Below are 44,725 nucleotides of genomic sequence, written 5' to 3'. Positions count from 1 at the left end.
GCCGGTGCCGGGCAGCGAGATATCGATTCGTCTGCTGCCGCTGGCGGCGGGCTCGCTGGCGGCGGGCTCGGAGGCGGCGGGCTCGGAGGCCGCCGGCGCGTCGGCCGGCTCGCTCGCCTGGGCGGTGGTCTCGTCGGCGGCGGCCGGTGCGGTGGTCGCGCCGGTGTCGCTCGGGGCGATGGTCTGCGTCGCGGCCGGGGCCGCGGCGCCGTCGGGGGTCGCGGTCTGGGCGTAGGCCGCGCCCGCCGCGAAGAAGGCCGCCGTCGCGAGGGCGATCAAGCCCGCACGATACGGTGTTCTGAAGATCATGGGTGTCACTCCTGTCCGGATGGCCGCAAGCTCACAGAGCCGCATTGTCGGTTTCGCCGGTCCGGATGCGGACCGCCTGGTCGATGCCGACCACGAAGATCTTGCCGTCGCCGATCTGGCCGGTCTTGGCGGCACCCGAGATGGTCTCGATCACCTTCTCGACCTGGCTGCTCGGCACCGCGATCTCGACCTTGACCTTCGGCAGGAAGCTGACCGCGTACTCGGTCCCGCGATAAATCTCGGTGTGCCCCTTTTGGCGCCCGTAGCCCTTCACCTCGGTCACGGTCATGCCGTAGACCCCGATGGAGGTGAGCGCATCGCGGACCTCGTCGAGCTTGAATGGCTTGATGATGGCCATGACGATTTTCATGAATGTCGATCCCCGCTGAAGCCCTCCCGGAACGGGAACGGGCCGAAACAGATCGGCTCCGCGCGCGAGATCGCCCCCCCGCAAGCCGAAGCCTCGGCCTGGCGAATCAAGCCGCGTGCCAACTGGGTGCGGTGCGGTGCGAGGCCTGCGGCCGACGGTCTTTGGGCCGCTGCCGCACCGACATGCCGCAAAAGGCGGGAACCGGCGGGCCGTCAACCGAGGCGCGACGTGCCGGCCGGCCGAACGAACATGCTCAAAAAAGATGTAACGACTGCCCACGAAAGAGGCAGTCGGCCCGGCCGTGCCGGCTCCGAGCCGGTCGCCCGCAACGCATGCGGTCGCAAGGAGACGATTTCGCGCAAAAAGAGCTGGCGGGAGCCAGCGGGAGTGGGACGCCGGCCGGCGGGGGAAGAAAGACCCCGGTGGAGCCGCCGGGCAGACCAGCGCGGAAAAGAAAAAGATCCCGGCGGAGCCGCCGGGATCGGATCTTCGGTTTTGCGATGCACCCGGCGTGCTGCCGGTGAGCGACCCGCTCACGTTCGGCCGGCCGCCGACCGCTCGTGCGGTCAGAGCGCGTCCTGGTCGGTCTCGCCGGTGCGGATGCGCATCGCCCGGTCGATCGGCGTGACGAAGATCTTGCCGTCGCCGATCTGGCCGGTGCGGGCGGTCGAGGTGATCGCCTCGATCACCGCCTCGACGCGATCGGCCGGCACCACCACGTCGATGCGCACCTTCGGCAGGAAGCTCACCGCATACTCGGCGCCGCGATAGATCTCGGTGTGGCCCTTCTGGCGGCCGTAGCCCTTGACCTCGGCGACGGTCATGCCGCTGACGCCGATGCGGGTCAGCGCCTCGTGGACCTCGTCGAGCTTGAACGGCTTGATGACGGCGATGACGAGCTTCATGAGACCCCCTCGAATGCGACGATACGAACGTTTTCGGGTGCACCCTACGACGTTCGCCGCGCGCCGTCAGCCGTCCGTGCTGCGGTGCGGCCGTGCGTCCAAAGGGTTCTTTCTCGCCGAGGCGTCGGGCGCCGCTCAGTCGTGGCGGTCGCGGATCACGCCCTCCTGCGCCACCGAGGCGATCAGCGTGCCGTCGCGCGCAAAGATCAGCCCGCGGCCGAGCCCGCGGCCGCCGCAGGCGCTCGGGCTGTCCTGGCAGTACAGCAGCCACTCGTCGGCGCGGAACGGCCGGTGGAACCACATCGCGTGGTCGAGGCTCGCGGCCATCACCGTCTTCTCGAACAGCGTGCGGCCGTGCGGGATCATCGCGGCATCGAGCAGCAGCATGTCGGAGGCGTAGGCGAGCACGCAGCGGTGGATCGCCGGGTCGCCGTCCGGCAGCTTGCCGGTGGTGCGGATCCACACGTGGAAGCGGCCCTCCGGATGCGCCTTGCCGAGATAGCGCTCGAACTCCACCGGGCGCAGCTCGATCGGCCGCTCGCGCTCGTAATAGCCGCGCACCGGGTCCGGCATCAGCGGCAGGATGCGCTCCTTGAGGTCGAGCTCGGTCGGCAGCGTCTCGGGGTCGGCGACCTCCGGCATGCGGAACTGGTGAGTCAGGCCCGGCTCGGCGCCGTGGAAGCTGACCATCATCGAGTAGATCGGCCGGCCGTGCTGGATCGCGGTGACGCGGCGGGTGGAGTAGCTGCGCCCGTCGCGCAGCCGCTCGACCTCGTAGATGATCGGCACCTTGGGGTCGCCCGGTAGCAGGAAATAGGCGTGCAGCGAGTGCGGCGGGTGGGCGGCGAGGTCGTCGACCGTGCGGCAGGCGGCGACCAGCGCCTGGCCGATCACCTGACCGCCGAAGACGCGCTGCCAGCCGGATTGAGGCGAGCGGCCACGAAACAGGTTCACCTCGAGCGTCTCGAGGTCGAGAATCGAAAGGAGCTGCTGAACGGCGACGGCCATGGTGTCTCGGGGGATGGGGTGCTGAGAACGAGTGTCCGCCAGTGACGCCGGGGCCCGCTCGAATGTCAAGGACGCCCGCGTCTGCGACGCCAGCGTCTGCGACGGGAGGGTCCGGGACGCGAGGGTAGGGACGCGAGCGTCCGTCCGCTTGCGCGCCGGTCGCCGCCGCCGCATGATGCGCGCACAGGTCGTTCCACGACGAGATCGTCCCGCGAAGAAACTCCGCCACGTCCGGGAGCCGGTTCCGATGATCCAGGCATTTCACGACGAGGCGATGCATTACGACGCGCCGCTCTACCGGCCGCCGAGCGAAGGCCGCAACACGATCGTTCAGGTGACGATCGGCTGCTCGTTCAATCGCTGCACCTTCTGCGGCATGTACAAGACGAAGGCGTTTCGCGCGCGCCCGCTCGCCGACGTCTTCGCCGACATCGAGACCGCGGCGCGGATGTGGCCCGGTGCCGACCGCATCTTTCTCGCCGACGGCGACGCCTTGGTGCTGCCGACCGCCGATCTTTCGGCGATCCTCGACCGGCTCGCGGCGGCGTTTCCGGCGCTCGAGCGCGTCTCGTGCTACGCGACGCCGATCAATCTGAACGGCAAGCCGCCCGAGGAGCTGCGCCTGTTGCGGGCGAAAAAGCTGGCGCTCGTCTATGTCGGGGTCGAATCGGGGGCGGCGAGCGTGCTCGCGCGGATCGCCAAGGGCGCGACGCCGGACGCCATCGCCGCGGCGATCGCGCGTGCGGAAGCGGCCGGCATCGCGGTGTCGGCGACGGTGATCCTCGGCATCGGCGGACGCCGCTTCTGGCGCGAGCACGTGGAGGGCACCGCGGCGGTGATCGATCGCGCGCCGCCGCGTTTTCTCTCCACCTTGCAGCTGCGTCTCGGCGACGGTGAGCGGGACGACTTCCTCGCCCGCTTCGCGCGCGACGGCACGCCGTTCGAGCCGCAGGACGACGACGGAATCTTGGCCGAGCAGGAAGCGCTGCTGCGCGCGCTCGATCCGCCGCGGGCGGTCGTGTTCCGCTCGAATCACGCCTCCAACTGCCTCCCGCTCGCCGGCACGCTGCCGGCCGATCGCGAACGTCTGGTCGCACTCGTTGCCGCAGCGCGGGATGGCGCGCCGCTGCTGCGTCCCGAGTTTTTGCGCGGCTTGTGAGAAAGCGCGGGCAGCGCACCATCCGACGCTGCGACATGCGGTCTCCGACGTCGCTCGCGCTTGACAAGCCGGCGGCCGGAACAAACACTCGCGGCGATCAGTCGTTTCACCAAGGGCGCAGAACCGCGCGGCACCGAGGCCGGCGGAGGACATGCCCGGCCACCGCGAGCCCTGCGGTGCCACACCGGGCAGCGTGCGCACGGCGGATCGTTTCCGACCCGGACCGAAATTTTTACGGAGCAGGTTCATGACTGTCGTTCGTCGCCCGATCGGCGCCTTTGTCGGCGCCGCCTTCGCCGCGGCCGTGCTGATCTCGGGCGCCTTCTCGCTCGCGCGCCCGACGCCCGCAGTCGCGCAGGAGCCGATAAAGATCGGCGAGCTGAACAGCTACAAGGCGATCCCCGCCTTTCTCGATCCCTATCGCAAGGGCTGGCAGCTCGCGCTCGAGGAGATCAATGCGGAAGGCGGCGTGCTCGGCCGCAAGCTCGAGGTGATCTCGCGCGACGACGGCGGCAATCCGGGCGACGCGGTGCGCACCGCCGACGAGCTGGTCGCCCGCGAGGGCGTGTCGGTGCTGGCCGGCACCTTCCTCTCGCATGTCGGCCTCGCCGTGACCGAATATGCCGGCAAGCGGAAAGTGTTCTTCCTCGCCGCCGAGCCCTTGACCGACAAGATCACCTGGCAGAACGGCAACCGCTACACCTATCGCCTGCGGCCCTCGACCTACATGCAGGTCGCGATGCTGATGCCGGCGGCGATCGCCGCGAAGAAGCAGCGCTGGGCAATCGTCTATCCGAACTACGAGTACGGCCAGTCGGCAGCCAGCTGGTTCAAGGAGATGCTGAAAAAGGCGCAGCCGGACGTCGAGTTCGTCGGCGAGCAGGCGCCGCCGCTCGGCAAGATCGACGCCGGCGCGGTGGTGCAGGCGATCGCCGACACAAAACCCGACGCGATCTTCAACGTGCTGTTCGGACCGGACCTCGCGAAGCTGGTGCGCGAGGGCGAGACCCGCGGCGCCTTCGAGAACCGCACGGTGGTCAGCCTGCTCGGCGGCGAGCCGGAATATCTCGATCCGCTCGGCAAGGAGGCGCCGGCAGGCTGGATCGTCAACGGCTACCCTTGGAAGAAGATTTCCACGCCCGAGCACACGGCGTTCCTGAATGCTTATCAGAAGCGGTGGAACGACCACCCGCGGCTCGGCTCGATCGTCGGCTACAACACGATGAAATCGCTCGCCGCCGGCATCGAGAAGGCGGGCTCGACCGACCCCGAAAAGCTCGCCGACGCCTTTGCCGGGCTCGAGGTGAAGGGGCCGTTCGGAACCTATCACTACCGGGCGAGCGATCATCAGTCGACCATGGGCGCCTATGTCGGCACCGTCGCGCTCGACGGCGACGACCCGACCATGGCCGACTTTCACTATGTCGACGGCGCCACCGTGCTGCCCTCCGACGACGAGGTGAAAAAGATGCGGCCGGCGGAATGAGACACCTCTTCTCCCTCTCCCCGCGTGCGGGGAGAGGGTTTTGGCGAGGGGACGCCGCCCCGACCTCGCAATTCGCGACCAAGCCCCCCTCACCCGGATTCCGCGCAGGCGCGCGCGGAATCCGACCTCTCCCCGCGAGCGGGGAGAGGTGCAGTGCCTCGTGTTCGCTCCGTCGTGCTCGTCCGTCGTGATCGATAAATCCTTCCTGTCGCCATGTCCCTCGATGCCTTCCTGTTCCAGGCGCTGAACGGTCTCGGCGCGGCCTCCGGCCTGTTTCTGGTCGCGGCCGGGTTGTCGCTGATTTTTGGCGTCACCCGCATCGTCAACATGGCGCACGGCTCGTTCTACATGCTCGGCGCCTATCTCGCCTGGACCTTTGCGACCGGGCTCGGCGGTGCCTTCGGCTGGTGGGGCGGCATTCTGCTTGCGGCGGCCGGCGTCGCGGCTCTCGGCGTTCTGGTCGAGCTGACGCTGCTCCGCCGGATTTATAAAGCGCCGGAGCTGTTTCAGCTGCTGGCGACCTTCGCGCTGCTCTTGGTGATCAACGACGCGACGCTGTGGCTTTGGGGACCGGAAGATCTGCTCGCCCCGCGCGCGCCCGGCCTCGACGGCGCGGTCGACATTCTGGGCCGAAAATTTCCGAGCTACGACCTGTTCCTGATCGCGGTCGGCCCGCTGGTGCTGTCGGCCGCGCATCTCACATTGACGCGCACGCGGTTCGGCCGGCTGGTGCGCGCCGCGACGCAGGACCGCGAGATGGTCGGCGCGCTCGGCGTCAATCAATCTCTCCTGTTCACCGCGGTGTTCGCGGCCGGCGCGTTTCTCGCCGGCCTCGGCGGCGCGCTGCAGATCGCCCGCGAGCCGGCGGCGCTTTCGATGGATCTCGGCGTGCTGGCGGACGCCTTCGTGGTGGTGGTGGTCGGCGGCATGGGCTCGATTCCGGGCGCCTGGCTCGCCGCGGTGCTGATCGCCGAGGTGAAGGCCTTGTGCATCGGCCTCGGCGTCGTCCATGTCGGCGACGTCGCGATCAACGCCTCGCGCTTCACACTGGTCGCCGAGTTTCTGGTGATGGCAGTGGTGCTGATCGTGCGGCCCTACGGTTTGCTCGGACGCGCGCCGGCGATCGTGCGGGCGGTCGCCGAGGCCGAGACGCCGCTGCGTCCCGCCTCGCCGTGGTTGCGCGCCGCCGGCGCCGTCGTGCTGGTCGCGCTCGCGCTGCTGCCGCTTCTCGCCTCCTCGCCCTACACGCTGGTGCTCGGGGTCGACGTGCTGATCGCCGTGCTGTTCGCCGCGAGCCTGCAATTCATCATGGGGCCGGGCGGGCTGCACTCCTTCGGTCACGCCGCCTATTTCGGCCTCGGGGCCTATGCCGCGGCGCTCGCGGTCGCAAAGCTCGGCGCGCCGATGGGCGTGGCGCTCGTGCTCGCCCCGGTCGCCTCCGGCCTCGGCGCGGTGCTGTTCGGCTGGTTCTGCGTGCGGCTCTCCGGCGTCTATCTCGCGATGCTGACGCTCGCCTTCGCGCAAATCGTCTGGTCGGTCGTCTATCAGTGGGAGGAGCTGACCGGCGGCTCGAACGGCGTGTTCGGCATCTGGCCTGCGCCGCCCTTCGACAGCCGCGCCGGCTTCTACTGGCTGGTGCTCGCGCTGGTGACCGCCGGCGTGCTCTTTCTGCGGATGGTGATGCACGCGCCGTTCGGCTATGCGCTGCGGGCCTGTCGCGATTCCCCGCTGCGGGCGGAAGCGGTCGGCATCGACGTGCGCCGCGTGCAGTGGGCCGCCTTCGCGATCGCCGGCACCGTGTGCGGCGTGGCCGGCGGGCTGTTCGCCTTCGCCAAAGGCTCGATCTCGCCGGAGACGATCTCGATCGGCCGCTCGATCGACGGCCTGGTGATGGTCCTGCTCGGCGGCATCGGCTCGCCGACCGGCCCGCTGCTCGGCGCCTCGCTCTACACGCTCCTGCAGGACAGCGTGGCGCGCTGGACCGACTATTGGCGGGCGCTGCTCGGCGCCATCGTGCTGGTGCTGGTGCTGGTGTTTCCCGGCGGCCTTTCCGGCATCGCCGCGCGCGTGCGGGATCTCGTCCGGGGACCTTTGCGCGGACTGTTGCCCCGGCGGGGCGCGCCATGAGCATGCTCGAGGTGAAAACGCTCGAGGCGTGGTACGGCGCCGCGCAGGTGTTGTTCGGGCTCGACCTCACCGTCGGGCCCGGCGAGGTCCTCGCACTGATGGGCCGCAACGGGGCGGGAAAATCCACCACGCTGAAGGCGGTGATGGGGCTGGTCGAGCGGCGCGGCAGCGTGCGCTTTCTCGGCCGCGAGGTGTCGCGGCTCGCCCCGTTCCGTATCGCCCGGCTCGGGCTCGGCTTCGTGCCGGAGGATCGCCGCATCTTCTCCGACCTCACGGTGATGGAGAATCTCGACATCGGCCGGCAGCCGCCGCGCAGCTTTCCGGACGGCCGACCGGCGCCTGCCTGGACGCCGGAAAAGCTGTTTGCGCTGTTTCCCAATCTCGCCGGGATGCGCGACCGCCGTGGCGGCGCGACCAGCGGCGGCGAGCAGCAGATGCTGACGCTCGCCCGCACCCTGATGGGAAATCCGCTGATGGTGCTGCTCGACGAGCCGTCCGAAGGGGTCGCCCCGGTGATCGTCGAGGAGATGGCGCGCACCATCGTCGCCCTCAAGCGCGAGGGGATTTCGGTGGTGCTGTCCGAGCAGAACATTCACTTCGCCGCACTGGTCGCCGACCGTGCGGTGGTGCTGGAGAAGGGCGAGGTGCGCTGGCGCGGCTCCATGGCGACGCTGCTCGCCGATGCCGAGGCGCAGCGCGCGTTTCTGGCGGTGTGACCGACATTGCCAGTGCGCCGGCGAACTGCTTCGATGAAGACCGCATTTCCGAGGAGGCATCTCGGCATGGGACGGCTGATTCTCGTTCGCGCGACCTGGGATCCGGAGGCGAGCGTGTGGGTGGCGGAAAGCCCGGATCTGCCCGGCCTCGTCACCGAGGCGGACAGCCTGAACGCGCTCGAGGCGAAGCTGCCGGACCTGGTCCGCGACCTGATCGAGGACGACGGCGGAAGCGCCGAGGAGATCGAGATTCCGATCGAGGTGGTGGCGAGCTTCTCACTCCGCATCCGGGCCCGCGCGCCCGCCGCATGAACGATTACGCGCCCCTGATCCGCCGGCTTCTGAAGGAGGCGGGCTGCGTCCTGGTTCGCCAGGGGCGCGGCGACCACGAGATCTGGCAAAGCCCGATCACCGGCCTGCGGATCACCGTCGACGGAAAGATCAAGTCCCGGCACACGGCTAACGCCGTGCTGAAGCGGGCCGGGATCCGCACCAAGGTGTGAGTGTCGCGCGGCCCCTTCGCACCCGCTCACGAAAGCGTGCGATGCGGGAGCGGCACCCGAACGGGCCGCGGGTCCGTTGAAACATCGCTTACCATCAAGCGTTTCCACACACCGATCGGGGCCGGGCTCGGTCGAATCCGAACGATCCGGGCAACCCCGCCTTGACTTTCTCGTGATGACTGACGATTTACGTCAATCGTCAGTCATCAGTATCAGGGCGCCATGGTCCCCGTCGTCACCCCCGCCACCTCTCCCGATCCGGGCTCCCGCCGGGCGCCGGCCCTCGGTGCCGCGCACCGTGCCGCACGCCGCGCAGGGCTGCGGGCCGCCGGCCTGCTGGCCGTGTTGTCGCTCGCGCTCGCCGGTTGCGATTCCGGCAACGGCAAGACCGAGGCGCCGCCGGCCCCGCCGCGGCCGGTGCTGGTCGCCCCGGTGCACTACGAGGAGGTGGTCGAGACCCGGACATTCGCGGCGACGATAAAACCGCGGATCGAGAGCGATCTCGGCTTTCGGGTCGGCGGCAAGGTGGCCGAGCGCTTGGTGCAGGTCGGCGACCGGGTGACCAAGGGCCAGCCGCTGCTCAGGCTCGACACCACCGATCTCGCGCTCCAGGTCGATCAGGCGGAGGCCGAGGTGAAGGCCGCCGAGACCAGCCAGATGCAGGCGGTCGCCGAGGAGGCCCGTGCGATCGAGCTGCAGAAGAAGGGCTGGGCCGCCGCCGCCACGCTCGACAAGGCCCGCGCCGCTGCCGACGAGGCGCGCGGCCGGCTGCGGCGCGCCCGCCGATCGCTCGATCTGGCGCAGAACTCGCTCGAATACGCCACTCTCGAGGCGGATGCCGACGGCGCCATCACGGCGACCCCGGTCGAGCCCGGGCAGGTGGTGGCGGCGGGCCAGGCGGCGGTGCGGCTCGCCCGCACGGCCGAGGTCGAGGCCCTGGTGGCGCTGCCGGAGACATTTGTCGAGCGGGCGCGCGGCGCCCGCGCGAGCCTGACGCTGTGGTCGCTGCCGGACCGCCGCTACGAGGTGACGTTGCGCGAGCTCGCACCGGCCGCCGATCCGGCGACCCGCACCTATGCCGCCCGCTACACCATCCCGCACGCCGACGACGCGGTGCGGCTCGGCATGAGCGCGACGCTGGCGCTGACCGCGCCGAACGGCATCCGCGCCGCCCGCCTGCCGCTCACCGCCATGTTCGACCACGGCGACGGCCCGCGCGTGTGGGTGATCGATCGCGACGGCCATCCGGTGGCGCGGCCGATCACCATCGCCCGCTACGAGGACGACGACGTGCTGATCACCGGCGGGGTCGACGAAGGCCAGAAGGTGGTGACGCTCGGGGTCGAGAAGCTCGATCCGGGTCTGACGGTGCGCCCGACCGAGACACTGGCGTTCTGAGGGGGCGGAGATGATCGTGATTTTCGGTCCTTCGCGACCTTCCGAGCGCGCGCCGAGAACTCTTTGCAGCGTCTCTCCTTGCCCGAGCTGTTCCGTCCTCGGCGGCGAGCGTGATCGCCGCCTCGCGATCCGGGGAGCCGTGTGATGCGCCGCTTCAACGTCTCCGCCTGGGCGGTCGCGCATCCGACCCTGGTGCTGTTCCTGATCATCATGCTGGCGCTCGCCGGCGGGCTCTCCTACGAGCGGCTCGGCCGCGCCGAGGATCCCTCCTTCACCATCAAGGTGGCGGTGGTCACCGCCGCCTGGCCGGGCGCGACCGCGCAGGAGATGCAGGATCAGGTCGCCGACCGCATCGAGAAGAAGCTCCAGGAGCTGCCCTACTTCTACCGCGTCACGACCTACTCGAAGCCCGGCTTCATCGCCTCGCAGATGGAGTTCCGCGACACCACGCCGCCCAAGGAGGTGCCGTGGCTGTTCTATCTCCTGCGCAAGAAGATGGCCGACCTGCAGCCGGATCTGCCGGACGGCGTGCTCGGGCCCTTCGTCAACGACGAGTACGGCGACGTCGATTCCATCCTCTACACGCTGCGCTCGGGAACCGCCGACTACGCGACGCTGAAGGAGGTTGCCGAGGGCGTGCGGCAAAAGCTCCTGAAGGTGCCGGACGTCACCAAGGTGACGATATACGGCGTGCAGGACCAGCGCATCTTCGTCGACTTCGATCATGTCAAGCTCGCCACCCTCGGCATCACCCCGCAGGCGATCTTCGACAGCCTCGCCAAGCAGAACGCGATGACGCCGGCCGGTACCGTGCAGACCGGCGCGACCCGCATTCCGCTGCGCGTCACCGGCGCGCTCGACGGAGTGGCGGCGGTGCGCGAGACGCCGGTCGCCGCCTCGGACGGCACGGTGGTGCGGCTCGGCGACATCGCCACCGTCTCGCGCGGCTACGAGGACCCGCCGGACTTTCTGCTGCGTCAGCGCGGCGTGCCGGCGCTGGCGATCGGCGTCGTCATGCAGAAGGGCGCCAACATCCTGACGCTCGGCGAGAACGTCGACAAGGTGATGAAGGGCGTGGTCGCCGAGACGCCGGTCGGCCTCACCTTCGAGCGGATCGCCGACCAGCCGAAGATCGTCGAGGAGGCGGTCGGCGACTTCATGCAGTCCTTCGTCGAGGCGCTCGCCATCGTGCTGGCGGTGAGCTTCCTCTCGCTCGGCTGGCGCACCGGCATCGTGGTGGCGCTGTCGGTGCCGCTGGTGCTCGCCATCGTCTTCACCATCATGCTGCTGATCGGGCTCGATCTCCATCGGGTCACGCTCGGCGCGCTGATCATCGCCCTCGGCCTCCTGGTCGACGACGCGATCATCGCGGTGGAGATGATGGTGGTGAAGATGGAGCAGGGATACGACCGCCCGCGCGCCGCCTCGTTCGCCTGGGTCTCGACCGCCTTCCCGATGCTCACCGGCACGCTGGTGACCGCCGCGGGCTTTTTGCCGGTCGGCTTCGCGGCGTCGGCGACCGGCGAGTATGCCGGCGGCATCTTCTGGGTGGTGGCGATCGCGCTGGTGGCGTCGTGGGTCGTCGCGGTGGTGTTCACGCCCTATCTCGGCATGAAGCTCCTGCCGAACTTCCCCGTGCTGGAAGGCGACCCCGAGCAGATCTATCACACGCGCATCTATGCGCGGCTGCGCCGGGCGATCCGCTTCTGCGTGCGCCACCGGGTGGTGGTGGTCGCCGGCACGCTGGTGGTCTTCGGGCTGGCCGTGGTCGGCTTCGGCCGCATCCCGCAGCAGTTCTTCCCGGTCTCCGAGCGCACCGAGCTCTTCCTGCAGATCCGTATGCCGGAAGGCACCGCGATCGGCGCCACGCTCGACACCGCGAAGAAGGCCGAGAGCCTGATCGCCGGCGACGACGACGCCGCGACCTGGACCACCTATGTCGGCCAGGGCCCGCCCCGCTTCTGGCTCGGCCTGTCGCCGGCGCTGCCGAACGAGGCCTATGCCGAGATCGTCATCGTCGCCAGGAACGTCGAGGCGCGCGAGCGGCTCAAGGCGAAGATCGACGGCGCCGTCGCCGAGGGCGCGCTGGCGCAGGCCCGCGTGCGGGTCGACCGCTTCTCGTTCGGGCCGCCGGTCGGCTTCCCGGTGCAGTTCCGGGTGATCGGCAACGATCCCGACCGCCTGCGCCAGATCGCCTACCGGGTGCGCGACCGCATGCGCCAGGACCCCGACGTGCTGGAGCCGCAGCTCGACTGGAACGAGGAGATGCCATCGGTGCGGCTGGTGCTCGACCAGGACCGCGCCCGCGCGCTCGGCCTCGATCCGCAGACGGTGGCGCAGACGCTGCAGACACTGGTGTCCGGCTACACGGTGACCACCATCCGCGACGGCACCGAGAAGGTGGCGGTGGTGGCGCGCGCGATCGCCCCGCAGCGAGGCGGCCTCGGCCATCTCGGCGACCTCACGGTGCTGTCGCGGAACGGCGTGCCAGTGCCGCTGTCGCAGGTCGCCCGCATCGAGGAGAGCCACGAGCCGGCGATCTTCTGGCGCCGCAACCGCGATCTCGCCATCACGGTGCGCACCGACATCCGCGACGGCGTGCAGGCGCCCGACGTGTCGAACCGCATCTGGGAAAAACTCGGCGACCTCCGCGCGTCGCTGCCGGAGGGCTACCGGATGGAGGTCGGCGGTGCGGTCGAGGAATCGGCCAAGGCCAACACCTCGCTGTTCGCCGTCTTCCCGGTGATGATCGTCGCCATGCTGACCATCCTGATGGTTCAGCTGCAGAGCTTCTCGCGGCTCGGACTGGTGCTCCTGACGGCGCCGCTCGGGCTGATCGGGGCGACCCTCGGGCTTCTGGTGTCCGGCATGCCGTTCGGCTTCGTCGCGCTGCTCGGCCTGATCGCGCTCGCCGGCATGATCATCCGCAACACGGTGATCCTGGTCGACCAGATCGAGCAGGACGTGTCGCACGGCCGCACCCGGGGCGAGGCGATCGTCGAGGCGACGGTGCGCCGCGCCCGGCCGGTGGTGCTCACCGCGATGGCCGCGGTGCTCGCCATGATTCCGCTGTCGCGCTCGGGTTTCTGGGGGCCGATGGCGGTCACCATCATGGGCGGGCTTCTGGTCGCGACCGCGCTGACGCTGTTGTTCCTGCCGGCGCTGTATGCCTTGTGGTTCCGCCGCTCGCTCGACGAGCGCGGCACCCCGCCGGCGGACCGCGACGAGCCGTTGCCGGCCCCGGCGGGCGGCGCGCCGGCGCTGGTTCCCAACGGGACCGGCAACGGAGACGGCAACGGACATGCCCCGGCCGAGGCGGGGACCGAGGCCGAGGACGGGACCGATAGGTCGGGCGAGAATGCGCCGGACGAGCGAACGGGTGCCGAAACGGCGCCGAAAAGCACCGAGGACCGGTGAGAGCGATGCGGCAGGCGAAAACGATCGTCGACAAGATTCGTGCGGTGGCGAAGGCCTCCGGCCGGGGCGCAGCGGCGTCGGGCGACCCCGCGGGCCAGCCCGCTGGCCACCCCGCGAGCCATCCCGCGGGCGACGCGCGGGAGACCGACACCCGCAGCCGCATCGTCGCCACCGCCGAGCGGCTCTACCGGCAGGTCGGCTACCAGAAGACCACGGTCGCCGACATCGCCCGCACGCTCGGCATGTCGCCGGCCAACGTCTACCGCTTCTTCCGCTCCAAGGACGAGATCAACGAGGCGGTCGGCCGCAAGCTGCTCGCCGAGGTGATCTCCGCCGCGGAGGCGGTCGCCGCGAGCGACGCGCCGGCCTCGACCCGCCTGCGCAACCTCCTGACCGCGCTCGAGCGGCTCAATGCGGAGCGCTTCACCGTCGAGCAGAAACTGCACGATCTGGTGGCGATCGCGATCAGCGAGCGGTGGGACATGGTGACCGAGTATGTCGACCGGATGGACGGCATCCTCGCCGGCATCGTCGCCGACGGAATGGCGGCGGGCGAGTTCCGCAAGGGCGACCCGCTCACGGCGGCACGCTGCGTCCATGTCGCGACAATGCGGTACACGCATCCCCGCCTCATGGTGGAATGTGCGGACTTTCCGGATCCCCCGCTCGATCTTATGTTGGATTTCTGTATCGCCGCGCTTCGGTGAGGCGATCCTGTCGGGGGGAACGAAGACGCGGAGCGGGCGCGAGACGCGCCCGGCCGGTTGGCTCGAAACGACGCGGCGCCGTATGATGCCGCAGGCCGCAAGGAGACTCGGGATGCCCCTCGTTCTTGTGTTCGCCGTGCCGGTGATCTTCATCCTGGCGTTGATGAGCGTTCCGGTCCACGCCTTCTATCCGCAGGTGGCGACCGCGAAGGTGCCCGTCGCCGCCCGCCGGCGGGTGCGCGGCGCCGGCAGCGAGCCGGTCTGAGCGGCCGGCTCACGCGCCGCGGGGACGCCGCTCGAAGACCAGATAGCAGGGGGTACGGCCCTCGCGGATCGCCTTCGCCTCGTAGCGGGTGCGGCTCCAGCCGGCCCACGGCGTTCGCCAATCGCTCGCGCGCTCGGCCGTCCACGAAAAATCGGGCGAGCGGAGGAGGCGCGCGAGCGTCCACTCGGCATAATTCGGCCAGTCGGAGGCGAAGCGAAAGTGCCCGCCGTCGGCGAGCGCGCGGGCGACGAGCGCCACCGTCTCGGCCTGCACGAAGCGGCGCTTCCAGTGGCGGCGCTTCGGCCACGGGTCGGGATAGAGGAGATCGACGCGGGCGAGCGAGCCTTCCGGCAGCCAGCGCAAGATCTCGATCGCGTCGCCGTGGTGCAGGCGGATGTTGTTCAGCCCCTTCGCCTCGAACAGCGCGAGGCCCTGCGCCATGCCGTTGACGAACGGCTCGCAGCCGACGAAGCCGGTCGCCGGCTCCGCCTCGGCCTGGGCGGCGAGGTGCTCGCCGGCGCCGAAGCCGATCTCGAGCTTCACCTCACCGACCATCTGCCCGACCATCTGGCCGGCCGCCGGATCGAACAGCGCGGCGAGGTTTTCCGGCGCGGGCGTCGAAAGGTCGAGGGCCAGCCGCGGCAGCACCGTCTCCAACAGGTCCGACTGATGCGCCCGGAGCTTGTGGCCCTTGCGGCGGCCGAAGAAGGCGCGGGGATTTGCGTTCGGATCCATGACGGCGTTCGGGCGGGTGTGGTCGGGCCTGTCCCGGCCGAGAAAAACGGCCGGCGGAGATTTGTCTGCTCCACCGGCCGTCGGATCGTTCGGTGCGAGCGCGGAGCGAAGACCGCCGCGCTCGCGAATTGCATCATACGGTTTTCGGCGGAACGGCTCGGGTTCTCATACCAACGGCGACAGAAGCTTCACCTCGTCCCGAGGAGCACTCCGCAGGAGTGCGTCTCGAAGGGCGGGGCCACGGTGCGGGCCTCATCCTTGGAGACGTCGCCTTCGGCGACCCTCAGGATGAGGTCATGGCTTCCGGCCGCTCGTTCGGAAACCGGATCACACCGCGCCGCGGATCGCCTCGGCGAGGTCGGTGGCCTCCCAGGAGAAGCCGCCATCGGCCTCCGGCGCCCGGCCGAAATGGCCGTAGGACGACGTGCGGGCGTAGATCGGGCGGTTGAGCTTGAGGTGCTCGCGGATGCCGCGCGGGGAGAGGTCCATCACCTCGCCGAGCACGGTCTCGAGCTTGGCCTCGTCGACCTTGCCGGTGCCGTGCAGGTCGACATAGAGCGACAGCGGCCGCGACACGCCGATCGCGTAGGAGAGCTGGATGGTGCAGCGCTCGGCGAGGCCGGCGGCGACCACGTTCTTGGCGAGATAGCGCGCCGCATAGGCGGCCGAGCGGTCGACCTTGGTCGGGTCCTTGCCCGAGAAGGCGCCGCCGCCGTGCGGGGCCGCGCCGCCATAGGTGTCGACGATGATCTTTCGGCCGGTCAGGCCGCAGTCGCCGTCCGGGCCGCCGATCACGAATTTTCCGGTCGGGTTGACGTGCCAGATCGTCTTGGCGCCGACCCAGCCGTCCGGCAAAGCCTCGCGCACGAACGGCTCGACGATCGCCCGGATGTCCTCCGAGGTCTGGCTCTCGCTGGTGTGCTGGGTCGAGACCACCACCTCGGTCACCTCGACCGGCTTGCCGTTCTCGTAGCGGACGGTGACCTGGCTCTTGGCGTCGGGGCCGAGCGAGGTGGTGCGGCCGGCGTGGCGGGCCTCCGCCATCAGCTTGAGGATCTTGTGGGCGTAGTAGATCGGCGCCGGCATCAGCTCGGGGGTCTCGCGGCAGGCATAGCCGAACATGATGCCCTGGTCGCCGGCGCCCTCGTCCTTGTTGCCGGTGGAATCGACGCCCTGGGCGATGTCGGCCGACTGGGCGTGCAGCAGGACCTCGACCTCGGCGTTCTTCCAGTGGAAGCCGTCCTGCTCGTAACCGATGTCCTTGATGGCGGCTCGGGCACGCTCGATCAGGAGATCGGGCGAGATCTCGGCGGGGCCGCGGGTCTCGCCGGCGATCACCACGCGATTGGTGGTGGCCAGCGTCTCGCAGGCGACGCGCAGGTTGCGCGCATCCCAGCCGTGCTTCGGGCCGAGCTCGAAGAAGGTGTCGACGACCTCGTCGGAAATGCGGTCGCAAACCTTGTCGGGATGACCTTCGGAAACTGATTCGCTCGTGAAAAGATAGCTCGCGCGGGACACGTTCGACTCTCCAGGCGGGACGCGGACCTCCGCGTCGACCGTGCGGCGCCTGTTCTTGCAGCGGCGACCTGCCCGGTCAAGAGCCGCGTGCCCGGTCGGCAGGCAACGCCGCGAGGTCGCGGCGTGCCGGAGGGACGCGCAGAAAAGCGAAGGACGCGAAGCGAAGGGAAGGGTGGCGGGGATTTCGGGACGGGTAGGGACGTTCGGGGGTGGAGGCGGCGCGTCCGCGAGGACGCGCTCACATCCTGTTGGTCGGTGGTCCGATCAGTGCTCGACGGCGGCGGCACTGGTGCCGTTGCCGTTCTCGGCCGGTTCGCCGGCGATGTGCTCGACCAGGTCGACGATCCGCCGGCGCAGCTTGACGTCGCCGATGCGCATGAACGCCTTGGTCAGAGCGAGGCCGTCGGAGGTCGCGAGAAAGTCGGAGATGTAGGCCGGCGACGGAGCTTCACCGAGGCCGGTCGCGTTCGAGTCGCCACTCAGATCGGGGGCGCCTTCGAAGAAGAATGCGACCGGAACCTGAAGGATGTGAGCGATCTGCTGCAGTCGGCTGGCGCCGATGCGGTTCGTCCCCTTCTCGTACTTCTGCACCTGCTGGAAGGTGAGGCTCAACGCATCACCGAGCTTCTCCTGGCTCATTCCCAGCATCATGCGACGCATGCGAACACGGCTCCCGACATGTTTGTCGATGGGGTTCGGAGCCTTCTTTGCCATCATCTTTTCTCTCTCCTTTTTTTATCCCCCGCCGACCACCTATCTCTGCCGAACCTCGATCTGTTGCAATCGTAGGATTGCACAGCTGATCTGCCTGTCGCTGAAACAGACTTAAATCGAATATAATGTGTAGGCGAATTATTTCTACCCAGCCGAGCGCGGATTAACCATTACACGCTGGTAAAACTTGTCTTTACTAGCCTTGCTTAGTCCGTCGAGTTTCGGGCGATTTCTCCCGAGAAACCCGACGTCTACGTGTGGAGCCAGGTCGAGATCGAGTACGGAACAGCGTGGTGGACGCCGGGTTGCAGGCGACACCCTTATCGTCTCGCGAGCGGGATGTCAGCAGAATGATACCTGTAATTGCGGCGGTTTTGGCCGCATCCGAAGCGGGTCAGCCATGCGCGCGGATCGCCTGTCGACAGGCGATTTTCGCCGAATCGTCGGCACGAAGCAGGGAGAGTGTGCATCTGGTGGTCGCCCTGAGGCGCTCCGGCTGTGGGTCAATGTGCCGCGCTGCGGTCCTCCTCCGAAACCGGACGAGCACCTGCGACGCCTCACGTTTCTCCCCGTGAGCGGCAGATTTCGGGCGATATGAGAAAACGAGCCGAAAAAACGCGCGGTAGTGCGCGGGTGCCACAGCGCCCGAGGCGCGAGACACGCAGGGGTCGCGTCAGCGACCGCGATCGGCTGCCTTCAGGACGCGCAGCCGGGCCCGAACGCCCGCCACGAGCGTGAGGGCGATCGCAATCAGGGCGGGTGCGTCGCCGGCCTTTGCATACACGGTGGGCGCGATCGCCGCCGGCAACCCGGAGTCGAGCACGCCCTCGCGGCCGAGCCCGAGCTCGGCGACGATCCGGCCGAGCGGATCGACCACCACCGAGATGCCGGTGTTGGCGACCCGCACCAGCGGCAGGCCCTCCTCCACGGCGCGCATGCGCGCCTGCAGGAGATGCTGGAACGGGCCGGGGCTGATGCCGAACCAGGCGTCGTTGGTGAGATTGAGGAGCCAGCCGGGGCGCTCGCCGGGCGGCACCACCGCGTTCGGAAACACCGCCTCGTAGCACACCAGCGGCACCACCGGCGGGGCGCCGGGAACGTCCAGCCGGCGCAGCCGGTCGCCGGCCAAAAAGCCGCCGGGAATGCGGACGAGCTGCTCGAGCCCGAGCCGGGTCAGCAGGCTGCCGAGCGGCACGTACTCGCCGAACGGCACCAGATGCACCTTGTCGTAGATCGACAGGATCGAGCCGGCGTCGTCGAACACGTAGACCGAGTTGTACGCGCGCACGTGGCCGGGCCGCGAGCCGTCGGCGAGCCGGGCGCCGCCGGTGATCAGCACGGTGCCTTCGGGCAAAAGGTCGGCGATCGCCGCCAGCGCGTCGGCCTCGCGGGTGACGAAGAACGGAAAGGCCGATTCCGGCCAGATCAGATGAGTGACGTCGGCGATGCCGTTCGGGCGGGACGCGGTGGTGCGGCCGGACAGCGCGAGATAGCGGCGCATGATGTCGGCCTTGGCCGAATAGCCGAAGCGCTGGTCCTGCGGCACGTTGGGCTGCATCAGCCGCAGCCGCACGCCGTCGACCATCGTGGCCGGGGTGGTGGCGAGGCGCACCGCGCCGAACACCGCGAGTGCCGCGAGAAGCAGCGCCGAAACCGCCGGCAGCACGAACCGGCCGCGGCCGCCGCTCGGCCCGTCGGCCAGCACCGCCGGGCTCGCCAGCACCAGCACCGCGAGGAAGGTCATGCCCCACAGGCCGATCAGCGAGAATCCTTGGGCGAGCGGCAGCGGCGTGGCGAACGCATAGCCGAACGCATTCCACGGAAACCCGGACAGCATGTGCCCGCGCAAGAACTCGGCGAGCGTCAGCGTGCCGGCGAGCGTGACGATCCGCAGCGCGTTGCCGGTCCACAGGGCGCGGGCGAGGCCGAAGCCGAACGCGGTGTAGATCGCCATGCCGCCGGGCAGCACCAGCACGGCGACCGGCATCAGCGCGGCGAAACGGTCGGCATCGACCAGGAAGGCGGCGCCGACCCAGTAGAGGCCGGAGAGGAAATAGCCGAAGCCGAACCACCAGCCGGCGGCGGCGGCGGCGAGCGCGCCGTTCCAGCGGCCGATGCCGGCGCCGTCGATCAGCCAGACGGCGACCGGGAAGGTGAGCAGGAGCGCCGGCCAAAAACCGATCGGCGGCATCGCCAACGTGGTCGCGCCGCCGGCGAGGAAGGCGATCAGCGCCCGGCGCACGCCGAACGACAGCACGATCGGCTGGGCGATCCGGGCGAGCGTGCTCACGAGGCGGCTCGCCGGCGCGGATCGGCGGGCGGGGCGGCCTCGTCGGCCGGCGGCGCCCGGTCGGCGGGCGGCGGCTCCTCGTGGTCGGACGGGGCGGTGCTCTGCGACGGAATCTCGGGCGGCAGCTTCTCTCGCGGCCGCTCTTGCGGCGCCTGCTCGCGCCGTGTTTCCCGCCCGGCGCCGGGACTCGTCCCGGAACCAGTCCCAGGACTGGTGCCGCCACTCGTGGCGCCACTCGTGGCGGGGGCGATGGCGGTGCCGGTCGACGCACCGGTCGATGCGCCTGCCGCGGCCGAAGCCGCGCCGCGGCCCGGCTTGCCGCGGGAAATCTTCACCCGCTTCACCCGGCGGGGATCGGCGTCCAACACCTCGATCTCGAACGGCTCGGGGCCGGGCACGATCTCGCCGCGCACCGGCACGCGGCCGACGCGGGTGACGAGATAGCCGCCGACGGTGTCGACCTCCTCCGCCGCGTCGCCGACGTCGAACTCGGCGCCCACCGTGGCCACCACGTCCTCCAGCGGCGCGCGGGCGTCGGCCAGGAACGAGCCGTCCGGCTGGCGGACGATGCTGCGGGCGTGCTCGTCGTGCTCGTCCTCGATGTCGCCGACGATCTGCTCGACCAGATCCTCGATCGAGATGATGCCGTCGGTGCCGCCGTACTCGTCGATCACCAAAGCGAGATGGACCCGCGAGGCCTGCATCTTGGCGAGCAGGTCGAGCGCCGGCATCGACGGCGGCACGAACAGGATGTCGCGCACGATCGCGCATTTCGACAGCGGCATCGCCAGGTCGATCGCGTGCAGGTCGAGGTCGGCGAAGAACTTCCTCTTGCGCTTGGCCTTGATCTGCGGGGTCACCGCCGCGTGCTCGGCCATGTAGGCGACGAGGTCGCGGATGTGGACCATGCCGACCGGATCGTCGAGCGTGTCGTCGTAGACGACGAGGCGCGAATGGCCGGCGTTCTGGAACTCCTTCATCAGATCGCCGAGGCCGATGTCCTTCTGCACCGCGACGATGTCGGCGCGCGGCACCATGATGTCCTCGCTGCGCCGCTCGCGCAGGCCGAGGATGTTCTTCAGCATCGCCCGCTCTTCCGGCGAGAAGCCGCCTTCGGCCGGTGCGCTGCCTTCCAGCAGCACCGCGAAGTCGGAGCGGGCGGAGCCGGGCTTCCAGCCGAACAGCGCGCGCAGGGCGCGCTGCACCCAGCTCTCGCCGCTCTCGCGCGGGAGAACCTCGCCGCGCAATGCGGGCAGCGTCAGGCTGCGGGCATCCGCAGCCGCGTGCGATTCGGGTCGACTTGGGACGTCTTCGGGCATGGCGGTGGCGATCAGGCGCAGTCGCGTCCGGCGTACGGATCGGGCACCGCGAGGGTCGCGAGAATGGCCCGTTCCTGCGCCTCCATGGCGTCGGCCTCGGCATCCGTTTCGTGGTCGTGGCCGAGCAGGTGCAGAACCCCGTGCACGACCAGATGGGAAAGATGATGAGCCAACGGCTTTCCTTCGCTGTCCGCCTCGGCGCGGACGGTCTCGTAGGCGATCACCACGTCGCCGAGCGGCACCGGCAGGCCGGAGCTCGCCGCGTTCGGCACGCCGTCGCGTAGCGCCGGGAACGATAGCACATTGGTGGCGCTGTCGCGGCCCCGGTAGCGGGCGTTGAGCGCCCGCACCGCCGCGTCGTCGGCCAGCAGCACGCACAATTCGGCGTCGCGGAACGCGCGCGGCAGCGCGGCCGCGACCGCGCGCCGCACCACGGCGTCGGCGTCGGGCATCGCCGCCCACAGGGGCGAATCGACCACCACGTCGAGCGGGTCGTCGAGCGTCTCGGGAGAGGAAGCCTCGTCGTCGGGTGTCATGATGCGCCGGTCTCGCGCTCGCGCTTGCGGCCGGACGTGCCGGCCCGGTCGTAGGCGGCGACGATGCGCGCCACCAGCTCGTGTCGGATCACGTCCTCGGCGGAGAAGCCGACGACGCCGATGCCCTCGACGTCGGCGAGGAGCTTCAGGGCCTCCGCCAGTCCGGAGGTCTGGCCGGGGGGAAGGTCCACCTGGCTCGGGTCGCCGGTGACGATCATCCGGGCGTTCTCGCCGAGCCGGGTCAGAAACATCTTCATCTGCATCGAGGTGGTGTTCTGCGCCTCGTCGAGGATCACGCAGGCATTGGCGAGCGTGCGGCCGCGCATGAAGGCGAGCGGCGCGATCTCGATCTCGCCGGTCTGCAGCGCGCGCTCGACGATGCGGGCGTCCATCAGGTCGAACAACGCATCGTAGATCGGCCGCAGGTACGGATCCACCTTCTCGCGCATGTCGCCGGGGAGAAAACCGAGCCGCTCGCCGGCCTCCACCGCCGGCCGCGACAGCACGATGCGGTCGACCTCCTTGCGCTCGAACAGGGCGATCGCGTGCGCCACCGCGAGCCAGGTTTTTCCGGTGCCGGCCGGCCCCGCCCCGAACACCAGCGCGTTGCGCTTGAGCGCGCGGATATAGGCGTCCTGGGCGGCGGTGCGGGCGCGCACCGTGCGCTTGCGCAGGTCGATCGATTCGAAGCTCGCGCGCGACGCGCCGGGGTCGAAGTCGAACAGCGAGCCCTGCGAGCGGGCCAGCCGGATCGCCCCCTCGACGTCGCCCTGGCCGAGATCGTGGCCGGCGGCGAGCTGCTCGTAGAGGCTTTCCAGCACGTGGCGGGCCTGCTCGCAGGCGTCGCGCGGGCCGTCGAGGGTGACGTGGTTGCCGCGCGAATCGGCGGTGACGCCGAGCCGGCGCTCGATCAGCGCGAGGTTCTGGCCGTACTGGCCGAACAGCGCGGTGGCGAGCCGGTTGTCGTCGAAGGCCAGCACCAGCTGGGTGTCGGTCGCGTCGTCGGCGGACGGGATCAATGCGGGCGTTCCGGAAGTGCGTCGTGCCACGTCGGTTCAGAATCCTGCGCTCGCGACACGCGGCTCGTCCACTGCCGGACCGCCGGGCCGCGCGGAGGCGGACACGAGCGTCCCGAACAGGCTGTTGGAGCCGGTCGCGGTGATTCGGACGGGCACGATCTCACCCTTGGACGATGTCGGAGCCATGACCTGGACCGCCTGTAAATAGGGCGATTTGCCGACCAGCTGGCCGGGCAGCCGGCCCTCGCCTTCCAGGAGAACGTCGACGGTGCGGCCGACGGTTCCGGCATTGAAGGCGCTCGCATGGTGCTCGAGCCGGGCCTGCAGGCGGGCGAGGCGCTCGGCCTTCTCCTCCTCCGGCACCTGGTCCTCGCGCTCGGCCGCCGGCGTGCCGGGGCGCGGCGAGTACTTGAAGGAGTAGGCGCTGGCGTAGCCGACCGCATCGACCAGCGCGAGGGTGTCGCGAAAATCCTGCTCGGTCTCGCCGGGAAAGCCGACGATGAAGTCGCCGGACAGCGCGATGTCGGGCCTTGCCGCCTTCAGCCGCTCGATGATCGAAACATACTCGTCGTGGCGGTGGCGGCGGTTCATCGCCGCGAGAATTTTGTCGGAGCCCGACTGCACCGGCAGATGGAGCTGCGGCATCAGCGCCGGCAATTCGCCATGGGCGGCGATCAGCGCCTCGTCCATGTCGCGCGGGTGGCTGGTCATGTAGCGCAGCCGGGCGATGCCCGGGATTTCCGCGAGCCGTTCGAGCAGGCGCGCCAGCGTCCAGGTCGAGCCGTCCGGCCCCGCGCCGTGCCAGGCATTGACGTTCTGGCCGATCAGCCGGATTTCCCGCACCCCGGCCTCGGCGAGGCGGGTGGCGTCTTCGACGATCTTCGCCACCGGCCGCGACACCTCGGCGCCGCGCGTGTAGGGCACGACGCAGAAGGTGCAGAACTTGTCGCAGCCCTCCTGCACGGTGACGAAGGCGGCGAAACCCCGCGCGCGGGTGGCGGCGGCGCTCGGCGCCGGCAAATGGTCGAACTTGTCCTCGGCCGGGAACTCGGTGTCGACCACGCGGGCGCCGTTGCTCGTGCGGGCGACCAGCTCCGGCAGCCGGTGATAGTTCTGCGGGCCGACGACCAGATCGACGACGCGGGCGCGTCGGAGAATTTCCTCGCCTTCCGCCTGGGCGACGCAGCCGGCGACCGCCACCGTGACGCGCCGTCCGGCCTCGGCCGCCGCTTGCTTGAGCACCCGCAGCCGGCCGAGCTCGGAATAAACCTTCTCGGCGGCCTTCTCGCGGATGTGGCAGGTGTTCAGCACGATGACGTCGGCGTCGTCCGGCCCGGCGGTCTCGACATACCCGTCGCGGCCCAAGAGGTCGGCCATGCGCTGCGAGTCGTAGACGTTCATCTGGCAGCCGTACGACTTCACGTAGAGTTTTGGCGGGGCGCTGGTCACGCTCGAAATGGCCTCGATGTCCTGTGTCGGATCCTGTGCCGGATCCTGTGTCGGCCGCGTGGCCGCCTCGGCGGATGTAATGCGGAATTGCCGCTTCGCCATCGCCCGGGCCGCCTCCCGCGGCCGATTCGCCAGAAGTTCCACTCGCTCGCGCGAGATCGCCGGCACCCCGCGCGGCGCTCCGGCATCCCTGGATGCCGATCGCAACGCAAGTCCCGTGCCCGGACCGCCGCAGGCGCCCCGCGCGCCGGACGGCATCGCTCGGTCGTGCTCGTCCTTCGTCTAGCGAGTTTTTTCCGGAATGGGAACGGCGTTTGCAGCCGCCGTCGCCGGAACCGCCGGTTGCGGTGGGATGGTCCGGGTCGGTTCGGCCCGCCGGCGCCCCGCCGTCGGCCGGGCGGGCGGAAAGCCCGCGCCGCGATGCAGCGCCTCGGCGGTCATCGTCCGCACCCGCTCCTCGAGCAGGCGGGTCACCGTTTTGCGGTCGGAGGCGGCGTCGTAGGCGACCGGCTCGCCCCAAGTGAGCACCATGTCGACCGCCCCGACGCTGCCGATCTTCGCCAGATGCGGCAGGAGGTCGATCGAGCCGTACCAGGCGGCGAGCGGGCGGAACTGGCGGCCCATCGGCACCCCCTGGTAGCGGGTATAGGCGATCGACAGCGGCTGCACGTGGACCAAGCGCCCGGCCTCCGCCTCGGCGAGCGCGTCGCCCGCCGCGCCGATCAGCGCCGAGCGGAACGGCAGCACCCGGTTGCCGTCGCTCGACGTGCCCTCGCCGAACAGCACGACGGGATCGCCCTCGGCGAGCCTTTGGGCGATCTCGGCATTGACCTCGCGGGTCTTGCTGCGCCGTGCGCGGTCGACGAACACCGAGCGCTGGAGCTTCGCGAACAGGCCGAACAGCGGCCAGGTCGCGACCTCGGATTTCGCCACGAACACCACCGGCAGGCGCGAGGTGACGGCGGCGATGTCGATCCACGAGACGTGGTTGGCGACGATCAGGAGCGGCCGGTCGGTCGCCGGGCGGCCGACCTCGTGAACCCGCACGCCGAGCAGCGCACAGACGATCCGATGAAAGAATGTGGGAATTTTTCGGCGCAGCGGCAGCGCGTATTTCACCGCCACCCACTGGAACGGCAGCAGCACGACGGTCGCGACCGTGAAGCCGACCGCGAGAACGACGAGCCGCAGCATGAGGTCACGACGCCTTGTCGTCCAGCGGCACCGCGTAGAGCTCGAGGCGGTGGTCGATCAGCCGGTAGCCGAGCCGCCGCGCGATCTCGCGCTGCAGCTCCTCGATCTCCTCGGACTGGAACTCGATCACCTCGCCGTTGCGGAGATTGACCAGGTGGTCGTGGTGGGTCTCGCGGATCTGCTCGTAGCGCGCGCGCCCCTCGCGAAAATCGTGGCGCTCGATGATGCCGGCGTCCTCGAACAGCTTGACGGTGCGGTAGACGGTCGAGATCGAGATGTGGGGGTCGACCACCACGCAGCGCTTGTAGAGCTCCTCGACGTCGGGGTGGTCGTCGGACTGCGCCAGCACGCGCGCGATGATGCGGCGCTGCTCGGTCATGCGCATGCCCTTGGCGGCGCATTGCGCCTCGATGTGGTTGATCTGCTCCGTCACCCGGTTCGCTCCGCCACGTCCTCTGCGTATGCGCGATGTCGCATGAACCGGCCCATCATAAAAGCCCGCTCGGGCGGCGTCCATCGCATGCCGGCCGGTCGGGTTCGGCGGCGGACGGTCGGAGGAGGTCTCTCAGAGCAAGTCCTTGCGCATCACCAGGGCGACCGCCGGGGTTCCGTCGCCGCGGTCGTAGTAGCCCGGCCGCTCGCCGACCTGCGAGAAGCCCGCCGCCCGGTAGAGCCGGCAGGCCGGCTGATTGTCGCGATCGACCTCGAGAAACACCTTGGCGACGCCATAACCGGTGAGCCGGCCGAGATGGACCGACAACAGCCGGCTCGCGACCCGCCGGCCGCGCCGTGCGGGCGATACCGCGACCGAGAGAATCTCCGCCTCGTCGAGCGCCTGGCGCGACATCACGAAGCCGGCGAGGTCGTCGCCGAGCGTCGCGAGATCGACGATCACGTTGCGCTCGGCGAGCAGCCGCTCGAACTCCTCCTCGCTCCAGCCGCGCCGGAACGAGGCCGCGTGCAGCACCGCCAGCGCAGGGGCGTCGCCCGGCCGCCCCTCGCCGATGCGGGCGTCCTCGCGGGTCAACCATTTGCGCATCAGGTCGATCATCGTCGGGCGAGCCGGGCTCCGTCCTGTGGCTTGGCGTCGGGTGCGCGCAGATAGAGCGGCTTCGGCGCGGTGGTGGTGTCGGCGGCGACCGCGCCGAGGCGGGCCACCCAGTCGATGTCGGGGGCGGGGGTGGTGTCGACGCACACCGGCGGGCGCGAGCCGGTCATCCAGGCGGCGTGCACCATCGCGGCGGCCGAGCCGACGATCCGGGTGGGGGCGGCGGTGGCGATCCGCGCCGCCTCGCGGACGCTGGCGATGCGCGGCGCGATCAGCGCGCGGCCGCCCTCGCCGACGAGTTGCATGTAGACCTGCTCGTGGCGGGCATCGATCACCGAGAGGAGCGGCGTCTTGTCGTCTGCGGCGATGTGCGGCGCGGCGAAGGCGGCGAGCGTGGTCAGCCCGACCATCGGCTTGCCGGTGGCGAGCGCCAGCCCGCGGGCCGCCGCCACCCCGACCCGCAGGCCGGTGAAGCTGCCCGGCCCGATCGTCACCACGATGCGGTCGAGATCGACGAACTCGGTGTCGGCCTCGCTCATCACCCGGGCGACCATCGGCATCAGCGCCTCGGCGTGGCCGCGCTCCATCGGCCGGCTCTCGTGCGCCAGCACGCCGGCACTGTCGGAATCGAGCACCGCGACGGAGCAGGCCGCGAGCGCGGTGTCGAGGGCGAGGACACGCATGGGCAAGACGGCTCCGGGCAGCACGGCTCCGTTCGGCGCCGGTTTTTCGTTCGATCGCTCTCCCGGACGACCCCGTCGGGTCCCCCGGTGCGACCGCGAGCGTGCCGCCAAGCGGCCGAAGGTGCAAGCGATTCGGTGCAAGAGCCGGCATGTGGCACGGTCGGTGCTCGTCGGATCCGCGGCGCGATGCGTGGCCGATGCGGGACGAATGCCCCACGCCGGCGGGCGGCGCGGCACATCGTGTCTCCGAAAGAACAGATCTCGGTCCAAAGATGCCTTTGAAGAAACATTGCGCGGCCTCCATCTTCGACAGACCCGACCGCCGACCAGAAAAACCAGAAAAGAGACCGCCGCGATGGACCCGCGCCCTCATCACGATGCGCCGACGGAGGCCGTCGTGACCCCGTTTCCGGCCGCCCGCGCGGTTCCCCACCGCTCCGATTCCGCCGCGCCACCCCCCGAGGGGGTGCCGCCTCAGGGCGCGCCGCCCGAGGGCGCGGCGCCGGAGGGTGTGACGCCCGCACACGCCACCTCGAGCACGCCCGATGCCGGCCCGCCGCCGGACCACGACCGCGACCGGCGCGGCAAGAGCCTGCGCGCGGTGCTGCGCGAGCATCCGGCCTGGAGCGTCGCCGCGGTGGTGCTGATCGCCTTCAACCTTCGCCCGGCGATCACCAGCGTGGCGCCGCTGCTCGGCGCCATCCGCGCCGATCTCGGCCTGTCGGGCTTCGCCACCAGCGTGCTGACCATGGCGCCGGTGGTGTGCCTCGGCCTGTTCGCCCCGGCGGCGCCGCCGCTGGTGCGCCGGCTCGGGGTCGAGGCGGTGCTGCTCGCCTCGCTGCTCGGCATCGTCGCCGGCACCGTGCTGCGCGGCTTCGGCGTGCTGCCGCTGTTCGCCGGCACGATCGTCATCGGCGCCTCGATGAGCCTTCTCGGCGTGTTGGCGCCGGTGGTGGTGAAGCGCGACTTCCCCCACCGCATCGGCCCGATGATGGGGCTCTACACGATGACCATCGGGTTCGGCGCAGCGGTCTCGACCGCGACCGCGGTGCCGCTGATGGCCGCGCTCGGCGGCTCCTGGCAACAGGCGCTCCTGGTGTGGGGGCTGTCGGCGCTCTTGGCGGGCATGGTGTTCATCCCGCAGCTCTTTCGGCGCGAACGGGTCGGCGGGCGGGCGCGCACCCACCGCAAGGGCTTGATGCGCGATCCGCTCGCCTGGCAGGTGACCGGCTACATGGCGCTGGTCTCCTCGCTCGCCTATTCGGTTTTTGCCTGGGGCCCGACCATGGTCGCCGCGCGCGGGCTCGATCCGGCGGCGGCGGGCGTGATGGTGTCGATCTCTTACGTTGCCCAGATGGCCGGCGGCTTCCTCGCGCCGATGCTCGCCGTGCGCACCCGCGACCAGCGGCCGATGGCGGTGCTGATGGTGCTGATGGGGCTCGCCGGCCTCACCGGCTACATTTTCGCGCCAGTGGGGTGGCTCACGGGGGTCTCGATCGTGCTCGGCATCGGCCAGGGCGGGGCGTTCGGGGTGGCGCTGTCGCTGATCGTCATGCGGGCCGGCGACCAGCAGGTGGCGACCCAGCTGTCCGGCCTGTCGCAGAGCGTCGGCTATGCGGTGTGCGGCGTGCTCGGGCCGCTGATGGTCGGCACCATCCACGACGCCGCCGGCTGGCACGCGGTCGCGGTCTATCACCTCGTGCTGTCGGTGGCCGCGCTCGTCGCCGGGCTCGGGGCCGGCCGGCCGAAGACCATCCGCCTGCCGGGGTGAGCGGGCGAGCGAGCGGAACCCGCCGCGGCAGGCTTGCCGCGGCCGGGGGGCGGATGGCAGGCTTCTTCCGAAGGACACGACGACGGAGACGGCGAATGGCGAACCGCACCATCAGCTTCACCGCCGAGCAGGACGCCTTCATCGACCGGACGGTGGCGACCGGCGACTATCAGGACGCGAGCGAGGTGGTGCGCGACGCGGTTCGTGTGCTGCAGCAGCGCCGCGAGGAGGACGAGCTGAGGCGGGCCGCCTTGCGGCTGCAGCTCGAGGCCGGCACGCAGGCGCTCGACCGCGGCGACTGGAGCGAGATCGCCGACGCCGACCTCGACCGCTGGCTCGACGAGCTGTCGCCGCGCGCCGGCTAGGCGGACGCTTATGGCCCGGTTCCGGATTTCGCGGCCGGCCGAGCGCGATCTCGCGAAAATCCTGGCCACCAGCGAGGCGCGCTGGGGTGCGAGTGCCCGGCGCAGCTATGCGGCGCTGCTCGCCTCGGCATTCCGCGCGATCGCGGCCGATCCGAAGGCACCGCCGACCCGCGACCGCTCCGACCTCCTGCCCGGCTTGCGCAGCCTGCATCTGCGGCATGCCGAACGCGCACCGGGCGTGAAGCACCCGGTGCACGTCGTGTTCTATCGCTCGGCGGATACGGAGACGATCGAGATCGTGCGGGTGCTGCACGACCGGATGGAGCCGAGGCGGCACCTCGGCTCCTCGAACCTCGGCTCGCCGGAGCAGGGCGAGGCGTGAGCCCCCCTCACACCGGGCGGACTTCTTCCACCTCCGGCACGAAGTGGCGGAGCAGGTTCTGGATGCCGTGGCGGAGCGTCGCGGTGGAGGACGGGCAGCCCGAGCAGGCGCCCTTCATGGTGAGATAGACGACGCCGTCCTTGAACCCCTTGAAGGTGATGTCGCCGCCGTCGTTGGCCACCGCCGGGCGCACCCGGTTGTCGATCAAATCCTTGATCAGCTCGACGGTTTCCGCGTCCTTCTCGTCGAAGAACTCGTCGGTCTCGCTGGCCGGGTGGGCCTCCATCACCACCGGGGCGTCGGCCATGAAATGCTCCATGATGACGCCCAGCACCGCCGGCTTGATGTGCTGCCAGTCGGTGTCGGTCTTGGTGATGGTGATGAAGTCCGCGCCGAAGAACACGCCGACCACGCCCGGCACGTCGAACAGGCGCTGGGCGAGCGGCGAGGCGGCCGCGTCGTCCTTGCTGCGGTAGTCGAGCGTGCCGTAGGGCAGCACGGTGCGGCCCGGCAAAAACTTCAGGGTGGCGGGATTGGGCGTCTGCTCGGTCTGGATGAACATCGGTGCTCTCCTGCTCCGCGGTTCAAGGCCGCGGCGGGGTCGGTTCTTCGTCAGATGTGCCCTCGCGGCACGGGCGTCAACCGGATTTGCCCGAAGGCGCGATTTTCGAGGCGGTGCAATCATGCCGAGCGACGCGCGCCGCCCGCTCCGCGGCGCCCGCAAAAGCTCGCCTCAAGTCATCGCGTCGAGCTCGTCGTCCGACAGATGGCCCGGCACGATGGTCATCGGGATGAGGAACGAGCCCGCCGCCTGCGACAGCGAGGTCACCAGCGGCCCCGGCTCCTCGTCGTCGCCGGCGGCCAGCACCAGCACGGCGATGTCCTCGTCCTCCTCGATCAGCGCGAGGATCTCCTCGGTCGGGTCGCCCTCGCGGATCACCCGCTCCGGGGTGATGCCGGCGATCCCGTTCGCCCGCGCGGCGAAGCGGGCGACCATCTCGCCGGCCTCCTCGTGCTGCTCGGCCTGCATGATCTCGGCGACGCCGAGCCATTGCGGGGCACGGTCGCCGGTCTCGATCACCCGCAGCATGAGGACGCCGGCCCCGGTGCGTGCGGCGCGCCGGCTGGCATAATAGACGGCGCGGTCGCACTCGGCCGTCTTGTCGATCACCACGAGATATTTGGGCCTGTGCCCGGGCTCGTAGCAGCGGCGCTTGCGGCTCATGTTCGCGTTCGGCGGCGTCCCGGCGCCGCCCCCCTTCCGCCGCGATGCTGCCATGCCGGCCGCGGTCGGCACAAGCCGTCGAGCTTTTTCCACCGAAAGGGGCCGAAAGCCAGCCTCAGCCCCGCACGAAGCCGACGATGTCCTTGACGTGCGCCATGGTCTCGGCGGCCAGCACCTTTGCCCGGGCGCTGCCGTCGGCGAGCACCGCGTCGATATGGCCGGGATCGGCGGTGAGCCGGTTCATCTCGGAGGTGATCGGCGAGAGTTTTGCCACTGCGAGGTCGATCAGCGCCGCCTTGAAGGTGGAGAACTGCGCCCCGCCATACTCGCCGAGCACGTCTGCCCGGGACCGGCCGGCGAGCGCCGCAAAAATGCCGACCAGATTGTCCGCCTCGGGCCGGCCCTCGAGCCCCTTCTCCTCGCTCGGCAAGGGCTCGGGATCGGTCTTGGCCTTCTTGATCTTCTGGGCGATCGCGTCGGCGTCGTCGGACAGCGCGATGCGGGAGTAGTCCGACGGGTCGGACTTCGACATCTTCTTGGAGCCGTCACGCAGGCTCATCACCCGCGTGGCAGGGCCGCTCATCAAGCCCTCGGCGAGCGGGAAGAATCCGTCCGGAAAGCCGGCGGCGTCGATCTGCGGCTTGAAATCGTTGTTGAATTTCTGTGCGATGTCGCGGGTCAGCTCGAGGTGCTGGCGCTGGTCCTCGCCGATCGGCACGTGGGTCGCGCGATAGATCAGAATGTCGGCGGCCATCAGGTTCGGGTAGGCGTAGAGGCCGACCGAGGCGTTCTCGCGGTCCTTGCCGGCCTTCTCCTTGAACTGGGTCATGCGGTTGAGCCAGCCGAGCCGGGCCACGCAGTTGAACACCCAGGCGAGCTCGGCGTGTTCCGACACCTGGCTCTGGTTGAACACGATGTGCTTCTTCGGGTCGATGCCGGCGGCCAGGAACGCGGCGGTCACCTCGCGGATGCTCTTCTTCAGCTCGGCCGGGTCCTGCCACACGGTGATCGCGTGCATGTCGACCACGCAATAGACGCACTCGTAGGTGGCCTGCAGCTTCACGAAATTGACGATGGCGCCGAGATAGTTGCCGAGATGCAGATTTCCGGTCGGCTGGACACCGGAAAAGACCCGTTCCTTGAACGCCATTTCGACACTCCTGATGATCGCGGCGGCGGTGTGCCATTTGCCGCCCGAGGGCGCAAGGGCGGAAACCCTCACGGCGCCCGCGGCGGTTGCGGATGGCGCCGCTTCAGCGCGGCGGTGATGTCGGCGGTGGTGGCGATGCCGAGGGCTTCGAGCGCCGCGACATAGGTGCCGAGCCCGGCGCCGAGCAGGAGCGCCAGCAGAGCGAAGCGGCCGAGCGTGGTCGCCGGCACCGCGACGGAGGGGCCGAGCGCGGCCAGAAGGGTATTCGCCCCGGCGAGCACCAGCGCCATGAGAAGCGTGGCGGCGGCGATGCGCGGCAGCCGCGTGCCGGCGGCGCGGTCGAGCGAAAGCCATTTGCGCCGGGCGAGCACGGTGCCGAGAATGGCGCTGCCGACATAGCCGGCGGTCGCGATCGCCGCCGCCACGCCGACATGGCCGAAGCGTGGGAACGCCAAGATGCCGGCGGCCGCCGCGACCGCGAGGCCGCACAAGGCCGCGACCATCGGCGTGCGGGTGTCCTCGTGGGCGAAGGAGACCGCGCCGAGCACTTTCTCCGCCACGTGGCCGGGCAAGCCCATGGCGATGGCGGCGAGCGCGGCGGCGACCATTTGCGTGTCGTGCGGCGTGAAGGCGCCGCGCTCGAACAGCGCGCGGGCGATCGGCTCGGCCAGCAGCACGAAGCCGGTCGCCGCCGGCAGGGCGAGCGCGAGCGCGATCTCGAAGGCGCGCGACTGCGCCGCCGCCACCTCGGCGTTCGTGCCGGAGCGGACCTGCAGGGCGATCACCGGGCCGATCACCGCGGCGATCGCCACCGACACCACGCCGAGCGGAAACTCGTAGAGCCGGTCGGCGTAATAGAGCCACGACACCCCGGCGGGCGAGGGCGAGGCGATCATCGCGCCGGCGAGCAGCGTCAGTTGCGGGATGCCGGCCGCCACCAGCCCGGGCCCCGCCTGCACCAGGAGCCGCCGCACGTCGGGCGAGGGCTTTCGCACCACTTTTCGCGGCCGCACCGGCAGGCGCGCCACCGCACCGCCGATCAGACCCGTCTGGCCGATGCCGGCGACGACGAACGCCACCGCCAGCACCGCCGGCACCGAGACGCCGCCGGGCACGCCGCCCGGCGCATGGCCGAGCAGCAGGGCCGCCACCGCCGCCAGCATCACCGCATTGAAGACGATCGGCCCGAACGCGGTCGCCACCACCCGCCGCTCGGCATTGAGCACCGCCGCCAGCACCGCGAGCGTGCCCGCCACCGCCACATATGGCACCGACAGTCGCACCAGATGCACCGCCAGCGCGAACCGGTCGCCGCCTGCGGCAAAGCCCGGCGCGATCAGCCGCACCACGAGCGGCGCCGCCACCGCGAGCACGAGCGCGAGCGCGGCGAGCCCGAGCGCCATCGCGCCGAGCGCGCCCTCGGCGAAGCGGCGGGCGCCGTCGTCGCCGTCGCGCTCGCGGATGCGCAGCCACATCGGCACGAAGGCGGCGTTGAACGCCCCCTCGGCGAGCAGCCGGCGGAAGAGATTGGGGATTTGCAGCGCGGCGAAATAGGCGTCGGCCATCGGCCCGGCGCCGAGCAGCGCGGCGATGCCGGCGTCGCGCAGAAAGGCGAGCACCCGCGAGGCGAGCGTCGCGCCACCGACCGTGCCGACATTGCGGGCGAGCGCCATCGCGGGGTTCCGGCCTCGAGGGGTTCGGACGAGAGGCCGGCGGCACACCGCCACCGGCCGTGGACCGGCCGTTGAAAGCGGGCCGGGCGCCGCTATAGTGCGCCGCCCCCGACGCCCTTCCGGCAGCGAGCCTTTAAGACGCGCTTTCCGATCCGTCCACCGCGCCCACGATCTCGCGCCCGCGCGGCGGGATCGCCCGTACGACCCGAGGATTCTTCATGACCGAACTCCGCTACGACGTGCTCGGCATCGGCAATGCCATCGTCGACGTGCTGGCCCGCGCCGAGGACGACTTTCTCCTCGCCCACGACATGCGCAAGGGAGGCATGGCGCTGATCGACGAGCCGCGGGCGGAGGCGATCTATGCGGCGATGGGCCAGACGGTGGAGATTTCCGGCGGCTCGGCCGCCAACACCATCGTCGGCGTCGGCAGTTTCGGCGCCCGCGCCGCCTTCGTCGGCCGGGTGAAGGACGACCCGCTCGGCAGCGTCTTTGCCCACGACATTCGCGCCGCCAAGGTCGATTTCGACACGCGGCCGGCGGCGGAAGGCCCCGCCACCGCGCGCTGCTTCATCCTGGTGACGCCGGACGGCGAGCGCACCATGAACACCTATCTCGGCGCCGCCCAGGACCTCAATCCCGACGACATCGACGAGGAGGCGATCGCGGCCGCCGCGATCACCTATCTCGAGGGCTATCTGTGGGACCCGCCGGAGGCCAAGAACGCCTTCCTGAAAGCCGCGAAGATCGCCCACGAGGCCGAGCGCACCGTCGCGCTGACGCTGTCGGACGCCTTCTGCGTCGACCGCTGGCGGGTGGAGTTTCTGGAGCTGATGCGCTCCGGCACCGTCGACCTCGTCTTTGCCAACGAGGCCGAGCTGAAGAGCCTCTACCAGACCGCCGACTTCGACACCGCGGTGAAGGCGGTGCGGGGCGACGCCGCGCTCACGGTCGTCACCCGCAGCGAGCAGGGCTGCCTCGTCGTCTCGCGTGAAACCACCGCGGCGGTGAAGGCGGTGCCGGTCGGCAGCGTGGTCGACACCACGGGCGCCGGCGACCTGTTCGCCGCCGGCTTCATGGTCGGGCTCGCCCGCGGGCTGCCGCACGAGACGGCGGCCCGGCTCGGCGCGCTCGCCGCGGCGGAGGTGATCGGCCATCTCGGCGCGCGGCCGGAAAAGTCGCTCGATGCGCTCGCCCGCGAGGCCGGCCTGTTGGACTGAGCGACCGCCCCCCGCGTCGCGCCCTCGCCTTTGCCAGCGCCGACACATTCGTGCCGCGGGGCGCCTTTTCGGCGCCCCGATTCGGCCGCAGCGGCCTGCGAAGGAAATCCGTAACGGTTCCGTAAGTGGACAAGGTTACCACGATGTGAACCGCTGCAGGACGAGGGGGAGGCTCGCGATGAGCCAGCACGACGACAGCCATTCGCTCGAGCCCGCCCGCACCGGGCGTCTCGGATCGCCGGTCCCGGCAGAGGGCGAGATCGAGGGGCCGCCGCCCCGCCACGACGGCCTGCCGATCCCCGGCGCCCCGCGGATCGATCACGACGGCTGGCGCTCTGCCGGCACCGGCGGCGATTACGAGGAGACCCGCCGCTTCACGCTGCACGTGCCGCCGGCGATCAAGGTCGCCGCGGTGATCGCGCTCGCCTCCGCCTTCGGGGCGCTGGCCGGCTCGCTCGCCGCCAGCCGCGTCACCACGCCCGCCACCGACACGCCGACCGCGATGATCGCCAAGGCCGACGACGGCAGCCTCGAGGCGACCGTCGCCCGGCTGCAGCAGGACATGACGGGGCTCAAGACCAGCCTCGAAAGCTCGGCCGAGGCCTTGCGCACCCAGACGACGCGGCTGACCGAGCGGCTCGACCGCGCCGAGCGCGCCCAGGCGGAGCCCACCCAGAAGCTCGCAGATCTCGGCAAGGCGATCGAGCGGCTCGAGCGCCGCACCGCCCAGCTCGCGACGCCGACCCAGACGGCCTCGGCGGCCCAGGCTGCCGCCGCGCCGGGCCAGGCTGCCGCGAGCGGTTCGGCCGCGAGCCAGCCGGTCGCGCCCCAAGCCGCGGCGCAGGCCCCGGCAACCACCGCCTCGGTTCCGATGCCGCCGCCGGCCTCCGCCCACACCCGCACCACCCAGGTCGCCTCGGCCGATATCGGGCCGGGCGTCGCCGATCCCCGCTACGTGCCGGAGTATCGCGGCGCGCCGGTGCTGCCCGGCTGGTCGGTGCGCGACGTGCGGCGCGGCATCGCGGTGATCGAGGGCCGCTACGGCCTGATCGAGGTGGAGCCGGGCGACCGTTTGCCGGGTCTCGGGCGGATCGAGAGCATCCAGCGCCAGGACGGCCGCTGGGTGGTGGCGACCTCGCGCGGCCTGATCGTGCAGCGGTAGTTTTTCGCGGCGCGCCGGGAGCGCGCCCCGAAAGCACGTCGCCGCATCAGCCATTCGCGTTCAGCCATTCGTGTACGGCGCGGCCCGCGACGTGGGCCGCGCGTGCGTTATCCTGACGGGGTTCGACCGTCAGGAGCGCTCATGGTTGGAAAATCCCCCGTCCTGCCGCCGGTTTTGCGCCCGCGCGCCGGCCCGATCCGCCTCCTCGCTCTCGCCACCCTCGCCGCCATCCTTCTCGGGGTTTTTGCCCCGGCGACGGCCCAGCAGGCGGCGCCCTCGACAAAACTTCCGCTCTCCGAGCTGCCCGACGGCTGCCCGGGCCTCGTCTCCTACGCGCCGCGTGCGGTCCCGGCGAGCCTTCGCACCGTCGCGCTGGAAAAGGACCAGCTGCGGCTCACCTTCGTCGGCCACGCCACCTTTCTGATCGAGAGCCCACAGCTCGTCCGCGTCGCGACCGACTACAACGACTGGGTCCGGCCGCCGGTCGTGCCCGACATCGCGACGATGAACCACGCCCATTCGAGCCACTACACGCTGACGCCCGACCCGGCGATCGCCCACGTGCTGCACGGCTGGCGCGACGACGGACAGCCCGCCGCCCACGACCTCACGGTGAAGGACGTCCATGTCCGCAGCGTCGCCACCAACATCCGCACCTATGGTGACGGCACCGAGAGGCACGGCAACTCGATCTTCATCGTCGCGACCGCAAACCTCTGCATCGCCCATCTCGGCCATCTGCACCACACGCTGACCCCGCAGCAGCTCGGCGAGATCGGTCGGGTCGACGTCGTGCTGGTGCCGGTCGACGGCAGCTACACGCTCGACGTCGACGGCATGGTCGAGGTTTTGCGGGCCCTGAACGCGCCGCTGATGATCCCGATGCACTATTTCGGCCGCACCACGCTCGACCGCTTCCTCGCGCGCATCCGCGACACGTGGGAGGTCGAGTTCTCCGACACGCCCTCGGTGGTGTTGTCCAAGGCGACGCTGCCGACCGCGCCCAAGGTCTTGGTGCTGCCCGGACGGTGACGGCCGGGCGATCGCCCGAGCGATCGCCGAACAGTTTGTGCCCCGGCAAAGATCGTCCGGCCGGGGGCGGCGACACTGCGGTCCGACACGACGAGGACCGCCATGACCACCCATACCCACCAGTCCGCCCGTACCGCTCCGCCGCCCGAGGCGACGGCATTCGACGACGATGTTCTCGACTGCCTGAAGGACGTGATCGACCCCGAGATCGGGGTGAACGTAGTCGATCTCGGCCTGGTCTACCGCGCCGACCGCGCGGCGAGGACGGTGTCGGTCGCGCTCACCCTCACCACCCGCGCCTGCCCGCTCGGCGACATGCTGGCCGACGACGCCCGCGATGCGCTCGCCCGGCGTTTTGCCGATGCGGCGATCGATGTCGCGCTGGTGTTCGACCCGCCCTGGACCCCCGACCGCATCACCGATCACGGCCGCGCGCTGCTCGGCCACCCACCGAGGACCGCACCATGACGATCGTCGAAAGCCCCACCCAAGACGTCGACGCCGACTCCAACGTGATCGACGTGCGCACCATCTCGCACGGCCTGTGCCGGACGGTGATCCTGCAGAACCTGCACCAGCTCGCGGACGGCGACGTCCTCACCATCGTCAACGATCACGATCCGGCGCCGCTGCGCGAGCATCTCGGCGTCGCCTATCCCGACACGTTCGCCTTCGAATACCTCGAGGAGGGGCCGAATGTCTGGCGCGTCCGCATCCGCCGCCTCGCCGACTGAGGCGACGGCCTCCGCACCGGCCGTGCGCACCCGGATGGCGGTGCGCCTCGGCCTGCTGGCGCTCGGCGCCGCCGCCATGCTGGCCGGCCTTTATGGCGGGCTGTGGCGGCTCGGCTTCGACCTGCCGCACGCGACGACCGCGGGCGAGCTGCACGGGCCGCTCCTGATCTGCGGCCTGTTCGGCACGGTGATCGGGCTCGAGCGGGCGGTTGCGCTCGGGCGCGGCCTGGCGTTTCTGGCGCCCGGCTTCGCCGCGCTCGGCACGCTGTTGCTGCTCGCCGGCGCGCCGGTGCCGGTCGGCGCCGCCGCCTATGCCGCCGCCGCCCTGGTGCTCGCCGGGGCGACGCTGGTGATCACGCTGCAGCAGCCGGCGATCTTCACCGTGACGCTGCTCGCCGCCACGCTGTCGTGGCTCGCCGGCGATCTCCTCTGGCTCGCCGGATCGGCGGTGCCGGACGTGGTCGGCTTCTGGCTCGGCTTCCTGATCCTCACCATCGCCGGCGAGCGGCTCGAGCTCAGTCGCCTGACGGCGCGCAAGCGCGGCAGCGAGGCGCTGTTTCTCCTCGCGGTGGCGCTGCTCGCCGCCGGCGCGGTGCTCGGCCCGTGGGACGCGCTCGGCGCGCCTCTGCTCGGGCTCGCGCTGCTGGCGCTCACCATCTGGCTGCTGCGCCACGACGTGGTGCGGCACACCGTGCGCCAGCCCGGACGGACGCGCTTCATGGCGAGCTGCATGCTGGCGGGCTATTTTTGGCTCGGCGCCGGCGGCCTGCTTCTGCTGGCGATGCCGCCGGCCGACACCGCGTTCGGCTACGACGCGGCGCTGCACGCCGTGCTGATCGGCTTCGTGCTGTCGATGGTGTTCGGCCACGCGCTGATCATCCTGCCGGCGGTGGCGCGGGTGCGGATCGCCTATCGGCCGGTGCTGTACGGGCCGCTGGTGCTGCTGCACGGTTCGCTGGCGCTGCGGATCGCCGGCGACGTGCTGGCCTGGCAGGACGGCCGGCTGGCGAGCGGCCCGCTCACGCTCGTGGCGCTGCTCGGCTTCGTCGCCGCGATCGCCACCGGGATCCAGCGCCGCTAGCGGCGGGCCGCGGTCACGCCCGCACCAGCCGCGAGGAACGTCCGCTCACCCGGCCGGGCGTTCCGTTGCACACCCCGGCGCCGGTCAGGTTGGCGAGGAATTTCTTCGCGCTCTCCTCCCAGGTGAGGGTCATCGCGTAATCCCGGCACGCCTGTCGCGACAGCGCCGCGGCGCCGAGGCAGGCGGATCGTAAGTCCTCGTCGAGGACGGCGACCGGGGCGTCGCCGACCACGTCGCGGGTCGCGGCGACCGGGAAGCCGGCGACCGGCAGGCCGCTCGCCAAGGCCTCCAGCAGCACCAGGCCGAAGGTGTCGGTGCGGCTCGGAAAGACGAACACGTCGGCGGCGGCATAGACGGCGGCGAGGTCCTCGCCGTGCTTCTCGCCGAGAAAGATCGCGTCGGGAAAGCGCGCCTCGAGCGATTGCCGCGCCGGTCCGTCGCCGACCACCACCTTGGAGCCCGGCAGGTCGAGCGCCAGAAAGGCCTCGAGGTTCTTCTCCACCGCCACCCGGCCGACGCTGAGAAAGATCGGCCGCGCCGGCCTGAGGCTCGCCATCTCGCGCTTCTCGCGGGGACGAAAGAGGTCGATGTCGACGCCGCGCGGCCAGCGCACCACCCGGTGGAAGCCGCGCTCCTCCAGCTCGCCGATCAGCGAGGGGGTCGCCGCCATGGTGGCCTGGCCGGCATTGTGGAACCAGCGCAGCCAGCCCCAGGTCAGCCGGTCGGGGATCGGGAAGCGGGCGGAGGCGTAGTCGGCGAGGCGGGTGTGGAAGCTCGTGGTGAAGCGGCGGCCGGTGCGCAGGCAGTGCCGGCGGGCGAGGTGGCCGATCGGCCCCTCGGTCGCGATGTGCACGGCGTCGGGCTTCAGTGCCTCGATCCGCCGGGCGATCTCGCCGGGCGGCGGCACCGCGAGGCGGATGCTCGGATAGCTCGGCAGCGCGACGGTGCGCATCCGCTCCGGCGTCAGGAACGAAATCTTCGCGCCCAGCGCCTCGGCGGCGGCGGCGAGCGAGACCAGCGTGCGCACCACCCCGTTGACCTGGGGGTGCCACGCGTCGGTTGCGATCAGGACGTGCATGCGCCGTTGAAACCTCTCGGGACGCGAATCGGGGCCGCGGCGCGGCGTCGCCGCGGGGTCGGACGCAGGGTGTCTATGACACTCGCTTGACGGGACCATGACGGCCGACGTAATCGACCCGTGCCCGCCGGCTCCGGTCCCACCTGGTCCGGGACCGGCGGGTGCGGTCGCTTGTTTTTCCCCTCGTCCGCGCCCAGACGTCACGTCATTGTCGATCGGGTATTTTTTTCGGTCGGGCACTGTCGTCTCTCTGTCGCACGGCTGTGAACAATCCGGGCAACGCCGACTCGGGGCGGCTCGCGCACACCGCGCGGGACCCGCGGATCGGCCCGAGAGACGTGTCGGTGTCGAAACGACTGGCCGAGCCCGTAAGGGCCTGTTCTCCCCCCGAGGATGCCGACGCGCCGGCGGTTCGCCCGGAGCGCCCGCCTGCGTCGGAAAGCCTCGCCGGGCCGCGTTCGTGGTCGTCGCTGCGCTCGGTTCTCGCCCGCTTCAACTGGAACTGGATCGGCGCAGCGCTCGCCCTGACGATCATCGGCATCTCGATCGCCGTCTTGGTGAAGGTGCTGCAGGGCATCGAGATCGCCCAGATCGAGACCGGGCTCAAAAGCATCCCGCCCGAGCGGCTGGTGCTGGCCGGCCTGTGCGTGCTGTGCGCCTACGGAACACTCACTTTCTACGACTGGTTCGCGCTGCGCACGATCGGCAAGACCCACGTGCCCTACCGCACTGCGGTGCTGGCGAGCTTCTCGAGCTATGCGATCGGCCACAATGTCGGCGCCACCGCCTTCTCGGCCGGGGCGATCCGCTATAGAATATATTCCTATTGGGGAATGACCGCGATCGACGTGGCAAAACTGTGCTTCGTCACCGGGCTGACCTTCTGGCTCGGCAATCTGACGGTGCTCGGCTTCGCCCTGACGCTCGACCCGCGCGCGGTGACCAGCGTCGACCAGCTCCCGGCCTCGGCCAATTTCGCGATCGGCGTCGCGCTCCTGTGCGTGCTGGTCGGCTATGTCGCCTGGGTCGGGCACCGGCCGCGCAAGATCGGCTGGAAGAGCTTCTTGCTCACCCTGCCGAACGGCCGCTCGACGCTGCTGCAAATCCTGATCGGCATCGCCGACCTCACCTTCTGTGCCACCGCGATGTTCATGCTGGTGCCGGCCGACCCGCCGGTGCATTTCGTCACCGTCGCGGCGGTGTTCATCTCGGCGACGCTGCTCGGCTTCGCCAGCCACGCACCGGGCTCGCTCGGCGTGTTCGACGCGGCGATGCTGATCGGTCTGCCGTTCTTCGAGAAGGAGGCGCTGATCGCCGGCCTCCTGATCTTCCGCCTGATGTATTTCATCACCCCGTTCGCGATCGCGCTGACGGTGATGGGCACGCGCGAGGTCTGGGTCGGGCTGCACCGCCGCAGGAACGGCGCCCGCGCCGCCCCCAAGGTTTCGCCCTGAAGCGCACAGGCGTCCGTTCCGGAGCCTCCCCGATGGTTTCCTCGTTCCGCCGCGTCCGGCCGCTGCCGCCGTTTCTCGCCGTGCTCGCGCTGCTGGCGAGCCTTCTCGTCGCCCCGCCGGCGCAGGCGGCGAGGCTCACTTTCGTGCTGGTCAACGACATCTACCGGCTCGACGACCAGGTGGGCCCCGACGGCGCGAAGCGCGGCGGCATGGCGCGGCTCGCCGCGGTGGTGAAGGCCGAGCGGGCGAAAGCGGAGCAGGGGGCAGGTGAGGACGCCGCCGAGGGCGAGCGCAAGGTGCTGTTCGTCCATGCCGGTGACATGCTGTCGCCCTCGCTCCTGTCGGGGCTCGACCAGGGCGCCCACATGATCGCCCTCACCAACGACATCGCCCCGGACGTGTTCGTGCCGGGCAATCACGAGTTCGACTTCGGCAAGGCGGTGTTTTTCGCACGGATGGCGGAGGCGAAATTTCCCCGCCTCGCCGCCAATCTCCGGGCGGCGGACGGAACCCCGCTGCCGGGCTTTGCCGACCACCGGATGGTGGAGGTCGACGGGGTGAGGATCGGCCTCGTCGGGCTCGCCTTCGACGGCACGCCGCAGGTGTCGTCCTCCGAGGATCTCGTCTTCCGCCCGGCGGTCGCGACGCTGCGCGAGGAGGCGGGGCGGCTGCGCGCGGCGGGCGCCGACCTGATCGTCGCCGTCGTCCATGCCGAGCGCGAGCAGCAGCGGGCGATGCTCGCGACCGGCGTCGTCGACCTCGTGCTCGGCGGCCACAATCACGATCTCCTGGTGAATTTCGACGAGCGCGGCGTGCTGGCCGAATCCGCCCACGACGCGCTCTACGTGGTCGCGGTCGACCTCGATCTCGCGGTCGAGACCGTGGGCAAGAGCCGCAAGGTGCGGTGGTGGCCGCGCTTCCGGGTGATCGACACCGCCGACGTGATGCCGGACCCGGCGATGGCGACCGCGGTCGCCGCGGTGACGCGCGACCTCGACGAAGCGATGCGGGTGCCGCTGGCGACGCTCGGGGTCGAATGGGACAGCCGTGGCGCCAGCGTCCGCAGCCGCGAGACGGCGATCGGCGACGTTTTTGCCGACGCGATCCGCGAGTCGGCCGGGGCGGATGCGGCGATCCTCAATGGCGGCGGCATCCGTGGCGACCGGGTCTATCCCGCGGGCAGCGCCGTCACCCGCAGCGACGTGCTCGCCGAGCTGCCGTTCGGCAACCGCCTCGTCACCGTGACGCTGACCGGTGCCGCGCTGACGGCGGCGCTCGAGAACGGCTTTTCCAAGCTGCCGGCGCCATCGGGCCGCTTCCCGCAGATCTCGGGACTGTCGGTGGTGGTCGATCCGGCGCGCGAGCCGGGGCGGCGGGTGGTGGCGCTGGCGGTCGGCGGCGTCCCGGTCGATCCGGCGAAATCCTACAAGGTGGCGGTGAACGACTATCTCGCCCGCGGCGGCGACGGCTACACCATGCTGCGCGATGCGCCGCGGCGTCTGGCGATCGACGACGCGCCGCTCCTCGCCAACGCGGTGATGGTGCATCTGCGCCGGCTCGGCCGGATTCTTGCCGGTCCCGACGGCCGCATCGCCGTCCGCTGAGACGGAATTCAGGCCGAGGCGCGCACCGCGCGCTGGAACTCGAGCACCTGCACCGCGGTCGCGTGCTTGATGCGCTCGAAGCTCGCGCGGGCGAGATCGAGATGGCGCTCCGCCTGCGGCCCGGGGTCGAGCCGGATCGACAGCACCGCCCGCGTGGTCTCCCAGCCGAGCCCGATCGCCCGCGCCATGAACAGGAGCGACTCGGGGCGCTTCTGCAGCAGCACCCGCTCGACCACCGGGATCGGCAGGTCGCACAGCGACGACATCGCCACCACGGTGTGCTCGAACCGGCCGGCGGTCGCGAACCGGCGCAGCTCCGCCTCGCCGAGCTTGCCCGCCTCGACGAGCGCGCCGACGCTCGCGGTCGCATCGGCATAGGCCTCGGAGCGGGCGGCGGTGCGGCGGGCGATCGCCTCGGCGACCCGCGTCACCACGCCCGGAATGTCGGCGGCGGGCTCCTGGCGTGCGGCCTGCAGATGGGCGCGCACGGCGTCCGACGCCTTCGCCAGTAGCTGCACGAAGTGGCGCCGCGGCAGGTCGGAGCGCAGGCCGATCAGGGTCGCCAGCGCGTCGTCGTCGCCGGCCCGCCCGACCAGCGTGCCGAAGCCGGCCTCGGAGAAGCGCGAGCCGGCATTGTCGGCGACGCTGCGCACCACCATGTCGCTGCCGCGCTCGACCAGCACGTCGGTCACCGGCTCGGGCACCACCGCGCGCTTGGAGATCGCCAGAAGATGGATCTGGCTGCGCGTCTCGGCGCAGGCGACCAGCGCCGCCTCGTCGAGCGTCTCGGCATGGATCAGCAGCGGCGCGGCGACGGTCGGCGCCTCGTCGAGCGCGAGCGCCCGGGTGACCTTGGGCGGTGGCGAGGGGGTGGCGGCGAGCCGGCGGACGAGCTCGCGCTTGGCGGACTGCTCGAGGTCGGCGATCAGCCGCGTCAGCACGTCGTCGAACAGCGCGATCTGCTCGTCGGTGTAATGGACGTCGCCGTTGAGGAAGAGGTCGGTGATGCGGCCGAGCAGCACGGTGCGGCGGGTGCTGGAGCTGTCGGCGACCGTCTCCTCGAGATCGGCGATGAGGCTCGTCTGCTCGGACATCGTGAGGTTCCGTCGTCGCGGGCGGCGGCCCCGCTCCGCGGCCCGACCGTTTCGCACGGCCTTTCGGGAGCCGTTCGGAGCCGACGCTAGCGGACGCGCTTTGACCATCGGTTAACGAGATCGCAAGCCGACATGGTATTTGGTCGGTAAAAACACCGCCCCGAGGGATTCGTCGCGTCGCCGTGCCGCCGGCGCGCGCGGCCGCTCCGTGGCGGTGCATTGCACGACGGAGGTTTTTTCGATGCGCTCGCTTTTCTCCCTCCGGTTCCTGCTCGGTCTGGTGCCCGCGCTGATGCTCGCCGCCGCGCCGGTCACGGCGCTCGCCGCCGGCTCCTCCGCCGTCGAGCCCGGCCGCACCACCGGCCTGCCGGTTCCCCGTTTCGTCTCGGTCAAGAACAGGCCGTCCAACGTCCGCACCGCGCCGGGGCTCGACTATCCGGTCAAATGGACCTTCACCCGCAAGGATCTGCCGGTCGAGATCACCGCCGAGTTCGGCAATTGGCGACGGATCCGCGACTGGGAGGGCGAGGAGGGCTGGATGCTCGGCGCGCTTTTGTCCGGCCGGCGCACCGCGCTGGTCGCGCCGTGGAGCGGCGCCGAGCCGGTCGCGCTGCACGACGAGGCGTCAAAGACCTCGCCGGTGGTGGCGCTGATGCAGCCGAGCCTGCTGGTGCGCATCCTCGGCTGCGACGGCCGCTGGTGCGAGGTGAAGGCGAAATCCATGCGAGGATACGTGCACCAGACGCGGCTGTTCGGCGCCTATCCCGGCGAGGCGTTCTGAGAGCCCGTTTGGAAACTCGGACGCGGGCTGCGTTGCGGCGCGAA

43 protein-coding genes and 1 pseudogene are annotated in these 44,725 nt (G+C 70.5%); 22 read left to right on the top strand and 22 right to left on the bottom strand.

Translation table 11 applies throughout. The annotated features are described in order from the left end of the window. The 4 genes and pseudogenes from A33M_RS22480 to tesB form a co-directional block, all read right to left on the bottom strand. Positions 1-309 (bottom strand): annotated as a pseudogene (locus A33M_RS22480) (hypothetical protein); the annotation flags it as partial. A 31-nt stretch (positions 310-340) separates the two neighbouring features. Next, the gene (locus tag A33M_RS14660; protein WP_040620732.1) at positions 341-679 is read right to left on the bottom strand and encodes a P-II family nitrogen regulator; all 339 of its coding nucleotides are present in this window, start codon (positions 677-679) and stop codon (positions 341-343) included. 566 nt (positions 680-1,245) lie between these two features. After that, positions 1,246-1,584, bottom strand: coding sequence for a P-II family nitrogen regulator (locus A33M_RS14655; RefSeq protein WP_008388509.1), 339 nt, complete (start codon positions 1,582-1,584; stop codon positions 1,246-1,248). 135 nt (positions 1,585-1,719) lie between these two features. Then, positions 1,720-2,592, bottom strand: a complete 873-nt coding sequence (gene tesB / locus A33M_RS14650) for an acyl-CoA thioesterase II (RefSeq protein ID WP_008388507.1) — start codon at positions 2,590-2,592, stop codon at positions 1,720-1,722. Between the two features lie 247 nt (positions 2,593-2,839). Between tesB and A33M_RS14645 the strand changes: the two genes are divergently transcribed. The 10 genes from A33M_RS14645 to A33M_RS24050 all read left to right on the top strand — a co-directional run bounded on the left by A33M_RS14645 (position 2,840) and on the right by A33M_RS24050 (position 14,370). After that, positions 2,840-3,751 carry a radical SAM protein gene (locus A33M_RS14645; RefSeq protein WP_008388504.1) on the top strand — a complete coding sequence of 304 codons (912 nt, stop codon included), beginning with the start codon at positions 2,840-2,842 and terminating at the stop codon, positions 3,749-3,751. A gap of 247 nt (positions 3,752-3,998) precedes the next feature. Next, on the top strand, positions 3,999-5,237 hold the full coding sequence (locus tag A33M_RS14640) for an ABC transporter substrate-binding protein (RefSeq protein ID WP_008388502.1): 1,239 nt from the start codon (positions 3,999-4,001) through the stop codon (positions 5,235-5,237). 213 nt (positions 5,238-5,450) lie between these two features. Then, positions 5,451-7,364, top strand: coding sequence for an ABC transporter permease (locus A33M_RS14635; protein WP_008388498.1), 1,914 nt, complete (start codon positions 5,451-5,453; stop codon positions 7,362-7,364). A gap of 2 nt (positions 7,365-7,366) precedes the next feature. Then, entirely contained in the window at positions 7,367-8,080 is a 714-nt protein-coding gene (locus A33M_RS14630; protein ID WP_202801901.1) for an ABC transporter ATP-binding protein, read from the top strand. Between the two features lie 66 nt (positions 8,081-8,146). Beyond that, entirely contained in the window at positions 8,147-8,392 is a 246-nt protein-coding gene (locus tag A33M_RS14625; RefSeq protein WP_040620729.1) for a DUF1902 domain-containing protein, read from the top strand. Next, positions 8,389-8,583, top strand: coding sequence for a type II toxin-antitoxin system HicA family toxin (locus A33M_RS14620; RefSeq protein WP_008388492.1), 195 nt, complete (start codon positions 8,389-8,391; stop codon positions 8,581-8,583). Before A33M_RS14625 ends, A33M_RS14620 begins: the two co-directional genes overlap by 4 nt. 222 nt (positions 8,584-8,805) lie before the next feature. After that, entirely contained in the window at positions 8,806-9,981 is a 1,176-nt protein-coding gene (locus A33M_RS14615; RefSeq protein WP_008388489.1) for an efflux RND transporter periplasmic adaptor subunit, read from the top strand. Between the two features lie 144 nt (positions 9,982-10,125). Beyond that, a complete protein-coding gene (locus tag A33M_RS14610; RefSeq protein WP_008388488.1) occupies positions 10,126-13,398 on the top strand; it encodes an efflux RND transporter permease subunit in 3,273 nt (1,090 codons plus the stop codon). Between the two features lie 5 nt (positions 13,399-13,403). Beyond that, positions 13,404-14,105: a TetR/AcrR family transcriptional regulator gene (locus tag A33M_RS14605; protein WP_008388486.1), complete on the top strand. Its 702-nt coding sequence runs from the start codon at positions 13,404-13,406 to the stop codon at positions 14,103-14,105. 112 nt (positions 14,106-14,217) lie between these two features. Further along, entirely contained in the window at positions 14,218-14,370 is a 153-nt protein-coding gene (locus tag A33M_RS24050) for a hypothetical protein (RefSeq protein ID WP_157223492.1), read from the top strand. A gap of 9 nt (positions 14,371-14,379) precedes the next feature. Here the strand turns inward: A33M_RS24050 and trmB are convergent, their stop codons facing one another. The 12 genes from trmB to tsaB all read right to left on the bottom strand — a co-directional run bounded on the left by trmB (position 14,380) and on the right by tsaB (position 26,875). Further along, the gene (gene trmB / locus A33M_RS14600) at positions 14,380-15,105 is read right to left on the bottom strand and encodes a tRNA (guanosine(46)-N7)-methyltransferase TrmB (RefSeq protein ID WP_008388482.1); all 726 of its coding nucleotides are present in this window, start codon (positions 15,103-15,105) and stop codon (positions 14,380-14,382) included. A gap of 327 nt (positions 15,106-15,432) precedes the next feature. Then, complete coding sequence (metK, locus tag A33M_RS14595) at positions 15,433-16,623, bottom strand: methionine adenosyltransferase (RefSeq protein WP_008388480.1); 1,191 nt, start codon at positions 16,621-16,623, stop codon at positions 15,433-15,435. A gap of 264 nt (positions 16,624-16,887) precedes the next feature. Beyond that, positions 16,888-17,340 (bottom strand): helix-turn-helix domain-containing protein, encoded by a 453-nt coding sequence (locus tag A33M_RS14590; protein ID WP_202801900.1) that lies wholly within the window; start codon positions 17,338-17,340, stop codon positions 16,888-16,890. 670 nt (positions 17,341-18,010) lie between these two features. Continuing rightward, a complete protein-coding gene (lnt, locus tag A33M_RS14585; RefSeq protein ID WP_008388476.1) occupies positions 18,011-19,627 on the bottom strand; it encodes an apolipoprotein N-acyltransferase in 1,617 nt (538 codons plus the stop codon). Next, positions 19,624-20,946 carry a hemolysin family protein gene (locus tag A33M_RS14580; protein ID WP_008388475.1) on the bottom strand — a complete coding sequence of 441 codons (1,323 nt, stop codon included), beginning with the start codon at positions 20,944-20,946 and terminating at the stop codon, positions 19,624-19,626. Before A33M_RS14580 ends, lnt begins: the two co-directional genes overlap by 4 nt. An 11-nt stretch (positions 20,947-20,957) precedes the next feature. Then, positions 20,958-21,482 carry an rRNA maturation RNase YbeY gene (ybeY, locus tag A33M_RS14575; protein WP_008388472.1) on the bottom strand — a complete coding sequence of 175 codons (525 nt, stop codon included), beginning with the start codon at positions 21,480-21,482 and terminating at the stop codon, positions 20,958-20,960. Continuing rightward, positions 21,479-22,531 carry a PhoH family protein gene (locus tag A33M_RS14570; protein ID WP_008388469.1) on the bottom strand — a complete coding sequence of 351 codons (1,053 nt, stop codon included), beginning with the start codon at positions 22,529-22,531 and terminating at the stop codon, positions 21,479-21,481. The genes ybeY and A33M_RS14570 overlap by 4 nt, the downstream gene beginning before the upstream one ends. Before the next feature lie 6 nt (positions 22,532-22,537). Next, on the bottom strand, positions 22,538-23,950 hold the full coding sequence (gene miaB / locus A33M_RS14565; RefSeq protein ID WP_040620745.1) for a tRNA (N6-isopentenyl adenosine(37)-C2)-methylthiotransferase MiaB: 1,413 nt from the start codon (positions 23,948-23,950) through the stop codon (positions 22,538-22,540). Positions 23,951-24,232: 282 nt separating this feature from the next. Then, positions 24,233-25,144, bottom strand: coding sequence for a lysophospholipid acyltransferase family protein (locus tag A33M_RS14560; RefSeq protein ID WP_008388468.1), 912 nt, complete (start codon positions 25,142-25,144; stop codon positions 24,233-24,235). A 4-nt stretch (positions 25,145-25,148) separates the two neighbouring features. Further along, a complete protein-coding gene (locus A33M_RS14555) occupies positions 25,149-25,529 on the bottom strand; it encodes a Fur family transcriptional regulator (RefSeq protein WP_237718386.1) in 381 nt (126 codons plus the stop codon). Between the two features lie 180 nt (positions 25,530-25,709). Continuing rightward, positions 25,710-26,183 (bottom strand): GNAT family N-acetyltransferase, encoded by a 474-nt coding sequence (locus tag A33M_RS14550; RefSeq protein WP_040620742.1) that lies wholly within the window; start codon positions 26,181-26,183, stop codon positions 25,710-25,712. Between the two features lie 8 nt (positions 26,184-26,191). Continuing rightward, positions 26,192-26,875, bottom strand: coding sequence for a tRNA (adenosine(37)-N6)-threonylcarbamoyltransferase complex dimerization subunit type 1 TsaB (gene tsaB / locus A33M_RS14545; protein ID WP_008388461.1), 684 nt, complete (start codon positions 26,873-26,875; stop codon positions 26,192-26,194). Between the two features lie 397 nt (positions 26,876-27,272). Between tsaB and A33M_RS14540 the strand changes: the two genes are divergently transcribed. The 3 genes from A33M_RS14540 to A33M_RS14530 all read left to right on the top strand — a co-directional run bounded on the left by A33M_RS14540 (position 27,273) and on the right by A33M_RS14530 (position 29,393). Then, positions 27,273-28,646, top strand: a complete 1,374-nt coding sequence (locus A33M_RS14540; protein WP_008388458.1) for an MFS transporter — start codon at positions 27,273-27,275, stop codon at positions 28,644-28,646. A 95-nt stretch (positions 28,647-28,741) separates the two neighbouring features. Continuing rightward, the gene (locus A33M_RS14535) at positions 28,742-29,011 is read left to right on the top strand and encodes a type II toxin-antitoxin system ParD family antitoxin (RefSeq protein WP_008388456.1); all 270 of its coding nucleotides are present in this window, start codon (positions 28,742-28,744) and stop codon (positions 29,009-29,011) included. Between the two features lie 10 nt (positions 29,012-29,021). Continuing rightward, entirely contained in the window at positions 29,022-29,393 is a 372-nt protein-coding gene (locus A33M_RS14530; RefSeq protein ID WP_008388455.1) for a type II toxin-antitoxin system RelE/ParE family toxin, read from the top strand. Between the two features lie 7 nt (positions 29,394-29,400). Here A33M_RS14530 and A33M_RS14525 read toward each other — a convergent pair whose 3' ends face one another. From A33M_RS14525 to murJ, 4 genes are all read right to left on the bottom strand, one after another. Beyond that, on the bottom strand, positions 29,401-29,955 hold the full coding sequence (locus tag A33M_RS14525) for a NifU family protein (protein ID WP_008388453.1): 555 nt from the start codon (positions 29,953-29,955) through the stop codon (positions 29,401-29,403). Between the two features lie 171 nt (positions 29,956-30,126). Then, a complete protein-coding gene (locus A33M_RS14520; protein WP_008388452.1) occupies positions 30,127-30,618 on the bottom strand; it encodes a universal stress protein in 492 nt (163 codons plus the stop codon). Between the two features lie 115 nt (positions 30,619-30,733). Continuing rightward, positions 30,734-31,768: a tryptophan--tRNA ligase gene (gene trpS, locus A33M_RS14515; RefSeq protein ID WP_008388450.1), complete on the bottom strand. Its 1,035-nt coding sequence runs from the start codon at positions 31,766-31,768 to the stop codon at positions 30,734-30,736. A 68-nt stretch (positions 31,769-31,836) separates the two neighbouring features. Further along, entirely contained in the window at positions 31,837-33,441 is a 1,605-nt protein-coding gene (murJ, locus tag A33M_RS14510; protein WP_008388447.1) for a murein biosynthesis integral membrane protein MurJ, read from the bottom strand. A 218-nt stretch (positions 33,442-33,659) separates the two neighbouring features. Between murJ and A33M_RS14505 the strand changes: the two genes are divergently transcribed. From A33M_RS14505 to A33M_RS14480, 6 genes are all read left to right on the top strand, one after another. Further along, positions 33,660-34,661: an adenosine kinase gene (locus tag A33M_RS14505; protein WP_008388445.1), complete on the top strand. Its 1,002-nt coding sequence runs from the start codon at positions 33,660-33,662 to the stop codon at positions 34,659-34,661. Positions 34,662-34,839: 178 nt separating this feature from the next. After that, positions 34,840-35,823, top strand: coding sequence for a hypothetical protein (locus A33M_RS14500; RefSeq protein ID WP_008388444.1), 984 nt, complete (start codon positions 34,840-34,842; stop codon positions 35,821-35,823). A 141-nt stretch (positions 35,824-35,964) separates the two neighbouring features. Then, positions 35,965-36,855 carry an MBL fold metallo-hydrolase gene (locus A33M_RS14495; protein ID WP_008388442.1) on the top strand — a complete coding sequence of 297 codons (891 nt, stop codon included), beginning with the start codon at positions 35,965-35,967 and terminating at the stop codon, positions 36,853-36,855. A gap of 102 nt (positions 36,856-36,957) precedes the next feature. After that, positions 36,958-37,323: a metal-sulfur cluster assembly factor gene (locus tag A33M_RS14490; protein WP_008388441.1), complete on the top strand. Its 366-nt coding sequence runs from the start codon at positions 36,958-36,960 to the stop codon at positions 37,321-37,323. Next, positions 37,320-37,589: a DUF2249 domain-containing protein gene (locus A33M_RS14485; RefSeq protein ID WP_008388439.1), complete on the top strand. Its 270-nt coding sequence runs from the start codon at positions 37,320-37,322 to the stop codon at positions 37,587-37,589. Before A33M_RS14490 ends, A33M_RS14485 begins: the two co-directional genes overlap by 4 nt. Then, entirely contained in the window at positions 37,552-38,670 is a 1,119-nt protein-coding gene (locus A33M_RS14480) for a hypothetical protein (protein WP_083850475.1), read from the top strand. The genes A33M_RS14485 and A33M_RS14480 overlap by 38 nt, the downstream gene beginning before the upstream one ends. 13 nt (positions 38,671-38,683) lie before the next feature. Here the strand turns inward: A33M_RS14480 and A33M_RS14475 are convergent, their stop codons facing one another. Continuing rightward, a complete protein-coding gene (locus A33M_RS14475; protein ID WP_008388435.1) occupies positions 38,684-39,748 on the bottom strand; it encodes a glycosyltransferase family 4 protein in 1,065 nt (354 codons plus the stop codon). A gap of 344 nt (positions 39,749-40,092) precedes the next feature. Here A33M_RS14475 and A33M_RS14470 point away from each other — a divergent pair, with 344 nt between their 5' ends. Together A33M_RS14470 and A33M_RS14465 are read left to right on the top strand one after the other, a co-directional pair. Further along, on the top strand, positions 40,093-41,202 hold the full coding sequence (locus tag A33M_RS14470; protein ID WP_008388433.1) for a lysylphosphatidylglycerol synthase transmembrane domain-containing protein: 1,110 nt from the start codon (positions 40,093-40,095) through the stop codon (positions 41,200-41,202). A gap of 32 nt (positions 41,203-41,234) precedes the next feature. Further along, positions 41,235-42,806: a bifunctional metallophosphatase/5'-nucleotidase gene (locus A33M_RS14465; RefSeq protein WP_008388430.1), complete on the top strand. Its 1,572-nt coding sequence runs from the start codon at positions 41,235-41,237 to the stop codon at positions 42,804-42,806. Positions 42,807-42,814: 8 nt separating this feature from the next. Here the strand turns inward: A33M_RS14465 and A33M_RS14460 are convergent, their stop codons facing one another. Further along, positions 42,815-43,900, bottom strand: a complete 1,086-nt coding sequence (locus A33M_RS14460) for a DUF2336 domain-containing protein (protein WP_008388428.1) — start codon at positions 43,898-43,900, stop codon at positions 42,815-42,817. Positions 43,901-44,141: 241 nt separating this feature from the next. On the opposite strand from A33M_RS14460, the gene A33M_RS14455 reads away from it, so the two are divergent. Further along, a complete protein-coding gene (locus tag A33M_RS14455; protein WP_008388425.1) occupies positions 44,142-44,681 on the top strand; it encodes an SH3 domain-containing protein in 540 nt (179 codons plus the stop codon). Positions 44,682-44,725: the final 44 nt, after the last annotated feature.

The organism is Rhodovulum sp. PH10 (genome assembly GCF_000293785.1).
GTDB lineage: Bacteria > Pseudomonadota > Alphaproteobacteria > Rhizobiales > Xanthobacteraceae > Rhodoplanes.
The sequence above is the reverse complement of the archived record's forward strand: the minus strand, read 5'-3'. Positions and strand labels throughout refer to the sequence as shown.

Bases quoted from the DNA above. Each gene is read 5' to 3' on its own strand.
- A33M_RS14660 (WP_040620732.1), bottom strand. From the start codon at position 679: ATGAAAATCGTCATGGCCATCATCAAGCCATTCAAGCTCGACGAGGTC.
- A33M_RS14655 (WP_008388509.1), bottom strand. From the start codon at position 1,584: ATGAAGCTCGTCATCGCCGTCATCAAGCCGTTCAAGCTCGACGAGGTC.
- tesB (WP_008388507.1), bottom strand. From the start codon at position 2,592: ATGGCCGTCGCCGTTCAGCAGCTCCTTTCGATTCTCGACCTCGAGACG.
- A33M_RS14645 (WP_008388504.1), top strand. From the start codon at position 2,840: ATGATCCAGGCATTTCACGACGAGGCGATGCATTACGACGCGCCGCTC.
- A33M_RS14640 (WP_008388502.1), top strand. From the start codon at position 3,999: ATGACTGTCGTTCGTCGCCCGATCGGCGCCTTTGTCGGCGCCGCCTTC.
- A33M_RS14635 (WP_008388498.1), top strand. From the start codon at position 5,451: ATGTCCCTCGATGCCTTCCTGTTCCAGGCGCTGAACGGTCTCGGCGCG.
- A33M_RS14630 (WP_202801901.1), top strand. From the start codon at position 7,367: ATGCTCGAGGTGAAAACGCTCGAGGCGTGGTACGGCGCCGCGCAGGTG.
- A33M_RS14625 (WP_040620729.1), top strand. From the start codon at position 8,147: ATGGGACGGCTGATTCTCGTTCGCGCGACCTGGGATCCGGAGGCGAGC.
- A33M_RS14620 (WP_008388492.1), top strand. From the start codon at position 8,389: ATGAACGATTACGCGCCCCTGATCCGCCGGCTTCTGAAGGAGGCGGGC.
- A33M_RS14615 (WP_008388489.1), top strand. From the start codon at position 8,806: ATGGTCCCCGTCGTCACCCCCGCCACCTCTCCCGATCCGGGCTCCCGC.
- A33M_RS14610 (WP_008388488.1), top strand. From the start codon at position 10,126: ATGCGCCGCTTCAACGTCTCCGCCTGGGCGGTCGCGCATCCGACCCTG.
- A33M_RS14605 (WP_008388486.1), top strand. From the start codon at position 13,404: ATGCGGCAGGCGAAAACGATCGTCGACAAGATTCGTGCGGTGGCGAAG.
- A33M_RS24050 (WP_157223492.1), top strand. From the start codon at position 14,218: ATGCCCCTCGTTCTTGTGTTCGCCGTGCCGGTGATCTTCATCCTGGCG.
- trmB (WP_008388482.1), bottom strand. From the start codon at position 15,105: ATGGATCCGAACGCAAATCCCCGCGCCTTCTTCGGCCGCCGCAAGGGC.
- A33M_RS14590 (WP_202801900.1), bottom strand. From the start codon at position 17,340: ATGATGGCAAAGAAGGCTCCGAACCCCATCGACAAACATGTCGGGAGC.
- A33M_RS14580 (WP_008388475.1), bottom strand. From the start codon at position 20,946: ATGCCCGAAGACGTCCCAAGTCGACCCGAATCGCACGCGGCTGCGGAT.
- ybeY (WP_008388472.1), bottom strand. From the start codon at position 21,482: ATGACACCCGACGACGAGGCTTCCTCTCCCGAGACGCTCGACGACCCG.
- A33M_RS14560 (WP_008388468.1), bottom strand. From the start codon at position 25,144: ATGCTGCGGCTCGTCGTTCTCGCGGTCGGCTTCACGGTCGCGACCGTC.
- A33M_RS14555 (WP_237718386.1), bottom strand. From the start codon at position 25,529: ATGCGCATGACCGAGCAGCGCCGCATCATCGCGCGCGTGCTGGCGCAG.
- A33M_RS14550 (WP_040620742.1), bottom strand. From the start codon at position 26,183: ATGCGCAAATGGTTGACCCGCGAGGACGCCCGCATCGGCGAGGGGCGG.
- tsaB (WP_008388461.1), bottom strand. From the start codon at position 26,875: ATGCGTGTCCTCGCCCTCGACACCGCGCTCGCGGCCTGCTCCGTCGCG.
- A33M_RS14535 (WP_008388456.1), top strand. From the start codon at position 28,742: ATGGCGAACCGCACCATCAGCTTCACCGCCGAGCAGGACGCCTTCATC.
- A33M_RS14530 (WP_008388455.1), top strand. From the start codon at position 29,022: ATGGCCCGGTTCCGGATTTCGCGGCCGGCCGAGCGCGATCTCGCGAAA.
- A33M_RS14525 (WP_008388453.1), bottom strand. From the start codon at position 29,955: ATGTTCATCCAGACCGAGCAGACGCCCAATCCCGCCACCCTGAAGTTT.
- A33M_RS14520 (WP_008388452.1), bottom strand. From the start codon at position 30,618: ATGAGCCGCAAGCGCCGCTGCTACGAGCCCGGGCACAGGCCCAAATAT.
- trpS (WP_008388450.1), bottom strand. From the start codon at position 31,768: ATGGCGTTCAAGGAACGGGTCTTTTCCGGTGTCCAGCCGACCGGAAAT.
- murJ (WP_008388447.1), bottom strand. From the start codon at position 33,441: ATGGCGCTCGCCCGCAATGTCGGCACGGTCGGTGGCGCGACGCTCGCC.
- A33M_RS14505 (WP_008388445.1), top strand. From the start codon at position 33,660: ATGACCGAACTCCGCTACGACGTGCTCGGCATCGGCAATGCCATCGTC.
- A33M_RS14500 (WP_008388444.1), top strand. From the start codon at position 34,840: ATGAGCCAGCACGACGACAGCCATTCGCTCGAGCCCGCCCGCACCGGG.
- A33M_RS14495 (WP_008388442.1), top strand. From the start codon at position 35,965: ATGGTTGGAAAATCCCCCGTCCTGCCGCCGGTTTTGCGCCCGCGCGCC.
- A33M_RS14490 (WP_008388441.1), top strand. From the start codon at position 36,958: ATGACCACCCATACCCACCAGTCCGCCCGTACCGCTCCGCCGCCCGAG.
- A33M_RS14485 (WP_008388439.1), top strand. From the start codon at position 37,320: ATGACGATCGTCGAAAGCCCCACCCAAGACGTCGACGCCGACTCCAAC.
- A33M_RS14480 (WP_083850475.1), top strand. From the start codon at position 37,552: ATGTCTGGCGCGTCCGCATCCGCCGCCTCGCCGACTGAGGCGACGGCC.
- A33M_RS14475 (WP_008388435.1), bottom strand. From the start codon at position 39,748: ATGCACGTCCTGATCGCAACCGACGCGTGGCACCCCCAGGTCAACGGG.
- A33M_RS14465 (WP_008388430.1), top strand. From the start codon at position 41,235: ATGGTTTCCTCGTTCCGCCGCGTCCGGCCGCTGCCGCCGTTTCTCGCC.
- A33M_RS14460 (WP_008388428.1), bottom strand. From the start codon at position 43,900: ATGTCCGAGCAGACGAGCCTCATCGCCGATCTCGAGGAGACGGTCGCC.
- A33M_RS14455 (WP_008388425.1), top strand. From the start codon at position 44,142: ATGCGCTCGCTTTTCTCCCTCCGGTTCCTGCTCGGTCTGGTGCCCGCG.